Genomic DNA, 54,842 nt, shown 5'->3' with positions numbered 1-54,842 from the left:
GATGTAACCGAGTTCAAGGTGCAGGGCATGAAGCTCTATCTTTCGCCGATCATGGACCTCTACAACGGCGAAATCGTGGCATACCAGATGAAGCGCCGGCCCGTGTTTGACCTGGTGGGTGAAATGCTGGACCAAGCGATCAGGAGGCTTTCACCGGAAGATCGTCCGATGATCCACTCCGACCAAGGCTGGCACTACCAGCACGAAAACTACCGCCACAAGCTCGAAAAGCACTCGCTGAAACAGAGCATGTCCCGGCGTGGCAACTGCCTGGACAACGCGGCCATGGAAAGCTTCTTCGGGACCCTGAAGTCGGAATTTTTCTACCTGAACACCTTTGACAGCATCGATAGCCTGGAAGCTGGGCTGGTGGAGTACATCCGGTACTACAACGAGAATCGTATCCGCTTGAAACTAAAGGGCTTGAGCCCCGTACAGTACCGGGAGCAGGCCGCGCTGGCCGCCTGATCCCCCACCTGTCCAACTTCAGGGGGTCACTTCATGGACGGGTTTACGGCGTGTCCTGCCAGCGCACACCGCCCCGCCCAGCAAACAGAAAAGCCAGAGCCGGCTGTTGCTATTGCCTCTGCGGGTGCCGGGCCGCAGGCCCGGCCTACCAACTCACACCACCGGTTCGCGCAGGGCGGGGTTGTCCCAGCCCGGGCGCGGGGCGAAGCGGTCGCCGTGGCGCTGCTGCAGCGCCTTCAGCCGCTCGACGATCGCATCGGCACCCACCGCGCGGATGTGCTGGATCGGGCCGCCACGGAACGGGGCGAAACCGGTGCCGAAGATCACACCCGCATCCAGCAGGTCCGCATCGGCCACCACGCCTTCGTGCAGGCAGGCTACCGCCTCGTTCAACAGCGGCAGGATCAGGCGGTCTTCCAGATCGGTCGGGGCCTGGTAGTTGCTGGCCACGTCCGGCTTCTTCGGCTTGCCGTTTTCCCAGGTGTAGATGCCCTGGCCGTCCTTCTTGCCGCGCTTGTCCGGTTCTACCGTCTGCAGCGCCGCCGGAATCTGCAGGCCCAGGAACGGGGCCAGTTCACGGCCCACGCCGGCAGCCACGTCCAGGCCCACGGTATCGATCAGCTCGATCGGCCCCATCGGCATGCCGAACTTCACCGCGGCCTTGTCGATCACCGGGCCCGGAATGCCTTCGGCATAGGCGGTGGCCGCTTCCAGCATGTACGGGAACAGCACGCGGTTGACCAGGAAGCCCGGGCTGCCGGCCACCGGCACCGGGAACTTGCCCAGCGCCTTGCAGAACGCGGCCAGGCGGCGCTCGGTTTCTGGTGCCATGCCGTCGTGGTGGATGATTTCCACCAGCGGCATCTGCGCCACCGGGTTGAAGTAGTGCAGGCCGGCAAACTGCGCCGGGCGCTGGATGTGGTCGCGCAGTTCCACCAACGGAATCGACGAGGTGTTGGTCGTCAGTAGGGCGTCCAGCTTCATCTTCGGTTCCAGCGTCTGGTACAGCGCACGCTTGGCCTCGGGGTTCTCGATGATGGCCTCGATCACCAGATCGGCTTCGGCCACGCCGTTGCCCTCCAGGTCGGCACGCAGTCGCGCGGCCACCGCCGGGCGCTTGCTCTCGTCGCGCACCTTCTTGGCAAACAGCGCCTGCGCGCGCTCCATGGCCGGGTCGATGAAGCGCTGCTCGCGGTCCTGCAGGGTCACCTCGAAGCCCTTGTAGGCGGCCCAGGCAGCAATGTCGCCGCCCATCACGCCGGCGCCGACCACGTGCACGTGGCGGATGCCGGAATCACCGCTGCCCAGGCCCTTCAGGCGCTCGGTCAGGAAGAAGATGCGGATCAGGTTGCGCGCGGTCGGCGTGCTGGCCAGCTTCACCACCGCGCGGCGCTCGGCATCCAGGCGTGCCTGGATCGGCTTGCCGCCGCTGCGCTGCCAGGTGCTGATCAGTGCGTACGGCGCCGGGTACTGGTCCTTCTTCGCCTTGCGCGCCACCTGCTTGACCATCTGCGGTGCCAGCAGCGTGCGCGCCAACCAGGTATTGGTCGCCCATGCGGTCGCGCGCTGCTTGAACGGGCGGGTAGTGCCGGACAGGGCCAGCGCCACGGCGGTATCGAGCACCACGGCCGGTGCCACCACCTTGTCGACCAGGCCGATGCCACGCGCTGCCGAGGCCGACAGGGTGCGCCCGGTCAGCATCAGGTCCATCGCCGCCGGCGCACCCACCAGGTGCGGCAGTCGCGCGCTGCCGCCCCAGCCCGGGAAGATGCCCAGCTGGGTTTCCGGCAGACCGATGCGGGTGCTGCTGTCATTGGAGGCCACACGGTAGCGGCAGGCCAGCGCCAGTTCGGTACCGCCGCCCAGGCAGTGGCCATGGATGGCCGCCACGGTGGGGCAGGGCAGCTCGGCCAACTTCTGGTAGGTGGACTGGCCGCGGCGGATGGCATCGTTCACGGTGCCGCGGCGGTCGAACTCCTGGAACTCCTTCAGGTCGGCACCGGCAATGAAGCCGGCCTTCTTCGCCGACTGGATCACCACGCCCTTGGGCGGGTCCAGGGCGATGCGTTCGAGCAGGTCGCCCAGTTCCAGCAGCACGTCCTGCGACATCGCGTTGACGCTGGTGTCCTGACGATCCAGGGTAAGGACCACCACGCCGTCTTCACGGATTTCGGGGTGCCAGTGGCTGAAGCGAAGCCCATCGAAGCCTGAGAGCATGGACGTTCCATCCGGTTGTGTATGGAGAAGCGGCTATGATCCAGAGGTTGTTTCCCCCGCGTCAAATCCCAATAGGAGGGGTAGGCGACCCCGGATCCATGGCCGTGGAACCGGACGCTAGCGGAACGGTGGTTAAAAGCTGGTGCGGCGCCGGGTGATCGGCGACTGAACTTTTCCCGGGATTGGCAGTCTCATTGCCCGACGTCGGTTGGGCTGACAGGAGTGCGGCCCCTCATGGCCGAGGTTGAAACACCACAGGAGCTGGATCTGGAACTGGTCCGGCGCGTGCAGCACGGCGAGAGCGCCGCGTTCGATGTCCTGGTGCGCAAGTACCAGCATCGCGTGGTGGCCCTTGTCGGTCGCTACATCGCCGACTGGAGCGAATGTCAGGACGTGGCCCAGGACACTTTCATGCGCGCCTATCGCGCCATTGGAAGCTTCCGCGGCGACGCCCAGTTCTCAACCTGGTTGCATCGGATCGCCGTGAACACTGCCAAAAACTACCTGGCTTCACACAATCGACGCCCGCCCACCGATGACATCGACATCGGTGATGCCGAGCAGTTCGACAGCGGCACCCGTCTGCGCGACACCGACACGCCCGAACGCGAGTTGATGCGCCAGGAACTGGAACAGACGGTGATGAAGGCCGTCAACGCGCTGCCGGAAGAACTCCGGTCGGCGATCACCCTGCGCGAGGTGGAAGGCCTGAGCTACGAGGAAATCGCGCAGAAGATGGGGTGCCCGATCGGCACCGTGCGTTCGCGGATCTTCCGGGCGCGCGAGGCGATCGACACTGAACTCCGGCCGCTGCTGGACATCGGCAGCGCCACCCGCGAGAAGAGCCGCGTATGACCAGTAACCCGTTGAACGAATCGCAGAACCATCAATCCCCGGCCGGGCAGCGCCTGGACCAGCGCCATCGCGAACAGCTGTCGGCCCTGGTCGATGGCGAGCTGGGCGCCGACGAGGCGCGCTTCCTGCTGCGCCGCATGGAACATGATCCGGAACTGGCCGGCTGCCAGGAACGCTGGCAGCTGCTGGGCGATGTGATGCGTGGCCAGGCCTCGCTGCTGGCCCCGGCCGGTTTCAGTGAACGCGTGGCCGCGGCGATTGCCGCCGAACCCGCGCCGGTGGCGGAACCGCGCCGGCAGGTGCGTCGCACGGGCTGGCGTGCCTGGGGCGGCGGTGCCGCACTGGCGGCCTCGGTGGCCGCCGTGGCCCTGTTCATGGGCGGCGAAAAGCTGCAGACCCCCGCACCTGGCGAAGCCCCGGCCCCGCAGGTGGTGGCCAGCCAGGCCGAACTGGCGCCGGCTGCCGCGCCGGTAACCGAAGCGTCGGTGGACAGCGCCGCGATGGCCGTTGCCGCTGTGCCGGCGGTGGCCATGGCCGCCAGCCGCCGCCAGGATGCCCGCCGCGCCAGTGCCACCCGCAGCCAGCAGGCCGCGCGCGTGGCCCAGCGTGACGAGGCGCCGCAGCGCGCCGTTGCCACGGCTGCGGTGCCGCTGGCGCCGTCGGTGCCCGCCGCCAACACGCGCCATCTGCCCTTCGGCGATGTCGGCAGCCTGCAGGCACGGCCCTGGCCGAAGTCCAGCCTGGCCCCGGCCGGCGGCAGCGCCCTCAACGCCAGCCTCCCGGCCGCGTCCGCTGGCGCCGCGTTCTATCCCTTCGAGCCGCGCCTGCAGGACGATCTGCCGACGCCGCCCCGCCCGCGCGACTGACCTGGAGCGCGCCGGTCCACGCCCCGCCGCCGGCGGGGCGCCTCTCCCGTTTTCCATCCGATCCGGAGGTTGCCGTCCGATGACTGCCCGATTCCGTACCCATGCCATGGGCCTGCTGGTGATGACCCTGCCGTTGATGGCCTGCGCGCAGGCGCCGTCACCGGCCGCCCCGGCGCAGCCGGCCGCAGCGGCCGCCGCCCCCCGCGCACCGGCGCAGCCGCTGGTCAGTGGCCTGCCTGATTTCACCAACCTGGTCGAACAGGTCGGCCCGGGCGTGGTCAACGTCGATACCACCATCGTGCGCCAGAACCGCCAGGCGCGCGGCGGCATGGGCCCCGGCGACGACGAGATGCCCGAATTCTTCCGCCGCTTCTTCGGCCCCGACTTCCCGATGCCGGGCCAGGGTGGGGGCGACAGCGGGCCCAGCATCAAGGGCCGTGGAATGGGCTCGGGCTTCATCATCTCGCCCGACGGCTATGTGCTGACCAACTACCACGTGGTGGCCGATGCCAGCGATGTGAAGGTCAAGCTGGGTGACAGCCGCGAGTTCACCGCCAAGGTGGTCGGCAGCGACCAGCAGTACGACGTGGCCCTGCTGAAGATCGAAGGCAAGAACCTGCCGACCGTGCGTCTGGGCGATTCCAATACCCTGAAGCCGGGCCAGTGGGTGGTCGCGATCGGTTCGCCGTTCGGCCTGGACCACTCGGTCACCGCGGGCATCGTCAGCGCGCTCGGCCGCAGCACCGGTGGCCCGGACCAGCGCTACGTGCCCTTCATCCAGACCGACGTGGCGATCAACCAGGGCAATTCCGGTGGCCCGCTGCTGAACACTCGCGGTGAAGTAGTCGGCATCAATTCGCAGATCTTCTCCGCCTCGGGCGGCTACATGGGCATCAGCTTCGCGATCCCGATCGACCTGGCGATGAGCGCGGTCGAGCAGATCAAGAAGAGTGGCAAGGTCACCCGTGGCCAGCTGGGTGCGGTGGTCGAGCAGGTCGATTCGCTCAAGGCGCAGGGCCTGGGCCTGCCCGACAGCCGTGGCGCCCTGGTCAACCAGATCGTGCCGGGCAGCGCCGCGGCCAAGGCCGGTGTGCAACTGGGTGACGTGATCCGCTCGGTCAATGGCCGCGCGGTCAACACCTGGTCCGATCTGCCGCCGCTGATCGGTGCCATGGCGCCGGGCAGCAAGGTGACCCTGGTGGTCTACCGCGACGGCAAGCCGCGTGAGCTCAGCGCCACCCTGACCGCGCTGACCGAAGACGGCCAGGCCGACGGCCGTGGTACGTCCACCGCCGACGCGGATGCGCCCCCGCAGACCGGTGCCAACGCCCTGCTGGGCCTGGACGTGACCGAGCTGACCGCCCCGCAGCGCAAGCAGCTCGGCCTGGATGCGGGCGAGGGCGTGCGCATTACCGGGGTCAAGGGTGAAAGTGCCCGCGATGCCGGCCTGGCGCCGGGCATGGTCATCCTGCGTGTCGGCAATACCCCGGTGGGTCGTGTCGACGCGCTCAACCGCGCGCTGTCCGGCTACAAGAAGGGCGACGTGGTCCTGCTGCTGGTGCGTGCCAACAGCGGCAACAGCGCCTTCGTGGCGGTCAAGGCCGGCCAGTAAGGCCTTCACGGCCTCCCCTGGCGGCCCTGGCATTCCCCCGAAGCCCCGCTCTGGCGGGGCTTCGGCCATTTCCAGCCGCCCCGCGAGCGCGCCCAAGCGGGCTGGCCCCGGGCATGCGATAATCCACCGTTACCCTGACGACGCCGCGCGCCGCCGCCACCTATGTCTTCTGATTCGATGCGGAACATCCGCAACTTCTCCATCATTGCCCACGTCGACCACGGCAAGTCCACGCTGGCCGATCGCATCATCCAGCTCTGTGGCGGCCTGCAGGCCCGCGAGATGGAAGCGCAGGTGCTCGACTCCAACCCGATCGAGCGCGAGCGTGGCATCACCATCAAGGCCCAGTCGGTGTCGCTGCCGTACCTGGCCAAGGATGGGCAGACCTACCACCTGAACTTCATCGACACCCCCGGCCACGTCGACTTCTCCTATGAAGTCAGCCGTTCGCTGGCCGCCTGCGAAGGCGCGCTGCTGGTGGTCGATGCCGCCCAGGGCGTGGAAGCGCAGTCGGTGGCCAACTGCTACACCGCCGTCGAGCAGGGCCTGGAAGTGGTGCCGGTCATCAACAAGATCGACCTGCCCACCGCCGATATCGAACGCGCCAAGGCCGAGATCGAGGCCGTGATCGGCATCGACGCCGCCGACGCCGTGCCGGTCAGTGCCAAGACCGGCCTGAACGTGCAGGACGTGCTGGAAGCCATCGTGCACCGCATTCCGGCACCGCAGCCGCGCGACACCGACAAGCTGCAGGCGCTGATCATCGATTCCTGGTTCGACAACTACCTGGGCGTGGTCTCGCTGGTGCGCGTCATGCAGGGCCAGATCAAGGCCGGCGACAAGCTGCAGGTCATGTCCACCGGCCGTACCCACCAGGTCGACAACGTCGGCGTCTTCACGCCGAAGCGGAAAGTGCTGCCGGCGCTGCGTGCCGGTGAAGTGGGCTGGGTCACCGCCAGCATCAAGGACGTGCACGGCGCACCGGTGGGCGACACCCTCACCCTGGCCGCCGATCCGGCGCCCAAGCCGCTGCCGGGCTTCCAGGAAATGCAGCCGCGCGTGTTCGCCGGCCTGTTCCCGGTCGATGCCGAGGACTACCCGGACCTGCGCGAAGCGCTGGACAAGCTGCGCCTGAACGACGCCGCGCTGCGCTTCGAGCCGGAAAGTTCCGAAGCCATGGGCTTCGGTTTCCGCTGCGGCTTCCTGGGCATGCTGCACATGGAAATCGTGCAGGAGCGCCTGGAGCGCGAATACAACCTGGACCTGATCAGCACCGCGCCGACGGTGGTCTACGAGGTCCTGAAGACCGACGGCACCATCATCAACATGGACAACCCGGCCAAGCTGCCGCCGGTGAACCATGTGGAAGAGATCCGCGAGCCGATCATCCGCGCCAACGTGCTCACGCCCGAGGAGTACATCGGCAACATCATCAAACTGTGCGAAGAAAAGCGCGGCAGCCAGATCGGCATCAACTACCTGGGCAGCCAGGTGCAGATCAGCTACGAGCTGCCGATGGCCGAAGTGGTGCTGGACTTCTTCGACAAGCTGAAGTCGGTCAGCCGTGGCTATGCCTCGCTGGACTACCACTTCGTGCGCTTCGATGCCGGCCCGTTCGTGCGCGTGGACGTGCTGATCAACGGTGACAAGGTCGACGCCCTGTCGCTGATCGTGCACCGCAGCCATGCCGACCGCCGCGGCCGCGAGCTGTGCGAGAAGATGAAGGACCTGATCCCGCGCCAGCAGTTCGACGTGGCCATCCAGGCCGCCGTCGGCTCGCAGATCATCGCCCGCACCACGGTCAAGGCCATGCGCAAGAACGTGCTGGCCAAGTGCTATGGTGGCGACGTTTCGCGCAAGAAGAAGCTTCTGGAAAAGCAGAAGGAAGGCAAGAAGCGCATGAAGCAGGTCGGCCGCGTGGAAATTCCGCAGGAAGCCTTCCTGGCCGTGCTGCAGATGGACAACAAGTAAGCCCGCAGCGGCCCTTCGGGGCCGTTCGTCCGGTGACGTTGCAAAGGACCCTGAATGAAACTGTTTGAGATCCTCCTGGTCGTACTGACCCTGGCCTCGGGCCTGATCCTGCTTGCCGAAAAGCTGTACTTCGCCAAGCGCCGTGCCCAGCGCGCCGGCCTGCTCGACACCGAGCCGGTGCTGGTGGATTACTCTCGCGCCTTCTTCCCGGTGCTGGCCATCGTGCTGGTGGTGCGCAGTTTCATTGCCGAGCCGTACAAGATTCCGTCCAGCTCGATGATGCCCAACCTGCTGATCGGCGATTTCATCCTGGTCAACAAGTTCTCCTACGGCCTGCGCCTGCCGATCAGCAACACCAAGTTCGTGCCGGTGGGCGAGCCCTCGCGCGGCGACGTGGTGGTGTTCCACTTCCCCGGCCACAGCGACAACGACCCGGCCAAGGGCGAGAACTTCATCAAGCGCGTGATCGGCGTGCCGGGCGATACGGTGTCCTTCGACGGCGACAGCGTCACCCTCAACGGCGAAGCGCTGAAGTATGACAACAAGGGCATCTACGCCGGCCACCGTGGCCAGGGCGAAGGCGCCAACCTGCTGGTCGAGCACCTGCCGGGCCGGACCCATACCGTGCTGGAGACCGATTTCCCGCGCGGCCAGGGCCAGTGGACCGTGCCGGCTGGTAAATATCTGGTGATGGGCGACAATCGCGACAACAGCGACGACGGCCGGTTCTGGGGCCTGCTGCCGGAAGAAAACCTGCGCGGCAAGGCCTTCCTGATCTGGCTGAACTGCTCGGGCTGGTTCTGCAAGGACGGCTTCGAACCGTCGCGTATCGGTTCGGGCATCAACTGAAACTGACTTCACATCCATTCGCGTATCTGGGGAGAAACGCCATGAAGACGATGAACACGCAGCGCGGCATGACTTTGACCTCGTTCCTGGTCGTACTGGCCGTGGTCGGGTTCTTCCTGTACATCGGCATGAAGCTGTTCCCGATGTACCAGGAGTACTACTCGGTGCGTTCGGCCATGAAGAGCCTGGCGGCCGAGCCCAACGTGGGCACCATGGCGCCGGCGCAGATCCAGGACCTGTTCTTCAAGCGGCTGTACATCAACTACTCGGACAACGTGAAGCCGGCCAACGTCAAGTTCGCCCGACGCGATGGCGGCTGGACCCTTACCGTCAACTACGAAGTGCGCCGCCCGCTGGTCGGCAACCTGGACGTGGTTGGCAAGTTTGAATCGACCCAGGACCTGACCCGTAGCGGTGCCGAATAAACCTTTCCAACGTGGTGACCTGATCGGTCACAGCTTCCGCGATCCGGCCCTGCTGAAGCAGGCGCTGACCCATCGCAGTGCCGGTGCGCCGCATAACGAGCGCCTGGAATTCCTGGGCGACAGCATCGTCAACCAGATGGTGGCCGAGGCCCTGTACCACCGCTGGCCCAAGGCCGACGAGGGCGCGCTGACCCGCGCCCGCGCCGCGCTGGTGCGGGAAGAGGCGCTGGCGGTGATCGCGCGCACCCTGCAGCTGGGCGAGCGCCTGATCCTGGGCGCCGGCGAAATGAAGTCCGGCGGGCACCGCCGCGACTCGATCCTGGCCGACGCCGTGGAAGCGGTGGTGGCTGCGATCTACCTGGATGGGGGCTTCGAGGCCTGCCGCACGGTGGTGCTGCCCTGGTTCAGTGCCTCCATGGAGGCGCTGCCGGCCACCGGGCGCCCGGAAAAGGACCCCAAGACCCGCCTGCAGGAATGGCTGCAGGCCCGACAGAAGGCGTTGCCGCAGTACGAACTGGTGTCAGAATCCGGTGACGACCACGCCAAGCACTTCCGGGTACGCTGCAACGTAGCCGACCCCGCCGCCAGCATCGAGGGCGAAGGCTCCTCGCGGCGGATTGCCGAACAACAGGCGGCTGCGGCCGTCCTTGAACAACTGGATTCCAAGTGAGCGAACAGATTCCCCATCATTGCGGCAGTGTGGCCGTCATCGGCCGCCCGAACGTGGGCAAGTCGACCCTGACCAACGCGCTGGTCGGCGCCAAGGTCAGCATCGTCTCCAACCGCCCGCAGACCACGCGCCATCGCCTGCTGGGCATCGCCACCTATCCCGAAGGCCAGCTGGTGCTGGTCGACACCCCGGGGCTGCACAAGGTGCAGAAGCGGGCGATGAACCGGGTGATGAACCGCGCTGCCCGCGGCTCGCTGGAAGGCGTGGACGCCGGCCTGCTGGTGATCGAAGCCGGTCGCTGGGACGAAGAGGACAGCCTGGCCTTCAACGTGCTGCGCGACGCCGGCGTGCCGGTGGTGCTGGTGGTCAACAAGATCGACCGCCTGAAGGACAAGGGCGCGCTGCTGCCGTTCCTGCAGGAAGTCACCAACGGCCGCGATTTCGCCGCCGTGCATCCCATTTCCGCGCAGAAGCGCAACGGCCTGGAAGCGCTGGTGCGCGACGTGCTGAAGCTGCTGCCGGAAGCCCCGCCGATGTTCGGGGAGGATGAGATCACCGACCGCAGCCAGCGTTTCCTGGCCGGCGAACTGGTACGCGAGCAGCTGATGCGCCAGCTTGGCGAAGAACTGCCGTACGCCACCACGGTGGAAATCGAGCGCTTCACCGAAGACGGCAACCTGCTGCGCATCGGCGCGGTCATCTGGGTCGAGCGCGAGGGCCAGAAGGCCATCGTGATCGGCAAGGGCGGCGCCCGCCTGAAGGAGATCGGGGCCAAGTCGCGCCTGCAGATGGAGCGTCTGTTCGGGGCCAAGGTGTTCCTGGAAACCTGGGTGCGCGTGCGTGAAGGCTGGTCCGACGACGAGGCCGCACTGAAGGCCTTCGGCTACGAATAAGCCGTTGCGGTCGCTTCGATGCTGATCGAGGACGACACCGGGTTCGTGCTGCACGCACGGGCCTACCGCGAGACCAGCCTGCTGGTGGAGGTGCTGAGCGCGCAGCATGGCCGTATCGGCGTGCTGGCGCGCGGGGTCTCCACCGCGAAAGGGCAGGTGCTGCGCGCCGCCCTGCAGCCCCTGCAATGGATCCGCTTCAGCGCGCAGCAGCGCGGTGAGCTGGCGCAGTTGCGCGGTGCCGAGGCCCTGGATGCAGCGCCGCGGCTGGTGGGGCAGGCCATGCTGGCCGGTTTCTACCTGAGTGAACTGACCCTGCGCCTGGCCCCGCGCCAGGACCCGCTGCCTGATCTCTATCTGGCCTACGGCGAAGCGCGCGCGCGACTGGCGGTGGGCGCCGGCCTGGCCTGGACCCTGCGCCGTTTCGAGCGCGAGCTGCTGGCGGCACTGGGCCTGGGCTTCGATCTGGAAACGGCCAGCGACGGCCAGCCGATTGATCCGGCGGCGCGTTATGCGCTGGACCCGCAGGAGGGTCCGCAGCGGCTGTTGAGCGTGCGTGACGGCGAGCGCAGTGCCGCGGCCACCGGTTCGGCGCTGCTGGCGCTGGGCGCCGACGAAGAACCCGATGCGGCCGACCTGGCCAGCCTGCGGCTGCCGATGCGGCGGGTGCTGGCCCATCACCTGGGCGCACGCGGCCTGAAATCCTGGGAGCTGCTGGAGCAGCTGTCCCCCCGCCGCTGAGCGGTTTGTCGGCAGGGCTTGCAGCCCTGCACCTGCTACCGTCAACGTCAAAAGCTGGCTATCCGTGGAATGGCGGGGTGGGTCCGGTTGAGGGGGACGCTGCAAGTACGTCCCTGTAAGCTCGGTCGCCGCATCCATGCGGCTCACGCCCCCTCAACCGGACCTACCCCGCCTTCGACAGTTTTCCGCGATCTGTCGGAACGGCATATTGGCCTGGTAGGTGTCGACCTTGGTCGACACAGTAGATCCACGCCATGCGTGGATGCTTTTCGAACGCGCTTCGAAATTTCTGATTCCGATTGAGATTCATCCACGCATGGCGTGGATCTACTGGCCGCCGGGACCCCTTGACAGTTTCCGCGATCTGTCGGAACCGCATATTGGCCTGGTAGGTGTCGACCTTGGTCGACACGGTAGATCCACGCCATGCGTGGATGCTCTTCGAACGCACTTCGAAATTTTTGATTCCGATTGAGATTCATCCACGCATGGCGTGGATCTACTGGCCGCCGGGACCCCGTGACCGTTCTCTGCGATCTGTCGGCACCGCTTGCTCTGTAGGTGTCGACCTTGGTCGACACGGTAGATCCACGCCATGCGTGGATGCTTTTCGAACGCACTTCGAAACTTCTGATTCCGATTGAGATTCATCCACGCATGGCGTGGATCTACTGGCCGCTGGGAACCGGTGACAGTCCCGCGCGATCTGTCGGAACCGCATCTTGCTCTGGTAGGTGTCGACCTTGGTCGACACGCTCTGTCAGATACCGAATTGTCTCTGGGGTCCGAGCCCGTTGCGCAGCAACGGGATCCGACCCCGTGCCGTTCCGACAGATCGCGGAAAACTGTCGAAGGCGGGGTGGTGTGGGTGGGCAGGATCGCAGGCGCCATGGATGGCGCCTACGAGCCTACAGGGACGTACTTGCGGCGTGTCCTGGCCACCCACACCGCCCCGCCATCCCACGGATAGCCCGCTGTTGCTTCGGCCGTTGACGTTGATTCGGCAGGTGCAGGGCTGCAAGCCCTGCCGCCCCCCACGCCCTCAGTGCAGCAGGGAAGCCACGGCGGCGCGGAAGCCCGCCTGGGCCTGCCCGGAGTCGGGCGCGTGGTGCAGCTGGCGCACGGCACGGCCCAGCCGGGCCGCCCCCACGAAGCCACAACTGGCCTGTAGCCGATGCAGCTGGCTGCGCAGCTGGCGCTCGTCGTGCTGGTCCACCGCCTGTTCGACCGCATCGCGGACCCCCGGCAGCTCGGCCAGGAACAGCTCACGCAGGGCAATCAGGTGGTTGCGTTGGCCGTTCAGTGCCGCCAGGGCCGCCGTCTCATCCCAGTCTTCCACGGCCAGCTCAACCGCGGCCGGCGGCAGCGGCGCAGCGCCCGGGCTGTTCACCAGCGCCCGGCGCACTGCCTTCAGCAGTTGATCACGGCCCAGCGGCTTCACCAGGGTGTCGCTGAAGCCTGCTTCACGCAGGCTGGCATGAATGGAGGCATCGCCGTCGGCGGTATGGGCCAATGCCGGGGTGTCCGGATGCGACTGGCGCAGCGCCTGCAACAGCTGGGCGCCATTGCCGTCGGGCAGGTTCACGTCGATCAGCCACAGGTCATGCGTGCCCGGCTCGCCACGGGCAAGCGCGCTGGCAAGTGAGTCAGCAGTGTCCACATCGGCTGGTAACGTTTCCAACGCCGCTTTGAAAAAACCGCGGCTGATAATGTCGTCCTCGACAAGCAGGAAGCGGGGCCGGCTGGTCCGCGGGGTCATCTGCATAGGGCTGCCTCCATGTCAGCTGTGGACAATCATCATGCACGGCGGCGGCGTGTGCAAGCGGCCATCGGCCCGCCCGGCCAGGATCTGCGACAATGTGCGCCCTTTTTTGCCCGCAGCCTGTCGCCACGTGGCCCGATCCCGTTCCCGCATCGACCGTACCCCGTTCCAGACCGAAATCCTCGACCTCAGCCATGACGGTCGTGGCGTCGCCCGCCGTGAAGGCGAAGGCGGCAAGGTCACCTTCATCAGCGGCGCCCTGCCGGGCGAAGTGGTGATGGCCGAACAGACCGCCCGCAGCCGCCACTTCGACGAGGCGCGCACGGTGGAAGTGCTGCAGGCCTCGCCGCAGCGCGTCACCCCCAAGTGCCCGCACTTCGGCACCTGTGCCGGCTGCGTGCTGCAGCACCTGGACGAAAGCCAGCAGATCGTGGCCAAGCAGCGCGTGCTGATGGACAACCTGGAGCGCATCGGCCACGTCACCCCGGGCACCGTGCTGCCGCCGCTGGTCGGGGACAGCTGGGGCTACCGCCGCAAGGGCCGCTTCTCGGTCCGCCGGGTGGAAAAGAAGGACAAGACCCTGGTCGGTTTCCGCGAACAGGATCCGCGTTTCGTGGCCGACCTGAGCCAGTGCCTGACCGTGATCCCGGAAATCGGCACCAAGGTCCAGGACCTGTCCACCTTCATTGAAGGCCTGGATGGCAAGCGCGACATTCCGCAGATCGAGTTCATCGGCGGCGACAATGCCATTGCCCTGACCGTGCGCCACCTGCAGCCGCTCAGCGATGCCGACCGCGCCGCCTGGGCCGCGTTCGGCCAGCAGCACGGGTTTGCCATCTACCTGCAGCCGGGCGGCCTGGACACCGTGCACCCGCTGGACGGGCAGGGCGTGCCGCTGTCGTTCCGGCTGGCGCCGTGGGACGTGGAACTGGCCTTCCGCCCGCTGGATTTCATCCAGGTCAACGCCAAGCTGAACGAGGCGATGATCGCCCGTGCGCTGGAATTGCTGGAGCCGGGCTCCGATGAGCGCGTGCTCGACCTGTTCTGCGGCCTGGGCAATTTCACCCTGCCGCTGGCACGCAAGGTGCGCGAAGTGGTGGGCGTGGAAGGCGATGCCGGCCTGGTCGCGCGCGCCCGCGAAAACGCCGAGCGCAACGGCCTGGCCAACGCACAGTTCTTCAGCGCCGACCTGACCCAGGACCAGCGCGCCACCCCGTGGATGCGCCAGGGCTTCGACAAGCTGCTGCTGGACCCGCCGCGCTCGGGCGCGATCGAAGTGCTGCAGCAGCTGCCGCTGAAGCAGTTCAAGCGCATCGTCTACGTCAGCTGCCACCCCGGTTCGCTGGCGCGCGATGCCGGCTACCTGGTCAACGAACAGGGCTTCACCCTGGTCAGTGCCGGTGCCATGGACATGTTCCCGCACACCGCGCACGTGGAAAGCATCGCGGTCTTCGAAAAGCGCTGACGCCGCGCGGGCACCGGGGTGACCCTGGTGCCCGCCGCCACACGTGGCGTCGCGTCGGCTATCGGGGCGCCGGCGCGCTGCGCCACTGGCCATCCTCGCGGATGAACGCCAGCGTTTCGGTGCCTTGCTCATCGCCCACCTGGGCGGTGACCGCGCATTCGAAGACGGCGCGCTCGTCGGGCACTTCGCAGTCGGCAACCTCCAGCACCTGCGCGTCGCGCACGGCCAGCATGAAGCGCGCGCGCTCCTCGGCATCGCTCTCACGCGCCGCCACGGTCGCCAGATGCGCGCGCAGCAGCGGTTGTACTTCCTCGCGACTGGGCGCGGGCGTCGGCAGGCGGCGCGGATCGGGCAGGGTCCACTGGCCATCCACCCAGGCCAGGTGCAGCAGGCGCGCACCCGATTTCATGCCGGCGCTGCCCACCACGATGCACGTGGCAGTGTCCGCGGTGCTGCCCACCGCGCAGCTGCTCAGCGATTCCAGCGTGGGCCGGAACGCCATCGCGACCAGGCTGCTGCTGTCACTGCGCGGGCGCGCGGCGATCTGTTCGGCAATCGCCAGATCCATCGCGTCCTGCGCCTGCTGCAGGGTGGGCAGGGCAGGGGCCTGGGCCAGGCATGCGCCCGCGGGCAGCAGCAGGGCCAGCGCCAGCGGGCGCAGCGTGGAAAGGGAAAGGGATAGTGTCATGGTTCAGCGATCCTTGCAGGGCGGGGCAGTGTAGTGCGGCGGCCGCGCGCCGGGTAGGCAGGTCGCTGCTGGCGGCCGCATACTTCGCCCATGGGCATTGAAATCGAACGCAAGTTTCTGGTGACCGGCGACGGTTGGCGTACCGCCGCGCATCGGGTCATTCCAATGGCGCAGGGCTATATCAACGACATGGGCGCACTGGATCGCGGCACCCAGAACGCCTCGGTGCGCGTGCGCATCGAAGGCGAACAGGCTGCGCTGAACCTGAAGTCGCGCACCCTGGGGCACACCCGCCAGGAGTTCGATTACCCCATTCCCGTGGACGATGCCCGCGACCTGCTGGCGCTGTGCGTGGGCGGGTTGATCGACAAGCGCCGCCATCTGGTCGAACACGCAGGGCTGACCTGGGAAGTGGACGAGTTCCTGGGCGACAACGCCGGCCTGGTGGTGGCCGAGGTGGAACTGGACAGCGCCGACCAGGCCATCGACCTGCCGGACTGGGTGGGCGCGGAAGTGACCGACGACGCGCGCTATTACAACGTCGCGCTGGCCAGCCATCCCTATTCACAGTGGTGAAGTGCTGATCGGCCGATAGCGCCCGACAGCGCCCCCTTTTGCCGCGGCGGACGGCCCCCATCTTGGGGGCATGAGAATCGATATCTATTCCGACGTGGTCTGCCCCTGGTGCTGGATCGGCAAGCATCGTTTCCAGCAGGGCGTGCAGTTGCTGGGCGCCGATGCGCCCGCCCTGGATATCCATTGGCAGCCGTTCCAGCTGGACCCGGACGCTGATGCCACGCCGGTCCCGCTACGCCAGGCCTATGCGCGCAAGTTCGGCGGGGCCGAGCGCACCGAACAGATCCTGGGCCAGACCCAGTCCACCGCGCAGGCCGAGGGCCTGCCGATGGACTTCGGCCAGGGCCAGGTGCGGGTGACCACGCTGCCTGCGCACCGCCTGCTGTGGCTGGCCGGCGAACACGGCGTGCAGGACGCGGTGGGCGAAGCACTGTTCCGCGCCCACTTCGAGCATGGCCAGAACCTGGCCGACCCGGCCGTGCTGGTGAAGGCCGGTGCGGCCGGCGGGCTGGCCGCAGCCGAGATCGAACAGATGCTGGCGTCCGACCGCGGCCTGGCCCAGGTGCAGGCGCTGGGCATTTCCTCGGTGCCCACCTTCGTGATCGACGGGCGCTGGGCGATTTCCGGCGCGCAGCCGCCGGAAGCCTTCGCCCAGGCGCTGCGCCAGATTGCCGCCGAGCAGGGTGCACCGTCGGCCGCCGCTGCCGACGAGGCCTGTGGCCCGGACGGCTGCGCCGTGTAGTACGCGCGGGGTCAGAGCCCCTGCGGGGATCCGACCCCTGTGCCAGAGCCCCTGCGGGGATCCGACCCCGGGGTCGGATCCCCGCAGGGGCTCTGACCCCGTTCCCGTGTTCAGCCGAACACTGCGTCCATCGGCCGGTTCTGCGACAATGCGGCACTGCGCCATGCGGGCGCCTGTTGTGGAGATCGACCCATGCTGCTGATCGGCGTTGCCGGCACTGAACTGACCGCCCAGGAACGCGACTGGCTGCAGCACGATGCCGTGGCCGGGGTGGTGCTGTTCAAGCGCAACTTCGCCTCGCGCCAGCAGGTGACCGATCTGACCGCCGCCATCCGCGCCGCCGCACCGCGCCCGCAGTTGCTCTGCGTGGACCAGGAAGGCGGCCGCGTGCAGCGCTTCCGCGAAGGCTACAGCGAACTGCCGCCGCTGCAGGACATCGGCGCCCTCTACGCGCGCGATCCGCAGCAGGCGCTGGCGCTGGCCGAACAGCACGCCTGGCTGATGGCCAGTGAAGTGCGCGCCAGCGGCCTGGACCTCAGCTTCGCCCCGGTGGTGGATCTGGCCCGTGGCAACCGCGCCATCGGCAACCGCGCCTTCAGTGAAGACCCGCAGGTGGTCGCCGCCTTCACTGCCGCCTATGTGCGCGGCATGCATGCGGTGGGCATGGCCGCCACGCTCAAGCATTTCCCCGGCCACGGCACCGTGCTGGAAGACACCCACGTCGATACCGCCATCGACCCGCGCGCGCTGGACGAACTGCGCGCGCAGGACCTGGTGCCGTTCGGCGCCGGCATTGCCGCCGGTGCCGATGCGGTGATGATGGCCCACGTGATCTACCCGCAGGTCGCCCCCGAGCCGGCCGGCTATTCGCCGCGCTGGATCCAGGACATCCTGCGCGGTGAACTGGGCTTCCGCGGCGTGGTGTTCTCCGATGACATCGGCATGGCCGCCTCGCACAGTGCCGGTGGCGTGCCGGCACGCGTGCATGCCCACCTGGATGCCGGCTGCGACGTGGTGCTGGTCTGCCACCCCGAGCTGGTCGATGAAGCCCTGCACGCCGTGCAGGGCCGTTCACTGAATACCGCCGCGCTGCTGGGCCTGCTTGGCCGCGGCGCACTTGGCTGGGACGGCCTGCTGGCCGATGCCCGCCATGGCACCACCCAATCCCATCTGCTGCAAACCCTTGGAAGAACCGTCTGATGCCGAACCTCACCATTTCCCAGGCCCTGGCCCAGGCTGACCTGCTGGTCGACCGCCCCACCATCGACAAGGCCATTGCCAGCATCGCCGACGCCATCGCGCGCGACTACAAGGGCGAGGTGCCGCTGTTCCTGTCGATCATGCACGGCGCGCTGCCGTTCGCCGGCCAGCTGGCGCTGGAGCTGGGCGCGCGGGGCCAGGATGTGCAGTTCGATTACCTGCACGCCACCCGCTACCGGGGTGAAACCACCGGCGGCGACCTGGTCTGGAAGCACAAGCCGGCCACCTCGCTGTTCGGCCGCCGCGTGCTGCTGGTGGACGACATCCTGGACGAGGGCTACACCCTGCAGGGCGTGCGCACCTGGTGCCTGGAACAGGGCGCCACCGACGTGCGCATCGCCGCGATGACTGTGAAGAAGCACGATCGCGGCCTGCCGGACGTCACCGCCGATTACGCCGGCATCGAGCTGCCGGACCGTTACGTGTTCGGCTTCGGCATGGATGTGAACGAGACCCTGCGCTGCGTGCCGGCCATCTATGCCATGAAGGAGTGACGGCGCGGCCGTCCGCGGCCGGTCCCACCCTGTCGCCGGCGCCTTCGGGTGCCGGCGTTCGTCTTTTTCTGGAGTGATTCCCATGCAACAGATTGCCCTGGCCGTGATCGGCGGTACCGGTGTCTACAACCTGGCCAAGCTGGACGATGTGCAGACCCACGAGGTCGAGACCCGCTTCGGCCGTCCGTCGGGCCCGGTGCGCGTCGGCACCCTGCTGGGCCACCGCGTGGCCTTCCTGGCCCGCCACGGTGAGGGCCATTCGCTGCCGCCGCACAAGATCAACTACCGCGCCAACCTGGCCGCGCTGCAGCAGATCGGCGCGCAGCGCGTGCTGGCGCTGAACACGGTGGGCGGCATCGGCGACGACTTCGGTCCGCGCGTGCTGGCCTGTCCGGACCAGGTAATCGATTACACGTGGGGTCGTATCAGCACGATCTGCGAAGAAGACGGCACCGACGTGGTCCACGTTGATTTCGGTCATCCGTACACGCCGATGCTGCGCAGCAAGATCCTGGCGGCGGCGAAAGTGACCGGGGTGAAGGTGCACGACGGCGGCTGCTACGGCGCCACCCAGGGCCCGCGCCTGGAAACCATTGCTGAAATCGCCCGCATGCGCCGCGATGGCTGCGATCTGGTGGGCATGACCGGCATGCCTGAAGCCGCGCTGGCACGGGAGCTGGGGCTGGATTACGCCTGCCTGGCGATCGTGGCCAACTGGGCCGCCGGCTGTGGCGACGGCGAGGAGATCACCATGGCCGAAGTGCTGGCAAACGTGCAGGCCGCCAGCAACGGACTTCCGGAACTGGTAGGCGAATTGGCGCGGGGGTGATTGTCATCCTCGGGCAAGCTTTGCATACTCAGCCGGTACGCGGGTTCAGCGTACACCACCCATTCATTGCAAAGGTCTCGCATTAACATGCCGAACGGTACCGTCAAGTGGTTCAACGACGCCAAGGGATTTGGCTTCATCTCGCCGGAGGATGGCAGCGCCGACGTGTTCGCGCACTTCTCCGCCATCAACTCCAAGGGCTTCCGCAGCCTGCAGGAAGGCCAGCGTGTCACCTATGACGTGACCCAGGGCCCGAAGGGTGCCCAGGCTTCGAACATTACGCCGGCCGAGTGATCCACTCGACAGTGCGTTGAAAACCCCGCTACGGCGGGGTTTTTTTTTGCGCAGGGCAACGGCGGGCGCTCCGGCGTCGGCCAGTAGATCCACGCCATGCGTGGATGCCGTTGCGGGTTCCCTTCGCCATTGGCAATCCGCCTCGGGCACAATGCAGGCATGACGGAACGACTGCGCATTGCCGTGATCGGCTACGGCACCGCTGGCCAGGCATTGGCCATCCTGCTCACCCGTGATGGCCACGAGGTGGAGATCTTCGAACGTGTGCCCACGCCCGGCCCGGTAGGGGCCGGCTTCCTGCTGCAGCCCAGCGGCCTGCAGGTGCTGTGGCAGATGGGCCTGCTCGACGCCGTGCGTGCGCACGCCGCGCCGGTGCACCGCCTGTACGGCGATACGCCCTGCGAACGCGCGGTGATGGACATGGGCTATGCCGGTCTGGATGCACGCCTGCACGGGCTGGGCATGCAGCGCGGCGCGCTGTTCTCGTTGCTGGAAGATGCGCGCGAAGGCGCCGGCCACCTGCACGTGGGCACCGCCATCGAGGCGGTGGACAGCGCACAGGGGCGCGTACGCGATGCGCAGGGGCGCTGGCACGGCCCGTTCGACCTGGTGGTGGCCGCCGATGGCGCGGCATCCACCCTGCGCGGCAGTGTTGAGGGCGGCACCGCGCTGGACCGCGTCTACCCGTGGGGTGCGCTGTGGTGCCTGCTGCCGGCCGAAGACTGGCCGCACATGCAGGAGCTGCGGCAACGCTACGTGGCGGCGCGCAAGATGATCGGCCTGCTGCCGGTGGGCACCCGCCCCGGTGATGCCACGCCGCGCCTGAGCTTCTTCTGGAGCCTGCCGCGTGATGATTTCGAGCGCTGGCAGCGGGACGGCATGGCGCCCTGGCTGCAGGAACTGCATGCCCTGTGGCCGCAGGCCAGCGCGCGCTTCGCGCACCTGGTCGATGCCGGCCAGCTGGCACGCGCGGTGTACCGCGATGCGGTGATGAAGCGCTGGCACCATGGCCGCCTGGTGCTGGCCGGTGATGCCGCACACTCGATGAGCCCGCAGCTGGGGCAAGGCGTGAACATGGCCCTGATCGATGCACTGGCGCTGCGCGATGCGCTGCGCAGCCACCGTGGCGAAGCGGCGCTGCAGGCCTACCAGGCACAGCGGCGTGCGCATGTGGCGGTGTACCAGCGCTGGAGCCGCTGGTTGACGCCGCTGTTCCAGTCCAATGGCGATCTATGGGCGCATGCGCGCGACGTCCTGCTTGGCCCGATGGGGCGCATGCCGGGCGGGCGCGGGCACATGCTGCGCGTGCTCAGCGGTACCCAGCACGGCTGGTTCGGCGCACTGCCGCTGGATCCGGGCTTCATTGCCGCGCTGGCCGAAGCGCCGCGTGCGGCCGCCAGCAGCAGTGCGATCAGCGCTGCCGTGAACGTGCCCGTCACCTGAACTAACGAACATCTCACCCCGGTTGTGCGAGAACAGCTGTGCACGCGCACGCCGCGTCGCCCGTTTTCCTTTCCGTGATCGAACACTCCGTGATCGAACTTCGCGCATGGCCCGGGCGGACGCGCCGTCGCGGCCTGCTGCGGCCCGGATGCGCCGCACGTTCGAAGGAGGATGCCATGTTGTTCGCGGTCCACGAGCTGGAATCGGAAATCTGCAAACTGCGCGGTCTGCTGCAGATGCTGCACGAAGACCAGCCCGACGTGCTGGAGGATGTCTTTGAATTCCACGTGGGTAGCCTGATCAGCCACGCGGGCGCCGAACACCATGGCTACATCCGCACCTGTGCGCAGGAAATGCTGGCGGCGGTGCGTGCGCTGCCGCGCCACGTCGGCAACAGCGAGCCCACGTTTCGATTGATGCCCGACATGCTGGCCCGCCCGGCCTAAGCCTGGCGGGGCGGTACCGGCACCAGGCTGCCTTCCACGCAGGCAATGCGCTGTTCGTCGCGCGCGGGCGGTATCACTACGCCCGCGGTGAACGCCGAAAACGCGGGCAGCACGGTGATTCCCGGGCGCAGCCAGAACGCGGGAAAGCGCCGGCGCAGCGCCGGCAGGGCGATCTGCGGATGCAGGTGGCCGGCAATCACCCAGGCGCCGGCTTCGGGCTGTGGTTCGTGGCGCAGCACGATATCCCCCAGTCGCACCTGATCGTGCAGCTGCACGCGCAGCGCCGCTGCGGCAAGCTGGCGGTCGTGGTTGCCTCGGATCACATGCACGTCCAGGCCCGCTTGCTGTTCGCGCCAGGCCAGCCATTGCGCCAGCCACGCCGTGCGGTGCAGCGGGCCATGCAGCACATCGCCCAGGATCCACAGCTCGCGGCACGCGTGCTGCTGCACAAGTGCCTGCAGCCGTTGCAGGTCGCCCTGGGTGCCGCCGGCGGGCAAGGCGATGCCGGCGCGGCGGAACACATCGGCCTTGCCCAGGTGCAGGTCGGCAATCAGCAGGGCCTGCCGGGCCGGCCACAGCAGTGCACGCGCGCCGAGCAGGCGCAGCGTCTGCCCGCCCAGCTGCATGGCCAGCTCAGTGGTCATGGCGGCGTTCCAGCTGTTGCGCGGCGCGTTGCACGCGGGTACGCCAGTCTTCGTTGCTGAACTGGCCGCGCAGGCGCTCGGCCCACAGCGGAAAACCCAGCGGCGTGAGTGAGGCCGGCTGCTGCAGCGCCACCGTCTGCCTGCCAATGCGTGCCAGCGCCTGCTGCAGCCCGGGCAGATCCAATGCATCCTGCAGCACTTCCTGCTCAGCCAGGGCCAGCAGCATGTGCTCGGGGTCGTGCTGGCGCAGCACGTCATGCAGCAGGCCCGCAGAGGCCTGCAACTGGCGCAGCGAGCGCGGCATGCCGCCGGGCAGGCTGGGCACCAGCAGTCCGGCCACGCGCGCGATGCCACGGAACTGGCGGCGTGCCAGCTCGCCCAGGTTCACGGCCGCGCGCAGATCGTCCAGCAGCCCGTCGCGGGTGAACAACGCATGCCAGGCCTGCGCATCCAGGGTGATCGGCTGTGCCGGTGCCAGCACCAGGCCATGATCGTTCACGGCATACCCGATGCTGTTGCGCTGCAGCCGCGTGCAGCGCAGTGACAGCAGCGCGGCCAGTGCCTCATGCACGTGGCGCCCGGCGAACGGGTAGACGAACACGAACTGGCCCTCGCGGCGGCGCACGTCCTCCACCAGCAGCTGCGCCGGCGAGGGCCGCGCGGACACGCGTGCCTGCAGCGCCAGCAGCGGCGCCAGCCACGTTGATTCGGCACTGCCATCACTTCCGGAGAGCACTGCGAGCAAGGCCTGCCCCAGTGGCATCGACAAGGGCAGCTGGCCGCCCTGCCAGCGCGGCACGCTGCCGTCGCCGCGCCCACGCGCCACCCGCACATAGGCGGTCATGTCACGCAGCTGCACCAGCTCCAGCAGGCGCCCGGCGAACTGGAAGCGGTCGCCCGGGCGCAGGCGCCCTGCGAACTGTTCTTCCACCGAACCCAGGCTGCCGCCGCGCAGGAACTGCACGCGCACGCTGCCATCGCTGCTGATGGTGCCGATCGACAGGCGGTGGCGCAGGGCCTGGCGGCGATCGGGCACCCGGTAGGTGCCGCTGTCATCGATCTGCACCTTGTGGAAATCCGGATACTGCGACAGCGCCCGCCCGCCCTGCACGATGAAGTCCAGCACGGCCTGCCACTGCGCATCGGTCAGATCGGCAAAGGCGTGGGTGCGCCGCACCTGGGCCAGCAGTGCATCGGCCTGGAAGCCGCCGGCCAGCGCGCAGCTCACTGCGTGTTGGGCCAGCACGTCCAGCGACAGGACCATAGGACGGCGTGCTTCCACCACGCCCTCGCGCAGCGCGTTGCGTGCCGCCGCGAATTCGGCCACCTCCAGCGCATGGCTGGGAATGCAGGTGATGCGGCCGCTGGCACCGGGGCGATGGCGTGCGCGGCCGGCGCGCTGGCGCAGGCGCGCCACGCCCTTGGGGCTGCCCAGCTGCAGGACCTGGTCCACCTCCGGGAAATCCACGCCCAGGTCCAGGCTGGAGGTGGCCACCACGCAGCGCAGGCTGCCTGCACGCAGGCCGTCTTCCACCTGCTGGCGCAGGGTCGGGTCCAGCGAGCCGTGGTGCAGGGCCAGACTGTCGGCGTCTTCCGGCCACACCGCGGCCAGCGCCTGGTGCCACAGCTCGGCTTGTGCGCGGGTGTTGGTGAACAGCAGGGTGCTGCGTGCGCCCTGGATCGCCTGCAGGACCCGCGGCAACTGCACCAGGCCCAGGTGGCCGGCCCACGGAAAGCGTTCGCCGGAAGGCGGCAGCAGGGTCTGCACCTGCACCGGTCGCTGCCGCGCGCCTTCCACCAGCGGCGCGTCGGGCTGGTCGGGCAGCAGCACCTGCCGCGCCTGCTGCAGGTTGCCCAGCGTGGCCGACAGCCCCCACAGCTGCAGGCGGGGGCTGGCATCGTGCAACCGTGCCAGGTTCAGCTGCAACAGCACGCCACGCTTGCTGCCCAGCAGTTCATGCCACTCATCCACCACCACGCAGCGCAGGTGCTGCATGCGCGGCAGCGTATCGGGATAGCTCAACAACAGCGCCAGCGATTCGGGCGTGGTCACCAGCACATCCACGCGTCCCTCGCGCGCCTGGCGCCGCTCGCGGTTGCTGGCATCGCCACTGCGCAGGCCGACCTTCCAGCCCAGGCCAACGCCATCGATGACCGTCTGCAGCGCGCGTGCGGTATCGCTGGCCAGTGCCCGCAGCGGGGTGACCCACAGCACCTGCAGCGGACGCACGGCGCTGGCGCGCGCCGGCGCCGGCGGTGGATCGATCAAGGCCTGCAGCAGGGGCCCGCCGAACATCGCCAGGGTCTTGCCGCTGCCGGTGGGCGTGTGCAGCAGGCCCGATTCGCCCGCCAGGTAGTGCCGCCACATCGCGCGCTGGAACGGCAGCGGGCGCCAGCCGCGCGCGGCGAACCACGCCTGCAGGCGCTGCAGGGCCTGCGTACGGGTCATCGCGCCAGCGCCTGCAGGGTGTGCAGCTGGTCGGCCTCGCCGGCGGGCTTGTCGTGGCGCCAGCGCAGGATGCGCGGGAAGCGCACCGCGATGCCCGACTTGTGCCGGCTGCTGCGGTTCACCGCTTCGAATCCCAGCTCGAATACCTGAACGGCGTCGACGCTGCGCACCGGGCCAAAGCGCTCGCGGGTGTGCGCGCGGATCCAGCGGTCCAGCGCCAGGATCTCCTTGTCGTCCAGGCCCGAATAGGCCTTGGCCACCGGTACCAGCGCGTCACCGTCCCACACCCCGAAGGTGTAGTCGGTGTACAGGGTGCTGCGCCGCCCATGGCCGGCCTGCGCGTACAGCAGCACCGCATCGATGGTGAGCGGCTCGATCTTCCACTTCCACCAGTCGCCGCGGCGGCGCCCGGCCTGGTAGACCGAATCGCGGCGCTTGATCATCAGCCCTTCAACGCCGCGTTCGCGGGCACCGTCACGCAGGCGCGCGGCCTCGGCCCAGTCCTCGGCGAGCACCGGTGGCGAGAGCTGCAGGCGAGGATCGGCCAGTGCATCGAGCAGCTGCGCCAGCTGCGCGCGGCGTTCGTGCAGCGGCAGCTCGCGAAGATCCTGGCCATCGCGTTCCAGCAGGTCGTAGGCCAGCACGCGCACCGGCGTGTTGCGCAGGGTGGCGGCACCGGGTTTGCGGCGCTGGATGCGGGTCTGCAGGGCAGTGAAGGCGCGCGGCAGGTCATCGGCGCTGTCCCAGGCCAGCAGCTCGCCGTCGATCACGCAGCCATCGGGCAGTCCGGCGGCGGCCTGTTCGATTTCGGGGAAGCGACCATCCAGCCGCTCTTCGCCGCGCGACCACAGGGCCACCTCGCCATTCCGGCGCAGCAGCTGCAGGCGGATGCCGTCCCACTTCCATTCCAGCAACCAGTCATCCAGCGCGCCCAGCCGCTCGGCCGGCGCGCCTTCCAGCGGCGAGGCCAGGAAGAACGGGTAGGGCTGCTGGCGGTCGGTCGGCAGCTCGTCTGGCGACAGCAGCTGCGCCAGCGCGGCGGGCGAGGGCACCCACTCACCCAGCATGCGCTGGGCAATGCGGGCGATGTCCAGCCCCGACCATTCGGCCAGCGCCTGCTGCACGAGTCGCTGCGATACGCCCACGCGCAGGGCGCCGGTCAGCAGCTTGTTGAACACCAGGCGTTCGGCGGCGGGCAGTTGCTGCCAGCCCTGCAGCACGGCGGCGTGGCGTACCGTCTCGTCCTGGTTGGCCACCGCCAGCAGATGCTGTTCGATCCAGTCGGCCAGGGCCCGTTCGGGGGCGGGCGTTGCCGGGTCATCCAGCAGCAGGGTCAACGTTTCGGCCAGGTCGCCCACCTGCGCATAGCTGTCTTCCACCAGCCAGGCCGGAAGCCCGGACGCCTCGGTGATCCAGCGGCGCAGCTCACCACTGGCGGCCACCTTGCGGCGCGCGCCGCCCACCTTGCCACCGCTCAGCAGGTACAGCGCCCATGCTGCATCGCGTGGACGTGCCGTGCGGAAGTAGTCGACCAGCGCGGCCCGCTTGTCCAGCGTTGCGGTGCTGCGGTCCAGGCGCTGGTAGAGCGCGGCGAAGGCCTTCATTCCTCGGCCCCGAAATCGGTGCGGAAGGCCTCGGCGGCCACGCCGCGCTCGCGCAGGAAGGGGATCAACGCATCGGTGTTGCCGTGGGTGGCGATGATGCGCCGCGCGCCGGTCTGTTCGATGGTCTGCAGCAGCGCCGGCCAGTCGGCGTGGTCGGAAATGACGAAGCCGCGGTCAACATTGCGCCGGCGCCGGTTGCCGCGCAGCTGCATCCAGCCCGACGCGAACGCCAACTGGTGACGGCCGAAGCGGCGCAGCCACGGCGTGCCTGCCGCCGACGGCGGGGCCAGGATCAGCTGCCCGGCGGCATCCGGGATACGCCCCTGTTCGGCCACGGTCACCGTGTCCAGCATGTCCACCCCGGCCTGGCGGTAGACCGCCACGCCATTGGCGATGGCGCCGTGCAGCCAGGCCGGCTGGTCGTCCAGCGGCAGCAGTTCGGCCAGCACGCGCTGGGCCTTGCCCAGTGCGTAGCACAGCAGCACCGCCGCTTCCCCGCGCGCGGCGCATTCGCGGCGCCAGGCGACGATGTCGGCCGCCACATCGGCGGTGTGCGGCCAGCGGTAGATCGGCAGGGCGAAGGTGGCTTCGCTGATGAAGGTATCGCAGGGCACGACCTCGAACGGCGTGCAGGTGGGATCGTGCTGGCGCTTGTAATCGCCCGAGGCCACCCAGACCTGGCGCCCATCGTCGATGCGCACCTGGGTCGAGCCCAGCACATGCCCCGCCGGGTGCAGCGATACCTGCACCCGGCCCAGCGAAAAGGGCGTGCCTTCGGCATGCGCGTGCAGCGGCACATCGCCCAAGCGCCAGCGCAGGATCGGCACGCTGCCGGTGCTGCAGTGGTATTCGCCCATGCCCGGGCGCGCGTGGTCGCCATGGCCATGGGTGATGACCGCGCGCGGCACCGGCCGCCACGGATCGATGTGGAAATCGCCGGCGGCGCAGTACAGGCCTTCTGGCCGCAATACCACCAGATCTTCGTTGTCGCTCATGTGGCCACTCTGGCGCGGCGCTCGTGCAGGCGGTGAGAACCGCGCTGAACGGGCGCTGGCCGGACGATGCGGCACAATCGAGGGGCTCCTTTTCCGCAACGGGAAGCAATGGATGAACGGACCGGGCTTCAGCAGCAACGTTCCCTACGAAACGCACGTGGTGCTGAACCAGCCACCACCGTTCGCCGGGCGGCAGTTATGGACCGACGATGTCGCGCTGGCCGAGGCAGTGCAGCGTGAGGGCGGCGGTGCCTTCGCGCCGCGCCTGGCGGTGTATGGCGCACTGGCCGGCGATGAGCTGTACCGCCTGGGGTTCGATGCCAACCGCGACCGGCCGCGCCTGCGCACGCACGATGCGCAGGGGCACCGCATCGATCTGGTGGAGTTCCATCCGGCGTACCACCAGCTGATGGGCACGGCCAAGCAGCACGGCGTGGCGGGGCTGTCCTGGCACGAACCGCAACCGGGCGCACACGTGGCGCGCGCGGCGCTGAGCTACCTGCATCACCAGGCCGAAGCGGGCACCAGTTGCCCGCTCACCATGACCCACGCTGCCGTGGCGGTGCTGCACTCGCAGCCGCACCTGGCCGAGTGGGCACGCAAGGCGGCCGCTCCGGTCTACGATTCGCGCGATGTGCCGGTGGCCGACAAGGCCGGCATCACCCTGGGCATGGGCATGACCGAAAAGCAGGGTGGCTCGGACGTGCGTGCCAACAGCACCCACGCCGAGCCGATCGACGGCGAGCGTTATCGCTTGTCGGGGCACAAGTGGTTCTTCTCCGCGCCGATGAGCGATGGCTTCCTGGTGCTGGCGCAGGCCCCCGGTGGGCTGACCTGCCTGCTGATGCCACGCCGCCTGGCCGATGGTGACCGCAATGCGTTCCGGCTGATGCGCTTGAAGGACAAGCTGGGCGACTGGGCCAACGCGTCCAGCGAAGTGGAGTTCTGCGGTGCACAGGCCTGGCGCGTGGGCGAGGAGGGGCGCGGGGTGGCCACCATCATCGGCATGGTGATGATGACCCGGCTGGACTGCATGCTGGGCGCGGCGGCGGAAATGCGCATGGCCCTGGCCCAGGCGCTGCACCATGCACGGCACCGGCGCGCGTTCGGCAAGCCGCTGGTGGACCATGCGCTGATGACCAACGTGCTGGCTGATCTGGCGCTGGAATCCGAGGCGGCCACGGTGCTGGCCATGCGCATCGCCCGCGCGGTGGATCGCGCCGCCATCGATCCGGCAGAAGCCGCGCTGGCGCGGGTGGGCACGGCGCTGGGCAAGTACTGGCTGTGCAAGCGCGCCCCGGCCTTCGTCAACGAGGCGCAGGAATGCCTGGGCGGCGCTGGCTACGTGGAAGAGTCGATGCTGCCGCGCCTGTACCGGCAGGCGCCGTTGAATTCGATCTGGGAAGGCAGTGGCAACATCCAGTGCCTGGACGTGCTGCGCGCGCTGTCGCGTGAGCCGGAAACAATGGCCGCCCTGCAACAGGAACTGCAGGCGGCGGCCGATGCCGACCTGCGCTACTCGCAGGCGCTGCAGCGCTGGGAAGAATCACCCGGGTTCGACGAGGGGCAGGCACGCGCCTTCTGCGAGCGCACGGCACTGCTGCTGCAGGCCGCCGTGCTGTTGCGGGCGGAAAGCCCCATGGCCGACGCCTTCATCCGCAGCCGGTTGCAGGGCGAGCATGGCCTGGCGCTGGGGACGTTGCCGCCGGGGCTGGAACTGGGCGAGATGCTGGCGCGCGCCCTGCCGTAACGTCGCCGGGCCAAAAGGCCCGGCGACACGGGAAGCATCAGTGCTTGGCTTCTTCGTGGGCCGCGTTGGCCTTCGCGTCATCTGCGACATCGCGGGCCTTGTCGGCCACCTTCTGCGCGGCATCGGCGGTGGCATCGCTGGCATGCGCGGCCGCATCGGTGGCCGCAGCCTTGGCCTGGTCGGCGGCGGTGGCGGTCGCATCGGCGGCCTTGTCCAGCGCCTGCTGGGTATCGGCGGCGGCCTGCTCGGAGGCCGCAGCAGTCTTGTCAGCGGCCTCGCGGGTGGCCGCGGCGGCCTGGTCCACTGCATCACGCGCGGCGGCGCCCGCGCTGTCGGCGGCCTGCGCGGCATCCTGGCGGGCCTGTTCGGCTTCCGGGCCCTTGCAGGCGGCCAGGGCCAGCACCAGCGAGGCGGCCAGCAGGGAAGTGGTCAGCGTGCGGATCTTCATGGCGGTCTCCGGTACAGCGATGGATGGGGACGCCAGCCTATTCAGGCCCCTGTGAAGGCCCGGTCGCGAGGCCAACAGCGGCATTCAGGCAAAGAAAAAGCCGCTGGCGAACCAGCGGCTTTTCCAGAACAGCGTGAAGAAAGAAGTTATTACTTCTTGGCTTCTTCAGCAGCGTCCTTGGCCTGCTCGGCGGTGGCTTCACCGGCCTTGGCAGCGTCGGCAGCAGCGCCGGCAGCAGCGTCGGTGGCAGCAGCGCCAGCCTGGGCAGCAGCGTCGGTCGAAGCGTCGGCAGCGGTGGCGGCGGTGTCAGCGGCCTGCTGGGCAGCGTCGGCGGTCTGGGCGCCGGCAGCGGCGGCCTGGTCGGCAGCAGCCTGGGCTTCGGTGGCGGCTTCGTTGGCCGAAGCAGCGGCGTCCTGGGCAGCTTCCTGCTTCGAGCAGGCGGCCAGGGCCAGGGCCAGGGACATAGCGACCAGCAGCTTGTTGATGCTCATTGTGTGAATCCTCGTCGTTAGATTAGGCAACGCGCAACTGCGCGCCGACAACATGATGACAAGCCAAGATTGGGTGTCAAGCGCTCCCGCATTCATTTTTGCGAAATCGCCGTTAATTCCTTTCAGATCAACTCGATGGCGATTGCCGTCGCTTCGCCGCCACCGATGCACAGGGTAGCGATGCCGCGCTTGCCGCCGCGCGTGCGCAATGCGTTGACCAGGGTGACCACCAGACGTGCGCCCGAGGCGCCGATCGGATGGCCCAGTGCGCAGGCGCCGCCATTCACGTTGAGCTTGTCGTGGCTGATGCCCAGTTCACGCATCGGCGCCATGGCCACCACGGCAAAGGCTTCGTTCACTTCGAACAGGTCGACCTGGTCCAGGGTCCATCCGGTCTTCGCCAGCAGGGCGTGGATCGCGCCGATCGGCGCGGTGGTGAACCACTCCGGCTCCTGCGAATGGGTGGCGTGGCCGACGATGCGCGCCAGCGGGGTGATGCCGCGCGCGGCCGCATCCTCTTCGGCCAGCAGGACCACGGCAGCGGCGCCGTCGGAAATGCTGGAGGAACTGGCGGCGGTCACGCTGCCATCCTTCTTGAACGCCGGGCGCAGGGTCGGGATCTTGGCGATGTCCGAACGGCCGGGCTGCTCGTCGCTGGCGAACTCGACCTCACCCTTGCGGGTGGCCACCTTCACCGAGACGATTTCATCGGCGAATGCGCCATTGGCCTGCGCGGCCTGCGCACGGCGCACCGATTCGATGGAATAGGCGTCCTGTTCCTCGCGGGTGAACTGGTACTTGTCCACCGCGCATTCGGCGAATTCACCCATGGCCTTGCCGTCGTAGGCATTGACCAGGCCGTCGTGGGCCATGTGGTCCACCGCCTGGAAGTTGCCGAAGCGGTTGCCGGTGCGCGAGTTGGGCAGCATGTGCGGGGCGTTGGACATCGATTCCATGCCGCCGGCCACCACCACCTTGGCCGAACCGGCCTTGATCAGGTCGTGGCCCAGCATGATGGTCTTCATGCCCGAGCCGCAGACCTTGTTCAGGGTGGTCGCGCCGGCCGACAGCGGAATGCCGGCGGCGATGGCGGCCTGGCGGGCCGGGGCCTGGCCCAGGTTGGCCGACAGCACGCATCCCATCAGGACTTCGGAAACGTCGCTGGCCGGTACCCCGGACTGCTCAAGGGCGGCGGCGATGGCGGCCGCGCCGAGGGTCGGGGTGGGCACGCCGTTGAACTGGCCCAGGAAGGAGCCAATGGCGGTGCGCTTGGCGGCGGCGATGACGATGTTGGACATGGCAATCTCGTTGATGCGTGAGCAATGTTCGGAAAGGAGACGGCGGGCGTTGGAAGCGGCGCCATTTCCCGGCAGACTGCGTGGGGGTCGACCCAGTATAGAGGGTCGGCGGTAGCTGCCGCTGGCAGCACTGGATGCCTGCAAGGGGTTGCGGCAGGCCAACGTTCATGGGAAGGAAACGATGGAACGTAAGACGATGGGCAGGTCGGTTCTGGCTTCGGCGCTGGTCGCCGCGCTGAGTGCATGTGGCGGTGGCGGTGGCGGCAGCAATGTACGCATCGACCCGCCCCCCACCACGCCGCCGGTAACCCCGCCGCCCACCACGCCCACGCCGGCCAAGCCGACCGAGCCGGCGGTGAACGCACACCTGGTGCAGACCAATGCCCTGGCCGCGCAGTCGGCTGGCCTGACCGGCAAGGGCGTGCGCATCGGCATCGTCGATTCCGGCGTGAAGCGCGACACCGCAGCGCTCAATGGCCGCGTGGTGGCCAACCTCAACTACGTCGATCCGGCGCGCAACAACCTGAACGTGGACGACGTGGTCGGCCACGGCACCGCGGTGGCCAGCCTGGCCGCCGGTGCAACCGTGGGCGTCTGGCCCGGCGGCATCGCGCCAGGGGCGCAGATTGTCTCGGCGCGGATCATTTCCGACACGTCGCCCACCGATGACGGCAGTGGTCAGGGCAACTCCTTCAGCGGCCCGCTGGGCGTGGCCGGCATCCACCAGGACCTGATCAGCTACGGCGTGAAGGTGATGAACAACTCCTGGGGCGGGTTGTACTGGACCGATCTGGCCACCACCGCGCAGGTGGCGGCCGAGTACCGCCCCTTCATCATGAGCAACGGCGGCCTGGTGGTGTTCGCCTCGGGCAACGAGGGCCGCGACCAGCCCAGCAGCGTGGCGGCACTGCCCAGCCAGCGCGGCGTGGGCGGTTCGTTGCCGGCGGCCGATCTGGAAAAGGGCTGGCTGGTGGCCACCGCCATCGATCCCAACAAGCCCGGCGAACGCACCAGCTGGGCCAACGCCTGTGGCGATGCGGCGCGCTACTGTCTGACCGCACCGGGCAGCGCGGTGTTTCCCGAGCGCAATGGCAACGGCTACCAGTGGAATTACGGCACGTCGTTCGCCGCGCCGCTGGTATCAGGCGCGGCCGCGCTGGTCTGGGAACGCTTCCCGTACTTCGACAACGACCTGGTGCGGCAGACCCTGCTGGGCACGGCCACCGACATCGGCGCGCCAGGCGTGGACGCCATCTACGGCTACGGCCTGCTGAATGTCGGCAAGGCCGTGAACGGCCCGGCCCGCTTCGACTGGGGCAATACCACCGTCAACGTCTCGCAGCTGGGCCTGAATTCGGTCTGGAGCAACAACATCACCGGCAGCGGCGGCCTGGTCAAACAGGGCGAAGGTTCGCTGGGCCTTTCCGGTACCAACACCTACACCGGCGACACCCGCATCGAACGCGGCACGCTGGCGCTGCGCGACGGCGCGTCCATCACTTCCAACGTGGTGATCACCGCGCAGGCGGCAAGCCCCAACGCGGCCGCGCTGCAGTTCATGACCGGCACCACCCGGGTCAAGGGCAACGTGGACAACGCGGCGATGGTGATCGTGCGCGATGCCAACAGCAGCGCCACCATCGAAGGCAACTACCTGCACCGCAACGGCGCACGATTGATGATCTCGCTGGGTTCCAGTCCACTTGCCATCACCGGCAGGGCCACCCTGCAGGGCGGCGACGTGCACGTGTCCAGTGTCGTCAGCGGCTACGTGCCGGCTGCCGGCCGCACCCAGACCGTGCTGCAGGCCGGGCAGGGCGTCACCGGCACGTTCAACGGGGTCAGCAACAGCCTCAACGCGGGCAGCCTGCTGGATGCATGGCTCAGCTATGGCAGCAACGACGTCACCCTGAACATCGACCGGGTCAACGTGGTCAGCGCGGCATCGGCGGCCGGCCTGGGCGCCAGTACCCAGGCCTCGGCCTCGCGCGTGGAACGCGCGTTCGAAGCACTCGACGATGGGACCGACGTCACCGGCGTGTTCGCCCAGGGCGCGGGCGCGCTGCAGGGCGTGCAGGGCAACCTGGCGCTGCAGCAGAGCCTGGACAGCCTGTCCGGCAAGGCGCATGCGCTGGCTACGGCGGCCACCTTCGACAGCATCGATCTGGGCCGCCGCGCGCTGTCCGCGCGCTTCGGCCAGGTGCAGGGCGCACCGCGCCTGGCCGGTGCCTGGCAGAACGCGCTGGGCGAGGCCGGCCAGGGCAGCTTCTCGGCCAGCGGCGCCGACACCCATGGCTGGATGATGGGCCAGGACACCGCACTGGGCAGCAACGGCGTGCTCGGCTTTGCCTTTGGTGAAACGCGCAGCTTCGGCAACCGGGCCTGGGGCAGCGATCGCGGCCGCGACCGGCAGTCGCAGGCGCAGCTGTACGCCGGCTGGAATGCCGGTGGTGCGTATGCGCTGGGCCAGGTGGGTGCCGGCCAGTTCAACCGCGAGATCGATCGCCAGCTGCTGTTGGGTGCCGGCCAGTACGGGGTCAACGCCCGCTACGGCGGCAACTTCAGCACGGCCAGCGTGGAGGCCGGTTATCGCTTCGGCTGGGCTGGTGCTTCGCTGACCCCGTACCTGGGCGCCGACTACACCCGCGTGGACAGCGATCGCTTCAGCGAACAGGGGGGCCTGGGCTTCGGCCTGCGCAGCGCAGGCGATGCCAGCAGCCGCAGCCAGGCACTGGCCGGCGTGCGCGCAGAGCGCCAGTGGCGCAACTGGGCGCTGCGTGGCTACGCCGAATGGCAGCAGCAGTTGTCCAGCCAAGGCATGGATGCGCAGGCCAGCTTCGTCGGCATCGATGCCTGGGCGCCGATGGCCGGGCTGCAGCCGATGCGTTCCGGTGGCCTGCTGGGTCTGTCGGTGGAATCGTGGCTGAGCCGCAACAGCCGCCTCAGCTTCGGCTACGACCAGCGCTTCGGCCCGCGCGGCGAACTGAGCCAGGTCGCACTGCGCTACAGCGCCGCGTTCTGACGCGGCGACGCGGCATTGCGTGACCACGCCCGGCAGGCTGCCGGGCGTGGCCAGCGCCGATCAACCGCCGCGCAGGTTGCCCAGGCGCGGGGTGCTGCGGCCCAGCGGCATCTTCAGCTTGCCGATGGACTGGATGCGCGTCTCGGCAATGCGGTCGGCCGCGCGCTGCGGCGCGATGTTCTCGCGCTGCGACAGTTCGAAGATGCGCGTCAGGTTGTGGTAGATGCTGCGGATCAGGCGCATCGCCCGCTCGCGGTTGTAGCCGTCGATCTCCAGCGACACATTCATCACGCCGCCGGCGTTCACCGCGTAATCCGGTGCGTACAGGATGCCGCGGGCATGCAGCTCATCGCCGATGTCCAGGCTGGACAGCTGGTTGTTGGCGGTGCCGCAGATGATCTTCGCCTTGATCCGCGGCAGGGTGTCGGCGTTGATCGCCCCTTCCAGCGCACACGGGGCGAACACGTCGGCGTTCACTTCGTGGATCTCGTCGGGCTTGACCGCTTCGGCGCCGAAATCGCTGACCGCACGATCCACCAGCGCGCTGTCCAGGTCGGTCACGTAGAGCTTGGCGCCGCGGTCGCGCAGCAGCTTCACCAGTTCCATGCCGATGTGGCCCAGGCCCTGCACGGCAATGCTGGTCTTGCCCACTTCTTCGTGGCCGAACTTGAAGCGCAGCGCCGCCATCAGCGCCTGCAGCGCGCCATAGGCGGTGAACGGGGCCGGGTCGCCGGAACCGCCATGGACCTGGTGCACGCCGGTCACGAACTGGCTTTCCAGGTAGATGTTCTCCATGTCGTTCACATCGGTGCCGACATCTTCGGCGGTGATGTAGCGGCCGCCCAGGGAGTCGACGTAGCGGCCGAACGCGCGGAACAGCACCTCGGTCTTGTCCACCTTCGGGTCGCCGATGATCACCGCCTTGCCGCCGCCCACGTTCAGGCCAGCCAGGGCGTTCTTGTAGGTCATGGTGCGGCTGAGCCGCAGCACGTCGTTCAAGGCCTCGTCGGTGCTGGCGTAGGGGCGCATGCGCACGCCGCCCAGGGCCGGGCCCAAGGTGGTGTTGTGAATGGCGATGATCGCCTTCAGGCCGGCATCCTGGCTGTGGCAGAACACCACCTGCTCATGACCGGTGGTGGCGAGGGTTTCGAATAGCATGGCGTCTCCGATGGCGCGATCAGCGGCGAACTGCAGCGAACTGCCAATGAACGGTAGGGTCCCAAAACAAAAAAAGCGACGTCGTCATGGCTGGGGGACGGGTCGCGCGGCGCCATTCTAGTCCATTCGCCCGGCCGATGCCGTGCACGGCCGGGGCGGCGGCATTAAAGAAGATGAAAGCGCGGCCGATGCTGCGACGACGGCAGGTCGCCGAATGTGAAGAAGGCGCGGGTGCAGGCAGTGGCAGCAGCAGTGCAACAACACGGCGGGCGCCGGTGAGGCCGGTCTGGTGGCAGGCCATGACGGCGTGGCTGGCGGGCAGGCGCGCGACCACACCGGTGCGCCGGGCCGAATCGCATGTCCGCCCGGCCGCCGGTCCCCTGCAGGGCGAGCCGCTGGCCGCCGACGATGTCGCCGCGCACCTGCAGCGCAGCCTGCATGCGCTGGCGCTGTCCCCGCATCTGGTGGGCGAACCGGCGGGCGAGGGCAGCTCGCCGCTGGCCGAGGCGGTGGACCGCGCCCTGCAGGACCGCGACTGGGCCACCCGGCAGCTGCCGCGCCGCCCGCAACTGCTGCCGCAGCTGATCCAGACCGTCAACGACGATGCCGCGTCGGCGCGGGTGATGGCCGCCATCATTGGCCAGGACCCGGTACTGACCGGCAACCTGCTGCGCATTGCCAACAGCCCGGCCTACAAGGTGCACGAGCGGCCGGTGGAAAGCCTGCAGCGCGCGGTCACACTGGTCGGTACCGAAGGGGTGCGGCAGATCATCAGTGCCGTGCTGGTACAGCCGGTCATGCAGGTGCAGTGCGACGTCTTCCCGCAGTTCAGCACGATCATCTGGGAACACGCGCTGCTGGCCTCGCGCGCCGCAGCCGACCACGCCCGCACGGTCACCTTCGGCGATGCGTTCGCCGCGCAGTGGCTGGGGCTGGTGCAGGGGCTGGGGGCGGCGCTGGTGATGCGGCAGGTGCTGCAGGAAGCGCAGGGCCGCGGCAGCACGGTGGATGCGGCGCTGGCACTGGACCTGCTGCAGCGCTGGTCCTTGCCGCTGGCGCAACGCGTGGCCGCCGCCTGGGACCTGCCCGAACCGGTGCACCAGGCGCTGGCCGCCGATGCGCAGGGGCCGCTGGCAGACAGCCTTCGCCTGGGCAGCGCGGCGGCCGCGGCCAGCCTGCTGTGCCGGCATGGCCATGGCAGCCAGGTACGCATGCAGGCCCTGCTGGAACAGCTGCCTTCGGCACCGCCCCACGCGCTGCGCTGGATCTGGCGACGGCTGCACGGGCGCGCGGTGGAAACGCTGGAGGAAGCCGGCGCCGAGGACGGTGAGACGCCCGTACCGTAAGCGCTACAGCTGCGATTCCACCGGCAGCCAGCTGATCACCCGCGCGGTCCAGCGCTTGCCCAGCGAACTGCCGGGCTCGCGCCCCACCCAGTGCGGCGGCGGCTGCCGTTCCAGCCAGCGCAGCTCGTTGCCAGCGCCCAGCGCCAGCCACCAGCTGTGCTGCGGGTCGGCCAGCCGCAGGTACTCCTGGCGCAGGCGCGCGCCCAGCACCGGGTCGTCGAACAGCACGCCCATTTCCGTGTTGAGGTAGGCCGAGCGCGGGTCGAGATTGAACGAGCCGACAAAGCCGCGCCGGTCGTCGATGACGAAGGCCTTGGTATGCAGGCTGGCGCCGCTGCTGCCGAACAGGCTGCTGTCGCCCGGTTCGCCGTGTGCCTTCAGTTCGTACACCTGCACGCCGGCCTGCAGCAGCGGTACCCGGTAGCCCATGTAGCCGCCGTGCACCGCAGCCACATCGTTGGCGGCCAGCGAGTTGGTCACCACGCCCACCTGCACACCGCGTGCGGCCATGGCCGAAAGACCCTGCAGGCCTTCGGCACCGGGCACGAAGTAGGGCGAAACCAGCAGCGCGCCGTGCTGGGCGGACTGCAACTGCGCGGCCAGCGCGGTCACCAGCCAACCCTCGCGTGCATCGTCGCGGTGTTTCATCGGCGGGTCGGACAGGATGCGCACCTGGGCGCTCCAGTGCAGGGGCTCGGGGCCGGGCTGGCGCAGCGCTCGCGAGCTGGCCACGCGCTGCAGGTAGGGACGGCTGCTGTCATGCAGCGCATCGCGGTCGGACTGCTGCAGTAGAACGCGCAGCTGCGCCTGGCTGTAGTGCGCCAGCGCGCTGATCGGAACGGCGGCGTCGCTGTTCCAGTACGCATCGAAGATGGCGCTGGCCTGCTGCACCGCGGGGCCGGCCACGACCAGGTCCAGGTCCTGGAAGTTCACATCGTCGCGCGCGCTGAAGTATTCCTCGCCGATGTTGCGGCCGCCGACGATTGCCACGCGGCCATCGGCGATCCAGCTCTTGTTGTGCATGCGGTGGTTCACGCTGAAGGCGCGTTGCACCAGTTCCAGCGTACGGGCGATGCCGCTGCGGTTGCGGAACGGGTTGTACAGGCGGATCTCGATGTTCGGGTGCGCATCGAGCGCCAGCATCAGCGCGTCCTTGTCCTTGGCATTCATGTCATCCAGCAGCAGGCGCACGCGCACGCCGCGCACGGCGGCGTCGTGCAGCGCCTTGGCCATCAGGTGGCCCACCCGGTCGTCGTGCCAGATGTAGTACTGCAGGTCCAGGCTGCGGCCGGCCTGTTCGGTGATGACCGCGCGCGCGGCGAAGGCATCCAGTCCATCGCTGAGGAAGGCCACGCCGGACTGGCCGGGGTGGGCGGCCAGCAGCGGCGCCAGCTGGCGATCGATCGCGGTCTGCGCAGGCTGCAGTGGCAGCACCTGCGATGCGCGCCCGCGCGCGCTGGGGGTGAGATGGTCGGCCAGCAGCAGGCCCGACAACACCAGCAGCACCAGCGCAGCAACGATGATGGCGACGATACGCAGCAGTCTCATGCCACCATGCTAGTGGATCCACGCCCTGCGTGGATGGCGTTCTGGGCGCGGTCACGCCCTGCGTGGATGGCGTTCTGGGCGCGGTCACGCCCTGCGTGGATGGCGTTCTGGGCACGGTCACGCCATGCGTGGATGGCGCTTTGTGGGGTCAGAGCCCTTGCCTGCGGCAAGGGATCCGACCCCGTGGCTAGTAGATCCACGCCCTGCGTGGATGGCGTTCTGGGCATGGTCACGCCATGCGTGGATGGCGCTTTGTGGGGTCAGAACCGCTCGTCGCTGCCCAGGTAGCGCCACTGCCCCGGCACCAGCGGCCCCAGCGCCACGCGGCCGATGCGCAGCCGGCGCACCGCCGTCACCTGCAGCCCGGCAGCAGTCACCGCCACGCGCAGGCCTTTGGCGGTCAGGCCCTTGCCGGCAAACCGCAGGCGTTGCTCGCTCTGCCAGCTGACCTTGGGCCCGCCGGCTTCCTGCTGCAGGCGCGCCATCAGCCACGGGCCACGTTCGGGGCCGCCTTCGGCCACGTCCACCAGGTATTCCTGCTCGGTGCGGCCCAGGTTGCGCTGCAGGTGGGCCAGCGTGGCCGGGTCCTGGCTGACCACCACCAGACCGCTGTCGGCGGCCGGCAGTGCGGCGGCCAGTTGCAGGCCGTGGAAGTGGCGCTGCAGGGCGCGGGTGCCGCTGGCATCCAGTTCGCTGCGCGTCGCGCTGCTGACCAGTGCGCACAATGCCTCGGCCGCCATGCCCGCCGGCTTGTGCAGCAGCATGCTGACCCGCTCGGCTTTTTCATCGCTGGCCTGTTCGGCCACCACGATCACCGCGTCCTCATCCACCGGGCGCTGCGGCTGTTCCACCACTTTGCCGTTCACGGTCACCCAGCCACCTTCCACATAGCGCCGCGCTTCTCCGCGCGGGATGCCGAGCAGGGCGGACAGGCGTTTGTCGAGGCGGATCGGTTCCATGGCGGGCAGGTCGGTCAGGGGGCGCGCAGTGTAGCTGCTGCGGCCGGTCAGCGCTGGCTGCGGTTGGCCAGCTCGGTCAGGTACAGGCGGGTATCGAACTCCAGCTGCAGGTAATCCGGCTCCATGTGCTGGCACAGCTGGTAGAAGGCCTTGTTGTGGTCGGCTTCCTTCAGGTGCGCCAGCTCATGCACCACGATCATGCGCAGGAACGCGGCCGGAGCCTGGCGGAACACGGTGGCGATGCGGATCTCGCGACTGGCCTTGAGGCGACCGCCGTGCACGCGGGAGATGGCGGTATGCGTGCCCAGCGCGTGCTTGATCACTTCCAGGGTGTTGTCGTAGCAGACCTTGTTGAGCGGCACCGACTTGCGCAGGTAGCGGTCCTTCAGTTCCTGGGTGTAGTCGTACAACTGGCGGTCGCTGCGCACCTCGTGCGGATCGGGGTAGCGCTGCTGCAGCCAGGGGCCGAGCTTGCCCTGGGCCAGCAGTTCGCTGACCTGGGCCACCAGAGGCTCGGGATAACCGGTGAGGTACTTCAGGACAGCCATGCAGGGGCGGCGGGGCGTCGGTAGAATGGGGCTTCCAAGATTACACGCGGTACCGACCGACCATGGCAAAGCCCAACGCGCTGCAGGAACAATTGCTCAAGGCCGGCCTGGCCAAGAAGTCGCAGGCCAGTGCTGCCGCGCGTGAACAGGCCAAGGCGCGGCAGGGCAAGGCGGAATCGGCCTCGGCCGAGGTGCAGCGCGAAGCTGAACGCGCGCGCGCCGAGAAGGTCGAACGCGACCGCGCGCTGGCGGCCGAGCGCAATGCCCAGGCCCGCCAGGCTGAACAGAAGGCGCAGGCCAAGCAGATCATCACGGCCCACGCGGTGCCGCACAAGGGTGATGACGAGTACCGCTTCAGCGATGGCGCGGCGATCCGCACGCTGCTGATCGACCCCAAGCTGCGCAAGGCGCTGTCGGTGGGCGTGCTGGTCATCGTCGCCCACGGCGAAGGCTACGCCCTGCTGCCGCGTGCGGCCGCCGAGAAGGTGCGCGAGCGTGCGCCCGAGGCGATCATCGTCGACCACGGCCAGCCCGGCTCGACCGCCGAGATTTCCACCGGCAACGCCGAGGACGACGCCTACTACGCCCAGTTCCAGGTGCCGGACGACCTGGTCTGGTAAGGCGCGGCTGAACCGGTCGCCAGCACGCCGGGCAGGGCCCGGTGCTGCCGATTGCAGTTACGGGTAAGGTCCCCATATCAGGGGAATACCTGACAGTTGCGGAGGTGAGTGATGGCCACCGGTTGGGCGGGCGACGGCGCGGTCCAGGACCAGATCGACGCCACCGTTGACGATGCCATTGCCCGTGCGCGGCGCCAGCTGCGCCAGGGGCCGGGTCTGGAACACTGTGAAGAATGCGACGCGCCGATTCCGCTGGCGCGGCGCCAGGCCGTGCCCGGTGTTCGCCTGTGCGTGGCGTGCCAGCAGGCGCTGGACGATGAAGAACAGGCACACGCCGGTTACAACCGCCGCGGCAGCAAGGACAGCCAGCTTCGGTGAAAGGGGTTTTTGCAGGGCTGCGCCCTGCACCTGCTCAATGCAACGTCAACGTCAACGTCAACGTCAAAAGCGGCATTCCGTGGGATGGCGGGGCGGTGTCGGATTGCGGGGACGCCGCAAGTACGTCCGTGTAGGCTTGGCAGCCGCATCCATGCGGCTGACACCCCGCAATCCGACACCGCCCCACCTCTGACAGATTCCCGCGATCGGCGGGGGATCCACGCCATGCGTGGATGGATCTCTGTGGGAATCGAAAATTTCGGATTGAATTCGAAACGCATCCACGCATGGCGTGGCTCTACTTGCCATCGCGGCACATGCGCGGCGGTTGGTAGGTGTCGACCTTGGTCGACACAGTAGATCCACGCCATGCGTGGATTGATCCCTGTGGGAATCGAAAATTTCGGATTGAATTCGAAATGCATCCACGCATGGCGTGGCTCTACTAGCCATCGCGGCACATGCGCGGCGGTTGGTAGGTGTCGACCTTGGTCGACACAGTAGATCCACGCCATGCGTGGATTGATCTCTGTGGGAATCGAAAATTTCGAATGGAATTCGAAACGCATCCACGCATGGCGTGGCTCTACTTGCCATCGCGGCATGCGCGGCTGTTGGTAGGTGTCGACCTTGATCGACACAGTAGATCCACGCCATGCGTGGATTGATCCCTGTGGGAATCGAAAATTTCGGATTGAGTTCGAAATGCATCCACGCATGGCGTGGCTCTACTAGCCATCGCGGCACATGCGCGGCGGTTGGTAGGTGTCGACCTTGGTCGACACAGTAGATCCACGCCATGCGTGGATTGATCTCTGTGGGAATCGAAAATTTCGAATGGAATTCGAAACGCATCCACGCATGGCGTGTATCTACTGGCCATCGCGGCATGCGCGGCTGTTGGTAGGTGTCGACCTTGGTCGACACAGTAGATCCACGCCATGCGTGGATTGATCCCTGTGGGAATCGAGAATTTCGGATTGAATTCGAAACGCATCCACGCATGGCGTGGCTCTACTGGCCATCGCGGCATGCGTGGCTGTTGGTGGGTGTCGACCTTGGTCGACACATCTGTCAGATACCGAATGAATTCACGCGTGTCGACCAAGGTCGACACCCACCAGAGCAGAACGCCGATCCAAAAGATCGCGGGAAACTGTCGAAGGCGGGGTGGGTCCGGTTGCGGGGGTGTCCGCGGCATGGATGCCGCGGCCAAGCTTACATGGACGTACTTGCAGCGCCCCCCGCAACCGGACCCACCCCGCCATCCCACGGAATGCAAGCTTTTGCCGTTGCCGTTGCCGTTGCCGTTGCTCGTAGCAGGTGCAGGGCTGCAAGCCCTGCAGAGAAAACCCCCTCAGCCGTCGCCCTGGATGCCGCCGGGGGCCTGCGACGGGTCGCGCCAGCGGCGCACCGTGCGCTGGAAGAACAGGTTGTTGGGCAGCTGCAGCACCGTGCCCTGGTGGCCATCGCCGGTTTCCTGCAGCGTGGTGTAGATCAGGTTCACGTCGATCACCCGACCCTTCAGGCCGGGCTTCTCGCCGTTCTCCAGCACTTCGATGTAATCGTGCAGGCGGAACGGGCGGGTGGTGAAGATCAGCAACGTGCAGAAGATGTTGGACAGCACGCTCCAGGCCGCGAAGAAGGCCACGGCACCCACCGCCGCAAAGCCGGTGAACGCGGTCCACAGCACCGAAGGCGATGCACCCAGCAGGCTGAGGATGTACAGCAGGGCGCTGAAATACACCACGAAGCTGCTAATCCGCCGCGCACCCATCGCCATTTCCTGCGGCAGGGTGTAGTGCTCGGAAAAGCGCCGGATCAGACGCCGCGCCAGCAATCGCAGCAACCAGGCGGCCAGCAGCGTGGCCAGGATCTGCAGGCCGACGCCGATGTCGTGCAGCCACGGGTGGGTCCAGGCCGGCAGGTGATCCTTCAGTGACAACATCATGGGGCGACAGCGGGTAGCGGAGAACAACGCCCGATGTTACCCGGCGCGCGGTGGCGTTTCGACTGCAGGCGGCCACTGCACGCAGACCAGTGCCTGGCGGTGCCGCTGCAGGCATGCGCCGTGGGCCTCGCCGTGCCACTGCAGCGACAGGCCCAGGCCCTGCTGCGCCATGCAGATTGCGATGGCCAGCAGCGCAGCACAGTGGGTGGCGGACATGGGGGCTCCGGGCCTGCGGCCACGCGGGGGGGATGCAGGCATGGATGCAGCGGCGGCCGAAAAGGTTGCATGCCGAAGCGGCCGCGGGCCGTCTAAACCTTTTGCTGGGGCGCTGCATCCAAGCGCTATGCTCGACACCACCATGCCACCGCCACCTGCCGCCGCTGATGCGCCCGATGAGCCCGCGTTGATCCGGGCGGCTGCGGCCGGCGACACCGTGGCCTATGAGTGCTTGTACCGCAGCCACGCGCCGCGCCTGTTCGCCGTGCTGTGGCGGCTGTGCGGCGGGCAGCAGGCGCGGGCCGAAGACGCGTTGCAGGAAGCCTTCCTGCAGGCCTGGAAGGCATTGCCGGGTTTCCGCTTTGAAAGCAGCCTGGCCACCTGGCTGCACCGGCTGGGGGTGAATGCCGCGCTGATGGAACTGCGCGTGCGCGCTGGCGGGCAGGACCACCACAGCCTGGACGACATGGAAGGCGGCCTGCAGGAGCTGGCCGTGCATGACCGCTGCGCCGGCACCGAGCGTGATCTGGAACGGGCATTGGCAACACTGCCACCGCGGGCCCGTGCGGTGCTGGTGCTGCACGATATCGAAGGCTGGAAACACCACGAAATCGCCGAACAACTGCAGATGGCCGTCGGCAGTTCCAAGGCACAGTTGCATCGCGCGCGCGGCCTGCTGCGTGCGCGGCTGGGAGACATGACATGACCACACCCGACCCCGATCACGACCTGCTGGCGCGGCTGCGCGACCTGCCGCAGCAGCGCATTCCGCCTGCCGATGGCTGGGCGCGGCTGTCGGCACGGTTGCCGCCACGCGAGGCTGTGCAGGCGACCACCGCGCCGACCGTCATAGTGGCGCTGCGACGCCGTCCGCTGCGTCGCGCCTGGCTGCCGCTGGGCGCGGCGCTGGCCGCAGGCCTGGCGCTGTTCGCGGTGGCCCCGTGGCGGCATGACGCCGTGCAGGCGCCGGCACCCGGCGGGCTGCAGCTGCAGGCCAATGCCATGGCCGCGCAGTACCAGCAGGCGGTGGCGTCGTTGCCGGCAGCGCGTGCGCCGGAATGGCAGCCGGCGCTGCAGGAACTGGACCGCAGCGTGGTGCAGATCCGCGCCGCCATGGCGCAGGACCCGCGCGCTGCTCATCTATTGGCACAACTGCGGCGCACCTACGCGCTGCGGCTGGAACTGACCCGGCAGGCGGCACAGGCCGCGGCCGGACTGACAACCTGAGGAGATTCCCGATGCGAGCCTTGCTTCCCCTGTCTGCTGCCCTGCTGCTGTTGCCAACGTTGGCGCTGGCCGACACCCGCGTGGACGAACGCCACGCCCTGGCCAGTGGTGGCCGTATTGAACTGAGCAACGTGGCCGGCAAGGTCACGGTGCGCGGCTGGGACCGCAACGATGTGCAGCTGACCGGCAGCCTCAGCGACGGCCTGCAGCTGCGCCAGGAAAAAAGCGCCAACCGCGTGCGCTGGGAAGTGGAATACCCACGGCGCAGCAACAATGGTGGTGCCACCCTGGTGTTGAACGTTCCGCGCTCGTCCGAGCTGCTGCTCAGCACGGTCAGTGCCGACCAGGACATCAGTGGCATCGATGTGCGCAGGCTGCAGGCCGACACGGTGAGCGGCAACCTGAGTGCGGCCGGGCGCAGCGCCGACAGCAAGCTCAATTCGGTCAGCGGTAATGTGACTGCACGGCTGCAGACGCCGCGCCTGGACGTGAACACGGTCAGCGGGCAGATCCAGGCCGGTGGCGGCGTGGCCGGCGACATCGGTGCGCAGACCGTGTCGGGCAGGGTCGGGGTGGATGCCGGCCGCATCCAGCGTTTGGCCGTGGAAACGGTGTCCGGCGGCATCGATCTGTCGGCGTCTGCCCTGGCGCCGGGCGGCCGTATCAGCGTGGAATCGGTAAGTGCGTCGGTCAGCCTGCGGCTGCCGCGTACGGTGTCGGCGCAGCTGTCAGTGAACAGCTTCAGCGGCGCGATCAACAGCGATGCGGGCAGCGTGGAACGCCCACGCTACGGCCCGGGCAGCCATCTGGATACCCGCTTGGGCAGTGGTGATGGAGATATCCGCGTGCAGTCGCACTCGGGCAGCGTGCAGGTCCGTCTGGACCGTTGAGCCGGCCCGGCAGGCCGCGGCGGCAGCGCCGCCGCGGTCAGGGTGGGTCAGCTGGCTTTCTTCAGCGCCCAGGTGGTGCCCAGTACTTCGATCTTGCCACCGCTCTTGCGGAACGCGGCCAGATCGGACGCAATCGAATCGCTGCTGACCGTGGTGCTGGCGGCCGCGCCCTTGCGTTCGCTGCGGATGCTGTTGGTAGCCTTCGCGGGGGTCTTTGCCTTGCGGGGCATGGTTGCTCCTGTCAGGTGGAAGGGGAGGAAAGCGCCCAGGCATCGGCCTGGCGCAGGTAGTCCTGCCGCTCGCGGCGGCAGTCATCGCCGCCCATCGCAAACTGGCGGCAGATCGCCGGGCGCTGCGAATAGATCGTGCAGCGCAGGTGATAGGGATCGATCGCCGCGCACCAGCCTTCATCATTGCGCGCCATCACGGCACGGCCGTGCCTGTCGCGCGAGGTATACTGGCGGGGCACGTTGTCGCCCCCCTGCAACAGCACGGGCAACCGGCAACAGACCGCATCACAACGGCGGCAGTCGATGGGTGCAGGTGCTTCTTCAGGTTGTGCGGCCACAGGGGCCAGGCGGGTGCCCAAAGCGGGTCTCGATGGCGGCTCGGGTAGTACGCGGACCATGAACGAGCCAGAAGGCATGGCCGCAAGGCCCGCTGCGCGGGCCGGGCCCTACCCGGGGACACACACCGGCGCAGCCGGCGGAAGGTAGAGCCCTATCAAGCCTACCGAGGGTAGCAAAGTTCGCGTAACGTTTTGTTAATCCCGGCTGGCTGCCGCCAGCGCCAGCCCCTGCACCACGCCCAGCGAGGGCTCGCCATGCACCATGCGGGCACCGGGGAAGGCGTCGGCCGCGGCCTGGCGCAGGTAGCCGGCGCGGGACATGCCGCCGGTCAGGAACACCGCGTCCGGATCGCCGCCGATATCGCTACGGACCTGCGCCAGCAGGGCCCGGATCTGTTCCAGGTAGCCGTGCGCGGCAGCGGTCAGGCCTTCGGCGCTGGTGTCGGCATGCAGGTCGCGGGCAATGTAGTCCAGCGTGCTGCGGTGTTGCGGGCTGCTGCTCAGGGCGATCTTGGCGCGTTCCACGTCGCGGTACAGGCGGGCGGTGTTGCCGGTGTCCTGCAGTGCCTGCAGGCGGTCGCCCCAGGGCGCGTCCACGTGGTCGTACTTGTGCAGGCGGAACTCGCGCTGGCGGGTCATGTCCTGCACCGTGGCCGCTTCCACGTAGTGGTGGGCGGGCACGCGGGTGATGCCGCGGCCGAACAGCGGCATGTAGCTGGACAGGCTCAGTGCCAGGTCGATATCGGTACCGCCGCGGGCGATGCCCCAGGCGCGGTGGATGCGCGGTGCGGCGTCGCCGCCCACCTCGGCGTGGGCGATGTCGGTGGTGCCGCCGCCGATATCGACGATCACGGCCTGGTGCCGCTCGCGGCTTTCGGCGTGGTAATGCATGGCGGCGGCAGCGGGTTCTTCCAGGAAATCGATCTGGTCGAAGCCGGCCTGGCTGGCGGCCTCGCGCAGGATGTCCAGCGCCTGTGCGTTGCCGGCATCGCCGATGGAGCTGCGGAACTGCACCGGGCGGCCAAGCAGGGCGGCGCGCAGCGGCTGGCCCAGCTGGGCGCTGGCGGTCAGGCGGATATGTTCCAGGATGTGTGCGGCGATACCGGTGATGGTCTGCTTCGCGCGCGGGTGCAGGTTGTAGCCCAGCATCGACTTCGGGCTCTGCACCAGGTTGCCTTCGTGTTCCTCGAAATAGGCTTCCAGCGCCTCGTCGCCGTAGACCGCGTTCTGCAGCAGGTCGCTGGCGCTGCGTTCCTGTCCGGCGCGGGCTTCCATCCATTCGCGGCGCAGGGCACGCAGGGCTTCGCGGCGCAGGGCCTGCGGCGTGCGTTCCTGGCCGGCAGCACGGGCCGCGCGGGCGGCGCTGTCGATCATCTGCTGCAGCTGGTGTTCCTGCCCGGCATCGAGCTGGAAATCGTCCGGGTCGGGCACCACGCCGGGGAAGTAGACGCTGGTGCGGAACTGTTCGGCGTCGCCGAAGCGGATCGGCAGCAGCTGGCCATCGCGGACGATCGCGGCGGCGGAGTTGCTGGTACCAAAGTCGATGCCGAGGCGCATGGGAAATCCGGGGGACAGGCGGGGGCCGCGCACTCTGCTGCAGTTCGGCGCGTCCTGCAAGTTTCAGTCGGCTTCGGTTGGGTTTCAGCGCCTGCCTGCTCCGCTCGGGCGGCGCGGGGAGGGGCGGCCGGGACACGCGGTAAATACGTCCATGTAGCTCGTAGGCGCCTTGCACGCGTGCGCTGTCCTGCGCACACGGCAAGACCGGGGTTGGGCGTCCTGCCCAACCCGCCCGAGGCATGCCTCGGGCCCTTGGCGCCTACGGTCCCGTCCGCCCCTCCCCACGCCGCCGTGACAGTTCCCTGCGCCGCGGCAGCAAAAAGCAGAGCCCACCCCCCCGCCCCAGCGAGATCAATCAAAGCGCCGCGCGCGCGACAAAAATCGGAGCACAGGCGTGCCGGTTACAATGGCGGCTGTTGATTCATTTTGAGGTACTTGCTGATGTCGTCCGCTCCCGCTTGCCCGCAGTGCACCCTGGAAAACACCTATGCCGATGGCGCGCTGTGGATCTGCGCCGACTGCGGCTTCGAGTGGACCGCCGAAGAGGCCAGTGGTGCGGGGCTGGTGGTGCGTGACAGCAACGGCAACACGCTGCAGAGCGGCGATACGGTCACCGTGATCAAGGACCTGAAGGTGAAGGGGTCTTCCATTCCACTGAAGCAGGGCACGGTGATCCGCAACATCCGCCTGGTCGAGGACGATGCCGAACACATCGAAGGCAATTCGGACAAGATCAAGGGGCTGGTGCTGAAGACCTGCTTCCTGAAAAAGGCCTGACGCGCTTCAGCGCCGCGCCTGCTGCTGCGCGCGCCAGCGGGCCAGGCTGTCCAGCTTGGCCTGGTAACGCGCCTGCTCGGGCGCCCCGCCCAGTTGCTGGGCACGCAGCAGTTCGCGGTCGGCCCGCTGTACCTGCCCGCTGCGGAAGTAGGCGCGGGCCAGCCCGAAATGGAACTGGTGCGCACTGTCGTACAGGCGCACGGCACGCCGGTAGTAACGGATCGCCTCGGCCAGGTTGCCACTGCGCTCGGCCTGCGCCCCCAGCATGTACTGCACGAACGGATCTTCGCGCTGCACCTCGTGCAGCACCTGCTGCAGGGCGTGCGCCTGCGCGGTCATGCCCATGCGCTCGTACAGCGCACTGGCGTTGGCCAGCGCGGCGTCATGCCGGGGCTTGAGCCGCAGCGCGGTTTCCAGGGCCATGCGCGCGGCGACCAGGTCGCCACGGCGGCTGGCCAGCACACCGACGTTGTTCCAGGTGGAGGCGAATCCCGGGTCCTGCTGCAGCGCCGCCGCGAAGAACGCCTGCGCGCCGGCGCCATCGTTGCTGGCCATGCGTTCGGCGCCGCGGTTGTTGTAGAAGTGGGCCAGCGCCCGCGCGGTGCTGATCGGTTGCGGGCCGCGGCGGTCGTAGAGCACGTTGCGGTCCAGATCGACCGTGCCGCTGCGCCCGTCCACCACGATGGACGCGTTCACGTGGCCCACGCTGTAGACCACGCCCTGGTCCTGGTCCTGGTACCAGGACACCACCCGGTCCACCTGCTGCACGCGTGCCTGGATGCCGGCCTCGCGCGCCAGGGTCACGAACAGCAGGGTGAAGGCCAGGCAGTTGGCCCGGCGTTGCTGCCAGATTTCGGCAAGGGTGTAGGTGGCGTTGGCGTCGTACTGCAGGTCCAGGCCGCGCTGCGAAAAGATCATGTCGACCAGGGCCTGCGCGCGCTGGTCGCGCGAGCGCGAACGGTTGATCACCTGCTGCTGCAGCATCTGCCGCAGCGGCGCGGGGATGGCCAGCACCTGCTCGGGCGTGGGCACCGGCGTGGATGTTGTCTCCAGGGCGGCCAGCGCAGGCGCCGGGGCGGGGGCGGTGGGCGCGGCCTGGCCCTGCGCCGCCAGGGACGGAGCGATTCCCAGCAGCACGGCCAGGCTGCAAGCGGCAAGCAGGTGCATGAGCAGTTCCTGCACGACGGCGGACGCTTCCGCCTGCCGGCAGTGTAGATCGGGGGCCCCGACCGGGCGCACACCGTCCGTCGGCACAAGCGTTGATCCACAGAGGATGTGGACCAGCGCTTCACAAAGCTGTGGACAACCGCCGCCAGCGCTTGCCGGGCAAGCGTTGTGAGTGCGTGGTGAAAAACTGACCAGCTTGCTCTGGCCGCGCGTCGGCGGGATCATCGTTACATGGACTTCGCCCCCGTTCCGCTGGCGCCGGCGCAGTGGCAGGCGCTTGAAGCGGCCTATGCCACGCCACCGCGCGCCTACCACCACTTCGGCCACGTGCGCGCGGTGCTGCAGCACTGCCAGCAGGTGGCCGACGGCCCGGGCTGGCAGCAGCCGGCCGAGGTCTACCTGGCCGTGCTGTACCACGATGCGGTGTACCAGGCCGGGCGCAAGGACAACGAGGCCCGTTCGGCGCAGTTGGCCGTGCAGGCCATTGCCGATGTGCCTGCTTTTGCGCAGGTGGATGCCGCGCGGGTGGAACAGCTGATCCTGCTGACCGCACGCCACGGTGCGCTGGGGCCCGATGAGGTGGACGCCGAGGCCGCGCTGTTCCTGGACTGCGACATGGCCATCCTGGGCGCCCCGGCCGAGGTGTTCGATGCCTACGACCGTGGCGTGGCCGAAGAGTACCGGGGTGTCGTGCCCGGCTTCCTGTACCGTGCCGGTCGCCGTCGCTTCCTGCAGGGGCTGTTGCGTGCGCCGCGCATCTTCCTGAGCGATTTCTTCCATGCGCGTCTGGACGCTGCGGCGCGGGCCAACCTGCGCCGGCACCTGGAACGCTGAGCGGGGCCGTTACACTGGCGCGGTGTTTCCTGTCCTGTCTGATCTGCCTGTGACCGATCCCGTGCCCGATCCCGACCCGCGCCCGCTGCCGCCGGAAGAACCCGGCCCCAACGAGTGCTGCGGCAGCGGCTGCCCGTTGTGCGTGCTGGACCTGTATTCGGAAGAACTGCAGCGTTACCGCAAGGCCCTGGCCGAATGGCAGGCACGGCACCCGCAGGAGGCGCCGTGAGCCGGGCCCGTCCCGCAGCGCTGTTGGCCCTGGTGGCGCTGCTGCTGTTCGTGGCAACCGCACTGTGGACGCAGTTCGCGCGCGCCGACCTGGACTGGGTGCGGGCAACGCTGAGCCTGTACCTGCATGGCCCGTGGGGGCTGGCCCTGCGCACCGCCTACTGCCTGCTGGCGCTGGCCATCGCGCTGCTGGGCATTGCCCTGTACCGCGGCAGCCGCGGGCCGCGCCGCAGTGCCGCCGCCCCCTTGCTGTTCACCGTGGCGGCGCTGGGCCTGGCCACCGTGGCGATCGGTGACAGCTGGCTGCCGCAGCTGGCGCCGCTGATCGCGCCGCTGGTGCATGGGCTGGCCGCCAACACCGCGTTCCTGTGTGCCAGCGTGGCCATGCTGCTGCAGGCCTGGTACCTGCGCCGCGAACCGGGCTGGCAACGCAGTGCGGCGCTGCTATGGGCGTGGGCGTGGCTGGCGTTCGTGCTGCTGTGGATGCACGTGCTGTGGCGCGATGGCCCACCGCGCGGGCTGGGGCAGAAGATCGTGATCGCGGTCATCGTCGGTTGGCTGCTGCACCTGGCGGTGTCGCTGTACCGCCGCGCACGCATCGCCAGCGCCGGCTGAACCGCCCACGCCGGTACATGCCGTGCACGCGCCGGCAGCGTATCGTGTGCGCATTCCAACGGGGATGTGACATGACGCGTGCAGGGCTGTGCAGGGCGATGGGACTGGTGTTGGCGCTGGCGGCGGGATCGGCAGCCGCCGATGTGCAGCAGGTCAGCCACGGCCGCTTTGAGCAGGTGCCGGTGCATTCACCGGGCGGTGCGCCCAAGCGCGTGGTGATCTGGTTCCACCAACCGTCTGCCGCGCCGGCCGCCGCCGCGCCGATCGAGGCCCTGCGCGCCGATGGTGCGCTGGTGGCGTCGGTCGACGTGGACCACCTGCGCGGTGTGCTCAAGCGCGAGGGCAACAGCAGCTGCGCCTTCGGCGCGGGCGACGTGGAGAACTTCTCGCGCTGGGTGCAGGCCTACCTGCATCTGCCCGGCTACCACCTGCCGTTGGTCGGTGGTGATGGTGAAGGCGCCGAGCTGGCCTACAGCCTGGCCGCACAGGCCGATACCCAGGTGTTCGCCGGCCTGCTGACCAGCGGTTTCTGCCCCGACCACAGCCACGAGCGCATGGTCTGCGGCGACGGGGTGAAGCACGGCCGCCTGCAACCGGCAGAGTTGAATCTGCCGTGGTTGAACGCCGATGGCGGCGCGGGCTGCAAGGCCGGCCATGCCGATGCCTTCGTGCAGCAGGTGGCCATGGCCCGTGGCTTCAAGCGCACTACCGCCGGCGATGCCACGCCAGGGCTGGTGGCGGCGGCACGGGTGATGGGTGCGCAGGCCGGGGTGAGCCTGGCGCCGCCGCCCGATGCGCTGAAGGGCCTGCCGGTGGTGGAAGTGCCCGCGCGCGGTGACGGGGACACCCTGGCGGTGTTCGTTTCCGGCGACGGCGGCTGGGCGGGCCTGGACAAGAACGTGGCCGAGTCGCTGGCCGAGCACGGCGTGTCGGTGGTCGGCCTGGATTCGCTGCGCTACTTCTGGACCGCGCGCACCCCACAGGGGTTCGCCGCGGATCTGCAGAAGATCATCGAGCACTACCGCCAGCAGTGGCACCGCGACAAGGTGATGCTGATCGGTTTCTCGCAGGGCGCCGACGTGCTGCCGGCCAGCATCAACCAGCTGGACGCCGCAACCCGCGCGCGCGTGCAGCGCATCGCCCTGCTGTCGGTGGGGCGCAAGGCCGATTTCGAATTCCACGTCAGCAACTGGCTGGGCGGCGGTGGCGATGGCCTGCCGATCGCGCCTGAAATCGCACGGCTGCCGGCAGCGAAAACGCTGTGCGTGTTCGGCGAAAAAGATGCCGATGCGCTGTGCCCGGACCTGCCCGCCAACGATGGCGTGCAGAAAGTGAAGCTGCCGGGCGACCACCATTTCGGCGGCGATTACGATCGCGTGGCCGAGGTGATTTTGAAGGGCGGCGCGTAAAGCCTCTGGCGTTCGCCGGGCATGGCCCGGCGCAAAACCTGCACGGTCACCCGCGCCGCGGGTCCAGCGAAATCAACCGGGTGGCATCGAGCAGCGCCGCCGGCAGGTGCATGCCACCCGGCGCGGCCAGATAACGCGGCCGCCACTGCGGGGCGAACTTCGACTTGAAGCGGCGCAGGCCGCTGAACCCATAGAAGCGCTCGCCGTGCCGCGCCAGCAGCCCGGCCAGCCGGTTCCAGCGCCCGGCCAGACGGTGCTGGGCCAGCCCGGACAGCGGCGCCATGCCCAGCGAGAAGCGCGCATAGCCTTGTGCACGGCCCCACAGGAACAGCTCGATGAACAGGAAATCCATCGTGCCCTTCGGCGCCTCGTTCACATGGCGCATCAGGTCCACCGACAGCTCAGCACCCGCCGGTGCCTGCCACAGGTTGGCGAAGGCCACGATCTGGCCTTCGGCTTCGACCAGGGCGATCGGGAAGCGCGCCAGATAGGCCGGGTCGAAACTGCCCAGCGAGAAGCCCTTCTCATCGCCGGCCTTGTCTTCCAGCCAGGTGTTGGAAATGGCCTGCAGGCGCGGCAGCAGGGCAGGGATTTCCTCCACCGGCGCCACCCGGAAGCTGAGGCCGCCGCGCTTGCCACGGTTCCAGGCCTGGCGCAGGTCGGCACGCTCGCGCCCTTCCAGGCCGAAATCATGCAGCGGCACCATTGCTTCTTCGCCCAGCTTCACCAAGCCCAGGCCCAGGTCCAGATAGGTCTGCCAATAGGCCTCACCCACCTGGTAGAACACCGGGCGCAGGCCCAGCCGGTCGGCTTCTTCGCGGAAGCGCCAGATCAAGGCGCGGGCCACCTCGGGCGGGCCGACCGGGTCGCCCATCGCGATCAACGAACCGCCGTAGCGCTGCATCATCACGAAGCCCTGCTGGGCTTCGTCGCGCAGCACCGCCTTGTCGGCGGTCAGCACCAGGCAGGCCTGGGTGTCGGTGGCGCCAGCCAGCACCGGGGCCAGTGCCTGCAGGGTGGCATCGTCGGCCGCCGGCAGCGGCGTGCGGGTGCTGTGCAGCAGTCGTGCCAGGCCGAAGATCACCAGCGCGATGGCCACTACCAGCAGCGCACGCAGGGCGCGCGGTGCATTGCCGGACAACGCGAACTGCCACCACAGCTCGTTCTGGTATTCCACGTGGCTGTAGGTGAAGAACAGCAGCCAGGTGACCGCCACCAGCACCAGGCCCAGGTTGCGCAGCCACGGCCACGACCAGGCCTCGTCCAGCAGTGCGCCCTGGCGGTAGAACTCGCGGCGCGCCGCCCACAGGGCCATCGCCACCAGCAGCGCAGAGAGTGCGATCAGCGGCTGGCCACCGCGCAGCCAGATCGGCAGTGGGGTGATCACGCAGATCGCCATGGCCAGCATCCAGGCCGCATGGCTGCGCCGGGCCAGGCCCTGGCCGATCAGCAGCAGGGCCACGCCGGTCAGGCTGCCGATCAGGTGCGAGGTTTCCAGGATCGGCAGCGAGGCGTTCAGCAGGTGCCGGCGCGGCGTGGGCAGGGTGCCGTCGATCACCAGCGCCGCGCCCACGCTGAAGGCGGCCAGCGCGATGATCTGCGGCAGCCACGGGCGCAGGGCATGCCAGCCGGCACGGGTGGCACCGGCGCCGGCCTTGAACGGCTGGCGCAACGCCGGCGCGAGGGCCAGCAGGGTGGCCAGCAGCAGCGGCAGCACGTAATAGGTCACGCGGTAGATCAGCGCGGCGGCCAGCACGGCGGCCGGGGCCACCTGCGGCAGCAGCTTCAGCAGGCTCCATTCGAACACGCCCAAACCGGCCGGCACCGTGGACACCAGCCCGGCCAGCACTGCCACCAGATACAGGCCGACGAAGCCGGGCAGGCCGGTGGGGGTGGAGTCGGGCAGCAGCACGTAGAAGGCGGCACTGGCCAGCACCAGTTCCACCACGCTCAGTGCGGTCACCCCCAGCATGGTGCGGCGGTCGGGCAGCCACAGGCCATGGCCGAATATCTGGAAGGTACGGCCATGGCGGCCGACCAGCAGCACGGTCAGCGCGTAGGCCGCCAAGGCGACGATGCCGACCACGCGCACGGCGGTCGGGTCCAGCGGCAGGGCCAGCGCTGCCGCGGCCGGTTCCATGCACAGGGCCAGGCCCATCAGCAGCCACGCACCGAACACGAAGCCCAGCGTGCTCATCAACACCACTTGGCCGATCTGCGCCAGGTCCAGGCCGGCGCTGCGGTAGCCGCGCAGCCGCACCGCGCCGCCGGTCAGTGCGGCAAAGCCCACGGTCTGGCCCAGGGTGTGGGCCAGGAAGGCGGTGATGCCGATGCGGGCCGGATGCACGCGGATGCCGCTGCGGCGCAGGCCGATGGCATCGAAGCCGATCAGGCAGGCATAGCTGGCCAGGCCCAGCAGCACGGTCAGCGCGATCTGGCCCAGGCTGAGGTTCTGGAACGCGTGGCGGATGGCGCGGTAGCCGTTCTCGTCGAACTCGTTGGCCAGCCCATGCAGGGCCAGGGCCAGGATCAGCAGCGGGATGACGATGGTGGCGACGCGTTTCCAGGTGGAAGCGGCGGAG

At 68.5% G+C, this 54,842-nt stretch carries 53 protein-coding genes (1 of these 53 cut by a window edge); 32 read left to right on the top strand and 21 right to left on the bottom strand.

Features of this window, described 5'->3' with window-relative positions:
- Window positions 1-468: IS3 family transposase (locus tag C1930_RS14640; RefSeq protein ID WP_108772609.1), on the top strand; the 468-nt coding region annotated here is incomplete at its 5' end.
- A gap of 153 nt (window positions 469-621) precedes the next feature.
- Here C1930_RS14640 and C1930_RS14635 read toward each other — a convergent pair.
- Window positions 622-2,685, bottom strand: a complete 2,064-nt coding sequence (locus C1930_RS14635; protein WP_108772043.1) for a 3-hydroxyacyl-CoA dehydrogenase NAD-binding domain-containing protein — start codon at window positions 2,683-2,685, stop codon at window positions 622-624.
- 234 nt (window positions 2,686-2,919) lie between these two features.
- On the opposite strand from C1930_RS14635, the gene rpoE reads away from it, so the two are divergent.
- The 9 genes from rpoE to recO all read left to right on the top strand — a co-directional run bounded on the left by rpoE (window position 2,920) and on the right by recO (window position 11,564).
- Window positions 2,920-3,540 (top strand): RNA polymerase sigma factor RpoE, encoded by a 621-nt coding sequence (gene rpoE / locus C1930_RS14630; RefSeq protein ID WP_108750715.1) that lies wholly within the window; start codon window positions 2,920-2,922, stop codon window positions 3,538-3,540.
- Window positions 3,537-4,406 (top strand): sigma-E factor negative regulatory protein, encoded by an 870-nt coding sequence (locus tag C1930_RS14625; RefSeq protein WP_108756872.1) that lies wholly within the window; start codon window positions 3,537-3,539, stop codon window positions 4,404-4,406. The genes rpoE and C1930_RS14625 overlap by 4 nt, the downstream gene beginning before the upstream one ends.
- A 79-nt stretch (window positions 4,407-4,485) precedes the next feature.
- Window positions 4,486-6,018 (top strand): DegQ family serine endoprotease, encoded by a 1,533-nt coding sequence (locus C1930_RS14620; protein ID WP_108756871.1) that lies wholly within the window; start codon window positions 4,486-4,488, stop codon window positions 6,016-6,018.
- Window positions 6,019-6,195: 177 nt separating this feature from the next.
- Window positions 6,196-7,989, top strand: coding sequence for a translation elongation factor 4 (lepA, locus tag C1930_RS14615; protein ID WP_164272953.1), 1,794 nt, complete (start codon window positions 6,196-6,198; stop codon window positions 7,987-7,989).
- Between the two features lie 54 nt (window positions 7,990-8,043).
- Window positions 8,044-8,838, top strand: a complete 795-nt coding sequence (gene lepB, locus C1930_RS14610) for a signal peptidase I (protein WP_108750711.1) — start codon at window positions 8,044-8,046, stop codon at window positions 8,836-8,838.
- A gap of 41 nt (window positions 8,839-8,879) precedes the next feature.
- Window positions 8,880-9,263, top strand: a complete 384-nt coding sequence (locus tag C1930_RS14605; protein WP_108750710.1) for a DUF4845 domain-containing protein — start codon at window positions 8,880-8,882, stop codon at window positions 9,261-9,263.
- On the top strand, window positions 9,253-9,933 hold the full coding sequence (rnc, locus tag C1930_RS14600) for a ribonuclease III (protein ID WP_108750709.1): 681 nt from the start codon (window positions 9,253-9,255) through the stop codon (window positions 9,931-9,933). Before C1930_RS14605 ends, rnc begins: the two co-directional genes overlap by 11 nt.
- Window positions 9,930-10,826: a GTPase Era gene (era, locus tag C1930_RS14595; protein WP_108750708.1), complete on the top strand. Its 897-nt coding sequence runs from the start codon at window positions 9,930-9,932 to the stop codon at window positions 10,824-10,826. Before rnc ends, era begins: the two co-directional genes overlap by 4 nt.
- Window positions 10,827-10,844: 18 nt before the next feature.
- A complete protein-coding gene (gene recO / locus C1930_RS14590) occupies window positions 10,845-11,564 on the top strand; it encodes a DNA repair protein RecO (RefSeq protein WP_108750707.1) in 720 nt (239 codons plus the stop codon).
- Window positions 11,565-12,606: 1,042 nt separating this feature from the next.
- Here the strand turns inward: recO and C1930_RS14570 are convergent.
- Complete coding sequence (locus C1930_RS14570) at window positions 12,607-13,329, bottom strand: response regulator (RefSeq protein ID WP_108753801.1); 723 nt, start codon at window positions 13,327-13,329, stop codon at window positions 12,607-12,609.
- Between the two features lie 127 nt (window positions 13,330-13,456).
- On the opposite strand from C1930_RS14570, the gene rlmD reads away from it, so the two are divergent.
- Window positions 13,457-14,791: a 23S rRNA (uracil(1939)-C(5))-methyltransferase RlmD gene (gene rlmD, locus C1930_RS14565; protein WP_108756868.1), complete on the top strand. Its 1,335-nt coding sequence runs from the start codon at window positions 13,457-13,459 to the stop codon at window positions 14,789-14,791.
- Between the two features lie 58 nt (window positions 14,792-14,849).
- Here rlmD and C1930_RS14560 read toward each other — a convergent pair whose 3' ends face one another.
- Window positions 14,850-15,479, bottom strand: a complete 630-nt coding sequence (locus C1930_RS14560) for a hypothetical protein (RefSeq protein ID WP_108772039.1) — start codon at window positions 15,477-15,479, stop codon at window positions 14,850-14,852.
- A gap of 90 nt (window positions 15,480-15,569) precedes the next feature.
- Between C1930_RS14560 and C1930_RS14555 the strand changes: the two genes are divergently transcribed.
- The 8 genes from C1930_RS14555 to C1930_RS14520 all read left to right on the top strand — a co-directional run bounded on the left by C1930_RS14555 (window position 15,570) and on the right by C1930_RS14520 (window position 21,563).
- Window positions 15,570-16,055 carry a CYTH domain-containing protein gene (locus C1930_RS14555; RefSeq protein WP_108753798.1) on the top strand — a complete coding sequence of 162 codons (486 nt, stop codon included), beginning with the start codon at window positions 15,570-15,572 and terminating at the stop codon, window positions 16,053-16,055.
- A 70-nt stretch (window positions 16,056-16,125) separates the two neighbouring features.
- Complete coding sequence (locus C1930_RS14550) at window positions 16,126-16,797, top strand: DsbA family oxidoreductase (RefSeq protein WP_108772038.1); 672 nt, start codon at window positions 16,126-16,128, stop codon at window positions 16,795-16,797.
- 192 nt (window positions 16,798-16,989) lie between these two features.
- Window positions 16,990-17,997 (top strand): beta-N-acetylhexosaminidase, encoded by a 1,008-nt coding sequence (gene nagZ / locus C1930_RS14545; RefSeq protein WP_108750700.1) that lies wholly within the window; start codon window positions 16,990-16,992, stop codon window positions 17,995-17,997.
- A complete protein-coding gene (locus tag C1930_RS14540) occupies window positions 17,997-18,551 on the top strand; it encodes a hypoxanthine-guanine phosphoribosyltransferase (RefSeq protein WP_108756865.1) in 555 nt (184 codons plus the stop codon). The genes nagZ and C1930_RS14540 overlap by 1 nt, the downstream gene beginning before the upstream one ends.
- An 82-nt stretch (window positions 18,552-18,633) precedes the next feature.
- Window positions 18,634-19,380: an S-methyl-5'-thioinosine phosphorylase gene (locus tag C1930_RS14535; RefSeq protein WP_108750698.1), complete on the top strand. Its 747-nt coding sequence runs from the start codon at window positions 18,634-18,636 to the stop codon at window positions 19,378-19,380.
- An 87-nt stretch (window positions 19,381-19,467) separates the two neighbouring features.
- A complete protein-coding gene (locus C1930_RS14530; RefSeq protein WP_005410590.1) occupies window positions 19,468-19,674 on the top strand; it encodes a cold-shock protein in 207 nt (68 codons plus the stop codon).
- A gap of 159 nt (window positions 19,675-19,833) precedes the next feature.
- Window positions 19,834-21,117, top strand: coding sequence for an NAD(P)/FAD-dependent oxidoreductase (locus tag C1930_RS14525; protein ID WP_108756864.1), 1,284 nt, complete (start codon window positions 19,834-19,836; stop codon window positions 21,115-21,117).
- A gap of 176 nt (window positions 21,118-21,293) precedes the next feature.
- The gene (locus tag C1930_RS14520; protein WP_108753794.1) at window positions 21,294-21,563 is read left to right on the top strand and encodes a hypothetical protein; all 270 of its coding nucleotides are present in this window, start codon (window positions 21,294-21,296) and stop codon (window positions 21,561-21,563) included.
- On the opposite strand, the gene pdeM is transcribed toward C1930_RS14520, so the two are convergent.
- The 4 genes from pdeM to C1930_RS14500 are packed head-to-tail and all read right to left on the bottom strand — an operon-like array spanning window position 21,560 to window position 27,255.
- Entirely contained in the window at window positions 21,560-22,207 is a 648-nt protein-coding gene (gene pdeM, locus C1930_RS14515) for a ligase-associated DNA damage response endonuclease PdeM (protein ID WP_108756863.1), read from the bottom strand. The two genes, C1930_RS14520 and pdeM, sit on opposite strands and share 4 nt — an antisense overlap.
- The gene (locus C1930_RS14510; protein ID WP_108772037.1) at window positions 22,197-24,656 is read right to left on the bottom strand and encodes a ligase-associated DNA damage response DEXH box helicase; all 2,460 of its coding nucleotides are present in this window, start codon (window positions 24,654-24,656) and stop codon (window positions 22,197-22,199) included. The genes pdeM and C1930_RS14510 overlap by 11 nt, the downstream gene beginning before the upstream one ends.
- Window positions 24,653-26,260, bottom strand: a complete 1,608-nt coding sequence (locus C1930_RS14505) for an ATP-dependent DNA ligase (RefSeq protein ID WP_108756861.1) — start codon at window positions 26,258-26,260, stop codon at window positions 24,653-24,655. The genes C1930_RS14510 and C1930_RS14505 overlap by 4 nt, the downstream gene beginning before the upstream one ends.
- Window positions 26,257-27,255 carry a ligase-associated DNA damage response exonuclease gene (locus tag C1930_RS14500; RefSeq protein ID WP_108772036.1) on the bottom strand — a complete coding sequence of 333 codons (999 nt, stop codon included), beginning with the start codon at window positions 27,253-27,255 and terminating at the stop codon, window positions 26,257-26,259. The genes C1930_RS14505 and C1930_RS14500 overlap by 4 nt, the downstream gene beginning before the upstream one ends.
- Before the next feature lie 112 nt (window positions 27,256-27,367).
- Here C1930_RS14500 and C1930_RS14495 point away from each other — a divergent pair, with 112 nt between their 5' ends.
- The gene (locus C1930_RS14495; RefSeq protein WP_108756859.1) at window positions 27,368-29,005 is read left to right on the top strand and encodes an acyl-CoA dehydrogenase family protein; all 1,638 of its coding nucleotides are present in this window, start codon (window positions 27,368-27,370) and stop codon (window positions 29,003-29,005) included.
- A gap of 37 nt (window positions 29,006-29,042) precedes the next feature.
- Here C1930_RS14495 and C1930_RS14490 read toward each other — a convergent pair whose 3' ends face one another.
- From C1930_RS14490 to C1930_RS14480, 3 genes are all read right to left on the bottom strand, one after another.
- Entirely contained in the window at window positions 29,043-29,453 is a 411-nt protein-coding gene (locus tag C1930_RS14490) for a hypothetical protein (protein WP_108750690.1), read from the bottom strand.
- A gap of 149 nt (window positions 29,454-29,602) precedes the next feature.
- On the bottom strand, window positions 29,603-29,944 hold the full coding sequence (locus tag C1930_RS14485; protein ID WP_108750689.1) for a hypothetical protein: 342 nt from the start codon (window positions 29,942-29,944) through the stop codon (window positions 29,603-29,605).
- Window positions 29,945-30,066: 122 nt separating this feature from the next.
- Window positions 30,067-31,242 carry an acetyl-CoA C-acyltransferase gene (locus tag C1930_RS14480; protein ID WP_108756858.1) on the bottom strand — a complete coding sequence of 392 codons (1,176 nt, stop codon included), beginning with the start codon at window positions 31,240-31,242 and terminating at the stop codon, window positions 30,067-30,069.
- A 181-nt stretch (window positions 31,243-31,423) separates the two neighbouring features.
- Between C1930_RS14480 and C1930_RS14475 the strand changes: the two genes are divergently transcribed.
- Window positions 31,424-34,264 (top strand): S8 family serine peptidase, encoded by a 2,841-nt coding sequence (locus tag C1930_RS14475; protein ID WP_108772035.1) that lies wholly within the window; start codon window positions 31,424-31,426, stop codon window positions 34,262-34,264.
- A 60-nt stretch (window positions 34,265-34,324) separates the two neighbouring features.
- On the opposite strand, the gene C1930_RS14470 is transcribed toward C1930_RS14475, so the two are convergent.
- Entirely contained in the window at window positions 34,325-35,422 is a 1,098-nt protein-coding gene (locus tag C1930_RS14470) for a Glu/Leu/Phe/Val dehydrogenase dimerization domain-containing protein (RefSeq protein WP_108772034.1), read from the bottom strand.
- Between the two features lie 275 nt (window positions 35,423-35,697).
- Here C1930_RS14470 and C1930_RS14465 point away from each other — a divergent pair, with 275 nt between their 5' ends.
- Window positions 35,698-36,768 (top strand): HDOD domain-containing protein, encoded by a 1,071-nt coding sequence (locus tag C1930_RS14465; protein WP_108756856.1) that lies wholly within the window; start codon window positions 35,698-35,700, stop codon window positions 36,766-36,768.
- Window positions 36,769-36,771: 3 nt separating this feature from the next.
- Here the strand turns inward: C1930_RS14465 and C1930_RS14460 are convergent, their stop codons facing one another.
- The 3 genes from C1930_RS14460 to C1930_RS14450 all read right to left on the bottom strand — a co-directional run bounded on the left by C1930_RS14460 (window position 36,772) and on the right by C1930_RS14450 (window position 39,823).
- On the bottom strand, window positions 36,772-38,316 hold the full coding sequence (locus C1930_RS14460; RefSeq protein ID WP_108772033.1) for a phospholipase D family protein: 1,545 nt from the start codon (window positions 38,314-38,316) through the stop codon (window positions 36,772-36,774).
- Between the two features lie 260 nt (window positions 38,317-38,576).
- Window positions 38,577-39,275 carry an RNA pseudouridine synthase gene (locus C1930_RS14455; RefSeq protein WP_108772032.1) on the bottom strand — a complete coding sequence of 233 codons (699 nt, stop codon included), beginning with the start codon at window positions 39,273-39,275 and terminating at the stop codon, window positions 38,577-38,579.
- Window positions 39,276-39,322: 47 nt separating this feature from the next.
- Window positions 39,323-39,823, bottom strand: coding sequence for a M48 family metallopeptidase (locus tag C1930_RS14450; RefSeq protein ID WP_108753782.1), 501 nt, complete (start codon window positions 39,821-39,823; stop codon window positions 39,323-39,325).
- A gap of 62 nt (window positions 39,824-39,885) precedes the next feature.
- Between C1930_RS14450 and C1930_RS14445 the strand changes: the two genes are divergently transcribed.
- On the top strand, window positions 39,886-40,443 hold the full coding sequence (locus C1930_RS14445; RefSeq protein ID WP_108750681.1) for a DUF2058 domain-containing protein: 558 nt from the start codon (window positions 39,886-39,888) through the stop codon (window positions 40,441-40,443).
- 111 nt (window positions 40,444-40,554) lie between these two features.
- The gene (locus C1930_RS14440) at window positions 40,555-40,821 is read left to right on the top strand and encodes a DksA/TraR family C4-type zinc finger protein (RefSeq protein WP_108750680.1); all 267 of its coding nucleotides are present in this window, start codon (window positions 40,555-40,557) and stop codon (window positions 40,819-40,821) included.
- A 1,357-nt stretch (window positions 40,822-42,178) separates the two neighbouring features.
- Here the strand turns inward: C1930_RS14440 and C1930_RS14425 are convergent.
- Together C1930_RS14425 and C1930_RS14420 are read right to left on the bottom strand one after the other, a co-directional pair.
- Complete coding sequence (locus C1930_RS14425; protein WP_108753780.1) at window positions 42,179-42,772, bottom strand: mechanosensitive ion channel family protein; 594 nt, start codon at window positions 42,770-42,772, stop codon at window positions 42,179-42,181.
- A gap of 36 nt (window positions 42,773-42,808) precedes the next feature.
- On the bottom strand, window positions 42,809-42,988 hold the full coding sequence (locus C1930_RS14420) for a hypothetical protein (RefSeq protein ID WP_108756851.1): 180 nt from the start codon (window positions 42,986-42,988) through the stop codon (window positions 42,809-42,811).
- A 127-nt stretch (window positions 42,989-43,115) separates the two neighbouring features.
- Here C1930_RS14420 and C1930_RS14415 point away from each other — a divergent pair, with 127 nt between their 5' ends.
- From C1930_RS14415 to C1930_RS14405, 3 genes are read left to right on the top strand one after another with little or no spacing between them, the layout of a single operon-like run.
- The gene (locus C1930_RS14415; protein ID WP_108753778.1) at window positions 43,116-43,694 is read left to right on the top strand and encodes a sigma-70 family RNA polymerase sigma factor; all 579 of its coding nucleotides are present in this window, start codon (window positions 43,116-43,118) and stop codon (window positions 43,692-43,694) included.
- Window positions 43,691-44,215, top strand: a complete 525-nt coding sequence (locus tag C1930_RS14410) for a hypothetical protein (protein WP_108772029.1) — start codon at window positions 43,691-43,693, stop codon at window positions 44,213-44,215. Before C1930_RS14415 ends, C1930_RS14410 begins: the two co-directional genes overlap by 4 nt.
- Window positions 44,216-44,226: 11 nt before the next feature.
- A complete protein-coding gene (locus C1930_RS14405; protein WP_108772028.1) occupies window positions 44,227-45,105 on the top strand; it encodes a DUF4097 family beta strand repeat-containing protein in 879 nt (292 codons plus the stop codon).
- Window positions 45,106-45,152: 47 nt separating this feature from the next.
- Here the strand turns inward: C1930_RS14405 and C1930_RS14400 are convergent, their stop codons facing one another.
- The 3 genes from C1930_RS14400 to C1930_RS14390 all read right to left on the bottom strand — a co-directional run bounded on the left by C1930_RS14400 (window position 45,153) and on the right by C1930_RS14390 (window position 47,230).
- The gene (locus tag C1930_RS14400) at window positions 45,153-45,335 is read right to left on the bottom strand and encodes a hypothetical protein (RefSeq protein ID WP_079222716.1); all 183 of its coding nucleotides are present in this window, start codon (window positions 45,333-45,335) and stop codon (window positions 45,153-45,155) included.
- A gap of 11 nt (window positions 45,336-45,346) precedes the next feature.
- Window positions 45,347-45,640 carry a YkgJ family cysteine cluster protein gene (locus C1930_RS14395; RefSeq protein ID WP_108772608.1) on the bottom strand — a complete coding sequence of 98 codons (294 nt, stop codon included), beginning with the start codon at window positions 45,638-45,640 and terminating at the stop codon, window positions 45,347-45,349.
- Between the two features lie 228 nt (window positions 45,641-45,868).
- Window positions 45,869-47,230 (bottom strand): Hsp70 family protein, encoded by a 1,362-nt coding sequence (locus tag C1930_RS14390; RefSeq protein WP_108772027.1) that lies wholly within the window; start codon window positions 47,228-47,230, stop codon window positions 45,869-45,871.
- Between the two features lie 441 nt (window positions 47,231-47,671).
- Between C1930_RS14390 and C1930_RS14385 the strand changes: the two genes are divergently transcribed.
- Entirely contained in the window at window positions 47,672-48,007 is a 336-nt protein-coding gene (locus tag C1930_RS14385; RefSeq protein WP_108751627.1) for a zinc ribbon domain-containing protein YjdM, read from the top strand.
- 6 nt (window positions 48,008-48,013) lie between these two features.
- Here C1930_RS14385 and C1930_RS14380 read toward each other — a convergent pair whose 3' ends face one another.
- Window positions 48,014-49,174 (bottom strand): transglutaminase-like domain-containing protein, encoded by a 1,161-nt coding sequence (locus C1930_RS14380; protein ID WP_108772026.1) that lies wholly within the window; start codon window positions 49,172-49,174, stop codon window positions 48,014-48,016.
- A gap of 231 nt (window positions 49,175-49,405) precedes the next feature.
- Here C1930_RS14380 and C1930_RS14375 point away from each other — a divergent pair, with 231 nt between their 5' ends.
- From C1930_RS14375 to C1930_RS14360, 4 genes are all read left to right on the top strand, one after another.
- On the top strand, window positions 49,406-50,008 hold the full coding sequence (locus tag C1930_RS14375) for a hypothetical protein (RefSeq protein WP_108756847.1): 603 nt from the start codon (window positions 49,406-49,408) through the stop codon (window positions 50,006-50,008).
- Between the two features lie 49 nt (window positions 50,009-50,057).
- Complete coding sequence (locus tag C1930_RS14370; protein ID WP_108756846.1) at window positions 50,058-50,237, top strand: oxidoreductase-like domain-containing protein; 180 nt, start codon at window positions 50,058-50,060, stop codon at window positions 50,235-50,237.
- A complete protein-coding gene (locus tag C1930_RS14365) occupies window positions 50,234-50,851 on the top strand; it encodes a DUF998 domain-containing protein (RefSeq protein WP_108753771.1) in 618 nt (205 codons plus the stop codon). Before C1930_RS14370 ends, C1930_RS14365 begins: the two co-directional genes overlap by 4 nt.
- A 71-nt stretch (window positions 50,852-50,922) precedes the next feature.
- Window positions 50,923-52,260, top strand: coding sequence for an AcvB/VirJ family lysyl-phosphatidylglycerol hydrolase (locus tag C1930_RS14360; protein WP_234412828.1), 1,338 nt, complete (start codon window positions 50,923-50,925; stop codon window positions 52,258-52,260).
- A 46-nt stretch (window positions 52,261-52,306) separates the two neighbouring features.
- On the opposite strand, the gene mprF is transcribed toward C1930_RS14360, so the two are convergent.
- Window positions 52,307-54,842, bottom strand: the 3' portion of a protein-coding gene (gene mprF / locus C1930_RS14355; RefSeq protein ID WP_108756843.1) for a bifunctional lysylphosphatidylglycerol flippase/synthetase MprF. Its footprint extends 26 nt past the window's final position; only the last 2,536 of its 2,562 coding nucleotides appear in the window; its start codon lies beyond the right edge, outside the window; the stop codon is at window positions 52,307-52,309.

This window comes from Stenotrophomonas sp. SAU14A_NAIMI4_8, from assembly GCF_003086695.1.
GTDB lineage: Bacteria > Pseudomonadota > Gammaproteobacteria > Xanthomonadales > Xanthomonadaceae > Stenotrophomonas.
Note: the sequence above shows the minus strand (reverse complement) of the source record. Positions and strands in the feature narration are given on the sequence as shown.

Bases quoted from the DNA above. Each gene is read 5' to 3' on its own strand.
- C1930_RS14635 (WP_108772043.1), bottom strand. From the start codon at position 2,685: ATGCTCTCAGGCTTCGATGGGCTTCGCTTCAGCCACTGGCACCCCGAA.
- rpoE (WP_108750715.1), top strand. From the start codon at position 2,920: ATGGCCGAGGTTGAAACACCACAGGAGCTGGATCTGGAACTGGTCCGG.
- C1930_RS14625 (WP_108756872.1), top strand. From the start codon at position 3,537: ATGACCAGTAACCCGTTGAACGAATCGCAGAACCATCAATCCCCGGCC.
- C1930_RS14620 (WP_108756871.1), top strand. From the start codon at position 4,486: ATGACTGCCCGATTCCGTACCCATGCCATGGGCCTGCTGGTGATGACC.
- lepA (WP_164272953.1), top strand. From the start codon at position 6,196: ATGCGGAACATCCGCAACTTCTCCATCATTGCCCACGTCGACCACGGC.
- lepB (WP_108750711.1), top strand. From the start codon at position 8,044: ATGAAACTGTTTGAGATCCTCCTGGTCGTACTGACCCTGGCCTCGGGC.
- C1930_RS14605 (WP_108750710.1), top strand. From the start codon at position 8,880: ATGAAGACGATGAACACGCAGCGCGGCATGACTTTGACCTCGTTCCTG.
- recO (WP_108750707.1), top strand. From the start codon at position 10,845: ATGCTGATCGAGGACGACACCGGGTTCGTGCTGCACGCACGGGCCTAC.
- C1930_RS14570 (WP_108753801.1), bottom strand. From the start codon at position 13,329: ATGCAGATGACCCCGCGGACCAGCCGGCCCCGCTTCCTGCTTGTCGAG.
- C1930_RS14560 (WP_108772039.1), bottom strand. From the start codon at position 15,479: ATGACACTATCCCTTTCCCTTTCCACGCTGCGCCCGCTGGCGCTGGCC.
- C1930_RS14555 (WP_108753798.1), top strand. From the start codon at position 15,570: ATGGGCATTGAAATCGAACGCAAGTTTCTGGTGACCGGCGACGGTTGG.
- C1930_RS14550 (WP_108772038.1), top strand. From the start codon at position 16,126: ATGAGAATCGATATCTATTCCGACGTGGTCTGCCCCTGGTGCTGGATC.
- nagZ (WP_108750700.1), top strand. From the start codon at position 16,990: ATGCTGCTGATCGGCGTTGCCGGCACTGAACTGACCGCCCAGGAACGC.
- C1930_RS14540 (WP_108756865.1), top strand. From the start codon at position 17,997: ATGCCGAACCTCACCATTTCCCAGGCCCTGGCCCAGGCTGACCTGCTG.
- C1930_RS14535 (WP_108750698.1), top strand. From the start codon at position 18,634: ATGCAACAGATTGCCCTGGCCGTGATCGGCGGTACCGGTGTCTACAAC.
- C1930_RS14530 (WP_005410590.1), top strand. From the start codon at position 19,468: ATGCCGAACGGTACCGTCAAGTGGTTCAACGACGCCAAGGGATTTGGC.
- C1930_RS14525 (WP_108756864.1), top strand. From the start codon at position 19,834: ATGACGGAACGACTGCGCATTGCCGTGATCGGCTACGGCACCGCTGGC.
- C1930_RS14520 (WP_108753794.1), top strand. From the start codon at position 21,294: ATGTTGTTCGCGGTCCACGAGCTGGAATCGGAAATCTGCAAACTGCGC.
- pdeM (WP_108756863.1), bottom strand. From the start codon at position 22,207: ATGACCACTGAGCTGGCCATGCAGCTGGGCGGGCAGACGCTGCGCCTG.
- C1930_RS14510 (WP_108772037.1), bottom strand. From the start codon at position 24,656: ATGACCCGTACGCAGGCCCTGCAGCGCCTGCAGGCGTGGTTCGCCGCG.
- C1930_RS14505 (WP_108756861.1), bottom strand. From the start codon at position 26,260: ATGAAGGCCTTCGCCGCGCTCTACCAGCGCCTGGACCGCAGCACCGCA.
- C1930_RS14500 (WP_108772036.1), bottom strand. From the start codon at position 27,255: ATGAGCGACAACGAAGATCTGGTGGTATTGCGGCCAGAAGGCCTGTAC.
- C1930_RS14495 (WP_108756859.1), top strand. From the start codon at position 27,368: ATGAACGGACCGGGCTTCAGCAGCAACGTTCCCTACGAAACGCACGTG.
- C1930_RS14490 (WP_108750690.1), bottom strand. From the start codon at position 29,453: ATGAAGATCCGCACGCTGACCACTTCCCTGCTGGCCGCCTCGCTGGTG.
- C1930_RS14485 (WP_108750689.1), bottom strand. From the start codon at position 29,944: ATGAGCATCAACAAGCTGCTGGTCGCTATGTCCCTGGCCCTGGCCCTG.
- C1930_RS14480 (WP_108756858.1), bottom strand. From the start codon at position 31,242: ATGTCCAACATCGTCATCGCCGCCGCCAAGCGCACCGCCATTGGCTCC.
- C1930_RS14475 (WP_108772035.1), top strand. From the start codon at position 31,424: ATGGAACGTAAGACGATGGGCAGGTCGGTTCTGGCTTCGGCGCTGGTC.
- C1930_RS14470 (WP_108772034.1), bottom strand. From the start codon at position 35,422: ATGCTATTCGAAACCCTCGCCACCACCGGTCATGAGCAGGTGGTGTTC.
- C1930_RS14460 (WP_108772033.1), bottom strand. From the start codon at position 38,316: ATGAGACTGCTGCGTATCGTCGCCATCATCGTTGCTGCGCTGGTGCTG.
- C1930_RS14455 (WP_108772032.1), bottom strand. From the start codon at position 39,275: ATGGAACCGATCCGCCTCGACAAACGCCTGTCCGCCCTGCTCGGCATC.
- C1930_RS14450 (WP_108753782.1), bottom strand. From the start codon at position 39,823: ATGGCTGTCCTGAAGTACCTCACCGGTTATCCCGAGCCTCTGGTGGCC.
- C1930_RS14445 (WP_108750681.1), top strand. From the start codon at position 39,886: ATGGCAAAGCCCAACGCGCTGCAGGAACAATTGCTCAAGGCCGGCCTG.
- C1930_RS14440 (WP_108750680.1), top strand. From the start codon at position 40,555: ATGGCCACCGGTTGGGCGGGCGACGGCGCGGTCCAGGACCAGATCGAC.
- C1930_RS14425 (WP_108753780.1), bottom strand. From the start codon at position 42,772: ATGATGTTGTCACTGAAGGATCACCTGCCGGCCTGGACCCACCCGTGG.
- C1930_RS14420 (WP_108756851.1), bottom strand. From the start codon at position 42,988: ATGTCCGCCACCCACTGTGCTGCGCTGCTGGCCATCGCAATCTGCATG.
- C1930_RS14415 (WP_108753778.1), top strand. From the start codon at position 43,116: ATGCTCGACACCACCATGCCACCGCCACCTGCCGCCGCTGATGCGCCC.
- C1930_RS14410 (WP_108772029.1), top strand. From the start codon at position 43,691: ATGACCACACCCGACCCCGATCACGACCTGCTGGCGCGGCTGCGCGAC.
- C1930_RS14405 (WP_108772028.1), top strand. From the start codon at position 44,227: ATGCGAGCCTTGCTTCCCCTGTCTGCTGCCCTGCTGCTGTTGCCAACG.
- C1930_RS14400 (WP_079222716.1), bottom strand. From the start codon at position 45,335: ATGCCCCGCAAGGCAAAGACCCCCGCGAAGGCTACCAACAGCATCCGC.
- C1930_RS14390 (WP_108772027.1), bottom strand. From the start codon at position 47,230: ATGCGCCTCGGCATCGACTTTGGTACCAGCAACTCCGCCGCCGCGATC.
- C1930_RS14385 (WP_108751627.1), top strand. From the start codon at position 47,672: ATGTCGTCCGCTCCCGCTTGCCCGCAGTGCACCCTGGAAAACACCTAT.
- C1930_RS14380 (WP_108772026.1), bottom strand. From the start codon at position 49,174: ATGCACCTGCTTGCCGCTTGCAGCCTGGCCGTGCTGCTGGGAATCGCT.
- C1930_RS14375 (WP_108756847.1), top strand. From the start codon at position 49,406: ATGGACTTCGCCCCCGTTCCGCTGGCGCCGGCGCAGTGGCAGGCGCTT.
- C1930_RS14360 (WP_234412828.1), top strand. From the start codon at position 50,923: ATGACGCGTGCAGGGCTGTGCAGGGCGATGGGACTGGTGTTGGCGCTG.